Here is a 57671-nt window from a genome sequence, read left to right on the forward strand (position 1 = left end):
CGTGGCTGCCGACCGGCAAGTCGTTCTGGTACTTGTGGAAGGCAATGATCGAGCCGGCCGAGCTGGTATTGGCGTACTCGTCCAGTACCACCGGCGCTTCCTCGGCGCTGGGGTCACGACCCAGCAGCTTGCGGGCGATCAGCATGTTCATGTTGAGGTTGGCCTGGTGCAGCCAGAAGCGCTTGACGCTGTCGACCTGCAGACCCACTTCGCCCAGGTGCTCGCCAATCAGCTCGGCCACCATCGGGCAGACATCGCGGAACACCTTGCGACCGTTCTGCATGAACAATTTGTCACGCGCGCCCACGCCGGATTCATCGCAGCGGTTGAGGAAGCCGAAGTTGTTACGGATGTTGTTGGAGAACTTGGTCAGCAGCTTGGTGCCGAGAATCTCGTAGGGGTGTTCGCAGACGGCGTCTTCGGCGCGCTCGATCACCACGGCGGTGCACGCATCACCAAAGATGAAGTGGCTGTCGCGATCGCGGAAGCTCATGTGGCCGGTGCAGACTTCCGGGTTGACCATCAGTACCGCGCGGGCCTGGCCCAGGGCAACGGTGTTGGCGGCATTCTGAATGCCGAAGGTAGCCGAGGAACAGGCGACGTTCATGTCAAAGCCGAAGCCGTCGATCCCCAGCGCATCCTGCACTTCGACCGCCAGCGCCGGATAGCCGCGCGGCAGGTTGGAGCAGGCGACGATCACACCGTCGATATCGGCGGCCGTGCGGCCCGCCGCTTCCAGCGCCTGGTGCGCGGCCTTGACCGCCATCTCGCACAGCAGGGACTGCTCGTCATCGCTGCGCTCGGGGATATCCGGGACCATGCGGTTCACATCAAGGATGCCGCTCTTGTTGATCACAAAGCGGCTCTTGATGCCGGAGGCCTTTTCAATAAATTCGGTGCTGGAGGCAGCCAGCGGTTCAACGGTGCCCGCTTCGATGGCAGCGGCGTTCTCGGCGTTGTATTGCTCGACGTAGGCGTTGTAACTGGCTACCAGCTCTTCATTGCTGATGCTCTGGGAGGGGGTAAACAAACCTGTTCCGCTGATCACGACTTTGTGCACGGTCGGTCCTCTTCTGATGTTATGAACACCGCTCCCTTACGATCGCTTCGGGGGAACGGCCAGTTGTCTGTTGCGGCGACTAGCGTGGCTGGCCGGGTATCTGCACCCGTGTCCATGCCGGCATGGAAGCCGGAGGCTGGTGCAAGGTCCGCCGCTCAGCAGTCGGCTGTCTCACCTTGACGACACCAATAGGCTGCAAGGCACGCTGCAAACCCGCATTTTTCAAAGCGCTAGCATAGACGAATAGCGCGTCAAGATCACGCCATTCGCCGCTCATGACGGCAAGTTCGCTGCCGCTTACTGGCTGCTCCCGTCCTGAATTTCACGCCAGAGTTTGCCCAGGCGCTTACTCGACACCGGCATGCGCGTGCCCAACTGCTGGGCAAACAGCGACACGCGGTACTCCTCCAGCATCCAGCGCCACTCATCCAGCCGGGGATCCCAGCGTCCTTCGCGCTGCCAGCGCTCGCTCAGCGCTTGATATTGTTGCCACAGCCCCTGTAGCTCGTCGGTCCAGGCACGGTCCCGCGGGACCTGGCCCGGCAACTTGCCCAGACGCTGCTCGATGGCGCTGAGATAGCGCGGATACTGGCTTAGCCACTCACCGGGAACGGCGCGGGCAAAGCCCGGATACACCAGATGGTTGAGCTGCTCGCGCACGTCGTTCATCGCCAGCGCATGGGCCAGCTCCACCTTGCCCTTGAAGCGCTTGCGCAACCCGTGCCATTGCTTGAGCACGGCGAGCAACTGCTTGGCCAGCTGCTCACAGGCCGGCACCCAATCGGCGCGACCCGCCTCCAGGCGCGCGGCCAGCGTTTGCGGGTCGCGCGGCAAGGGCGCGTCAGCCGGCAAAAACACACGATCAACGGCGCCCAGCAGTACATCATCGGTCAGCTGTTTCTGCGTGCCGAGATCCCGGTAATAGATGGCTGCGTCCTTCAGCGTGGTCAGCTTCTGGCGCAGATAACGGGCCTGCTCATTGAGCTGCGAGCTTTGCAGCAGCAAGCGCTGCAGACCCAGGCGGTGCTCGCGCAGGGCCAGCTGCGGCACGTCAAAGAGCTGCTCAACCACCTCTTCACCCTGCTCGACCCAAGCGGGATAAAAATTGACCGCAATACCGGCCTGCTTGCGCACCAGCGTCTCGGGCAACGCATAGCTGCCGGGCGCCTCGGCGGGGGCGCTTTGCTCCGGTTGTTCGACAGGCGCTGCCTGCAGCGGCAGTCCATCGATCTCGGCGCACAGCGCACTGTAATCACGGCCCGCGCAGATCGGCTTGCCGGCGGCGTCGACCACCTCGATGCGCATGCGCAGGTGGTCTTCCAGCTCGGCGTCAGTCCAGGCATCAGCGTCCAACCGCACCCCGGTCATGCGGGTCAGCTCGCGGCCCAACGCCTGGGTCAGGCTGCCCTCGGCAAAGGGCATGCGCTCCAGCGCCGCGCGGACAAAGTCCGGTACCGGCACAAAGTTCTTGCGGATCGCCTTGGGCAGCGCGCGCACCAGTGCCACGCACTTATCAAATAACAAGCCGGGTACCAGCCACTCCAGCCGCTGCGAGTCAATACGACGCAGCAAGGAGGCCGGGATGCGCACGGTCACGCCGTCCGCTTCATGGTTGGGCTCAAAGTGATAGCTCAGCGGCAGCGCCACCGACTCCCAACGCAGCACGTCCGGGTACAACTGCGCGCTAACGTCGTTGGCTTCACGCTGCAGCAGATCGTCACGCGTCATGTGCAGCAGCCTGGGCTCTTTCTCACTACTGCGCTTGAGCCAGCGCTCGAAACTGGCCAGTTGGTAGATGTTCTCGGGAATACGCTGATCAAAGAAGCGATACAGGGTTTCGTCATCCACCACGATGTCACGCTTGCGCGCCTTGGCTTCCAGCTCATCCAGTTGAGCCAGCAGTTGCTGATTGGCCTTGTTGAACGCCGCGCGGCCATGCCACTCGCCACCCACCAAGGCCTGGCGGATAAACAGCTCGCGCGAGGTCACCGGATCAATCGGGCCAAAGTGCACCTTGCGACGCGGCACGATGATCAGGCCATACAGCGACACCTGCTCGAAGGCCACCACCTGACCACGCTTTTTCTCCCAATGCGGCTCACTGTGGCTGGTCTTGACCAGATGCCCGGCCAGCGGCTCAACCCAGGCCGGGTCAATCTTCGCGGCCAGGCGGCCATAGAGGCGGCGGGTTTCAGTCAGCTCGGCGACCATCACCCAGGCCGGCTTTTTCTTCGCCAGGCCGGAAGAAGGGTGCAGCAAAAAGCGACGCTGCCGCGCGCCGAGATAATCACCCTCTTCGGTCTTGTTGCCGAGGTGGCTCAAAAGCCCCGCCAGCAGCGCCTTGTGTACCGGCTCATGGGAGGCTGCCTGGCGGTTTTCTTCCAGCCCCAGATCACGGCAGGTCAGGCGAATCTGGCGGTGGGTTTCGCGCCACTCACGCAGACGCAGGTAATTCAGAAAGTTGCGCCGACACCAGCTGCGCAGCTGGCTTTGCGTCAGCGCCTGGCGCTGCGCCTCAAAACCGTTCCACAGATTGAGAAAGGCGACAAAGTCGGTGCCCTCCTCGTTCCACTGGGCATGCGCCTGGTCAGCCGCCTGTTGCTTTTCCAACGGCCGCTCACGCGGGTCCTGCACGGCCAGCGCCGAGGCAATCACGGTAATCTCGGCCAGCGACTGCTGCGCGGCCCCTTCCAGCAGCATACGGCCGATGCGCGGATCGACCGGCAAACGTGCCAGCTGGCGGCCGATGTCTGTCATCGCACCGCTGCGCTCTACCGCGCCCAGCTCCTGCAGCAGGGTAAAACCGTCGCTGATGGCGCGGCCGTCCGGCGGCTCGATAAAGGGAAAGTCCTCAATGCGACCCAGGCGCAGATGCAGCATCTGCAGGATCACCGAGGCCAGATTGGTGCGACGAATCTCCGGATCGGTAAACTCGGGCCGGCCGTTAAAGTCGTCCTCGCTGTACAGCCGCACGCAGATACCCGGTGCCACGCGCCCGCAGCGCCCCTTGCGCTGATTGGCGCTGGCCTGTGATACCGCTTCAACCGGCAGACGCTGCACCTTGGAGCGCGGGCTGTAACGGCTGATGCGCGCCTCACCCGGGTCGATCACATAGACAATGCCGGGCACCGTCAGCGAGGTTTCTGCCACGTTGGTGGCCAGCACCACGCGGCGACCGGCGTGGGAAGCAAAAATCTTCTGCTGCTCGGCGGCGGACAGACGCGCGTACAGCGGCAGAATCTCGGTGTGCTTGAGGTTGGCCTTGCGCAGGTACTCAGCGGTATCGCGAATCTCGCGCTCGCCCGGCAGAAACACCAGCACATCGCCCGGCGTCTTGCTCTGACTGCGCTCGAACTGCTGAATCTCGCTCAGCGCGGCGACAATGCCCTGGTCAATGCTCAGGTCATCCTCGACGGTGTTGCCCTCCTCGTCGCGCTCGGCACTGAGGGGTCGATACCAGACATCGACCGGATAGGTGCGACCGGACACCTCGATTACCGGGGCGTTATCAAAGTGCGCCGAGAAACGTTCCAGATCGATGGTTGCCGAGGTGATGATGACCTTGAGGTCAGGGCGTTTGGCCAGGATGGTCTTCAGGTAGCCGAGCAGAAAGTCGATGTTGAGGCTGCGCTCGTGGGCCTCGTCGATGATCAGCGTGTCATAGCGATTGAGGTAGCGATCATGCTGGGTTTCCGCCAGCAGAATGCCGTCGGTCATCAGCTTGATCAGCGAGCGCTCGGAGGTCTGATCAGTGAAACGCACCTGATAGCCCACCAGTTCCCCCAACGGCGTCTGCAACTCCTCGGCAATCCGCGAGGCCACACTGCGCGCAGCCAGCCGGCGCGGCTGGGTATGGCCGATCAGCCCGTGGGTGCCGCGCCCCAGCTCAAGACAGATCTTGGGCAGCTGGGTGGTTTTACCGGAGCCGGTTTCACCGGCAATCACCACCACCTGATGCTCGGCAATCGCCGCCTTGATCTGCTCGCGCTTGTCGGCAATCGGCAGCGCATCGGGGTAGATAATCCTGGGAATCAACCGCGCCCGTTCAGCCACTCGCTCGCGGGAGGCGTTGAAACGCTCCAGCCAGCTGGCCGCCGCCCTGCCCTGATCATCGGCCGGCAGCTTTCTGAACTGCTGCTGTAAACGATGGCGGTCACTGGCCATGACCTGGGTGAAATCGGGCGCGCTGGCGTGCTTGGCTGACATACAGAATCCTGTGGCATGAAAAAACCCCGCCCGGCAATGCCGGGCGGGGTTCTATTGTCGCAAAAACGCGGGGACTGGTGCAGCTTACTGCTTGCCGAGTTTTTTCAGCTCTTCGTCACGCAGCTCGCGGCGCAGGATCTTGCCGACGTTGGTGGTAGGCAGGCTGTCGCGGAACTCGACGTACTTGGGCACCTTGTACGCCGTCAGGTTGCTGCGCATCTGACCCTTGACGTCCTCTTCGGTCAGGCTGGAACCGGCGGCCTTGACCAGGAACACCTTGATCGCCTCGCCAGACTTCTCGTCCGGCACACCAATCGCGGCGCACTGCTGCACGCCCGGCATGGCGGCCATGACGTCTTCCAGCTCGTTGGGGTAAACGTTGAAGCCGGAGACCAGGATCATGTCCTTCTTGCGATCCACGATACGCAGGAAGCCGTCTTCCTGGATGATCGCGATATCACCGGTTTTCAGCCAGCCTTCGGCGTCGAGAATTTCATCGGTCGCGTCCTGACGCTGCCAGTACCCCTTCATTACCTGCGGGCCCTTGACGCACAGCTCGCCACGCTCGCCCAGCGGCAGCTCATTGCCGTCTTCGTCGATCACCTTGCACAGGGTCGATGGGACCGGAATACCGATAGTGCCCAGCTGGATGTTGCTGATCGGGTTAACGGTGGCCACCGGGCTGGTTTCGGTCATGCCGAAGCCTTCACAGATGTCGCAGCCCGTGACCTGCTTCCAGCGCTCGGCGGTCGCCAGTTGCAGCGCCATGCCGCCAGACAGCGTCACCTTGAACTTGCTGAAGTCCAGCGCGCGGAAGCCCTCGTCATTGCACAGCGCAACAAACAGGGTATTCAGACCGACGAAGCCGGTGAACTTGAATTTGGACAGCTCTTTGACAAAGGCCGGAATATCGCGCGGGTTGGTAACCAGGATGTTGTGGTTGCCGCTGACCATCATGGCCATGCAATGGAAGGTGAAGGCGTAGATGTGATACAGCGGCAGCGGGCAGATGACCACCTCTTCGCCGTCGGTCATGTTGGACGCCATCAGCTCTTTGGACTGCAGCATGTTGGCGACCAGGTTGCGGTGAGTCAGCATGGCACCCTTGGCGACGCCGGTAGTGCCGCCGGTGTACTGCAGCACGGCAATGTCTTCGCCCTTGGGTGCGGCTTCATGGAGCTTCTGGCCGCGGCCCTTGGCCATGGCATCGTTGAAACGCACCATGCCGGGAATATTGTAGGCCGGTACCATTTTCTTCAGGTACTTGACCGCAGCATTGATCAGAAAACGCTTGAGCGGCGGCAACATGTCGCCCACTTCGGTCACGATGACGTGCTTGACGCCCGTCTTAGGCACTACTTCTTCAGCCAGGTGAGCCATGTTGGCAAGACACACCAGCGCCTTGGCGCCCGAGTCATTGAACTGGTGTTCCATCTCGCGCTTGGTGTACAGCGGGTTGGTGTTGACGACGACAAAACCCGCGCGCATGGCACCAAATACGGCAATCGGATACTGCAGCACGTTGGGCATCTGAATGGCGATGCGGTCGCCCGGTTGCAGGCCGCTGTGCTGTTGCAGGTAGGCGGCAAACTGACCGGACAGGGTGTACAGCTCACCGTAGGTCAGGGTCTTGCCGAGGTTGGTAAAGGCAGGCTTGTTGGCGAAGCGTTGACAGGAGTCTTTCAGAACCGCGAGGACATTGGGGTATGAATCGGGATTGATCTCTGAAGAAACGCCTTCCGGATATTTATCCTTCCAAAAATTTTCAAGCATCTAGCCTGCTCCTGAGTCTGCTGCAGTGGGTTCGCTGCTGTCTTATCGTTAGGTGCCTTTGGCACTCTTTATGTTGGCCCTGAAACGCCCTTTGCAGGCGCATCACGGGAAGCAAAGTGCTCGAAGACTAGCAGCTTTTACACAGGCAAACCAGCACCCCGAATCAGGCTCCGGAGCGCATCAGAACTGGCATTGCGGGTGACTGCAAGGTCACCCGCAAACCTTTGCGGTCACTCGTCGCGCAGTTCGCGACGCAGGATTTTGCCCACCGCAGACATCGGCAGCGACTCGCGAATCTCGTATTGCTTGGGCACCTTGTAGCCGGTGAAGTTGGCGCGGCAATACTCTTTCAGCTCGTCGATGGTCAGGCTCTTGTCGTTGGCAACCACGAAGAGTTTGACCGCCTCGCCGGACTTCTCGTCAGGGATACCGATAGCGGCAGCGTTCGCCACTTTCGGGTGCGCAGCAACTACGTCCTCGATCTCGTTCGGGTAGACGTTGAAGCCGGACACGATGATCAGATCCTTGATGCGATCAACAATGGACACAAAGCCGTCTTCGTCGATGATGGCGACGTCACCGGTGCGGAACCAGCCCTCGGCATCCAGCACTTCCTCGGTGGCTTCCGGGCGATTCCAGTAGCCCTTCATGACCTGCGGACCCTTGACGCACAGCTCGCCGCGCTCGCCAATGCCCTGCTCCACGCCATTCTCGTCAATCACCTTGAGCGCGGTGCCCGGGGCCGGCAGGCCGACCGAACCGATACGCGCCAGGCCATCACCGGGGCTGGAGGTTACCACCGGCGAACACTCGGTCAGGCCATAGCCCTCACCGATACGGCAGCCGGTGCGTTTTTCCCAGCGCTCGGCAGTTGCCTTGACCAGCGCAGTGCCGCCGGAGCCGGTGCTCTTGAGACGGGAGAAGTCCAGCTTGTCAAAGTCCGGGTGATCCATCAGCGCCACAAACAGGGTGTTGAGGCCGACCACCGAGGAGAACTGCCACTTCTTCAGCTCTTCGATAAAACCGGGGATATCACGGGGGTTGCTGATCAACACGTTGTGGTGACCGGCAATCATCATGCACATGCAGTTAACGGTGAAGGCAAAGATGTGGTACAGCGGCAGCGGCGCGATAATGACCTCGCCCGGCTCGCCGGCGATCTTCTTACCGTCACGGTCGATCTGCTGCATGTTGGCGTAGACCTGCAGCATGTTGGCGACCAGGTTGCCGTGGGTCAGCATCGCGCCTTTGGCAACACCGGTGGTGCCGCCGGTGTATTGCAGGACGGCCACGTCTTCCAGCGTGCGGGGCACGGCGGTGGGACGCTGGCCCTTGCTGCGCTTGAGCGCCGCCTTGAAGGAGATGGCCTGCGGCAGCGAGTAACTGGGCACCATCTTTTTGACGTGCTTGACCGCAGCGTTGATCAGCGTGCCCTTGATGGCCGGCAGCATGTCGCCCAGACGGGCTTCAAAGAGAAACTCGATCTCGGTATCGGGGAGCACTTCCTCGACCAGATGGCCGAACATGTTCATGTAGATCAGCGCGCGGGCGCCGGAGTCCTTGAACTGATGGCGCATCTCGCGGGCGGTGTACAGCGGGTTGGTGTTGACCACCACCAGCCCGGCGCGGATGGCGCCAAATACCGCGATGGGGAATTGCAGCACGTTGGGCATCTGGATGGCGATGCGGTCGCCCGGCTGGAGCGCCGTGTGCTGCTGCAGGTAGGCGGCAAAGGCAGCGGAGTAACGGTCCAGGTCAGCATAGGTGAGGGTAACGCCCATGTTGCTGAAGGCTGGCAATTGGGCGTGTTTGACACAGGCCTGATTGAACACATCGATGATCGAGCTGTACTGGCTCAGATCAATCTCGTTCGGAATCCCCTGTGGCCGTTTATCCGCCCAGAAAGACGCTTCCATCTTTTTCTCCTTTTCCCCGTTGTGCTTTTTCTTGTACCGGCCGCGGCCGACGGCTCTCGCGGGAGCCTAGCGTTGGACAAACCTATCAGGGCTTGAGGCAAACACAAAATCCAAGAGTGTTTCATTTGGTTTGTGAATATCGCCGCCTGCGAAGTATGCTGACCAACGTTGCAAGGTCAGTCATAACAACAACATAAACAGGACAAACGTCAGCATGCAGCCCACCGACCTCCCCCTGACATTGAGCACCGCCGACGGCGCCAGCCTGGCCATACATCACTGGCCCGCCGCCGGCACCGCTACCGCGCAACTGATCATCTGTCACGGCATGGCCGAGCACGGAGCCCGTTATGCCGCGCTGGCAGAACCGCTCAATGCCAACGGCATCAGCGTGCAGGCCATGGACCTGCGCGGCCACGGTGCCAGCACGCCCGAACTGCCGCGCGGCGTGCTGGCTGCAGGCGTCGACTGGAGCCACCTGGTGGACGACGTTGCGCTGCTGCTCAAGCGCACCCGCGCCGCCCACCCGAATCAGCCCATCGTGCTGCTGGGACACAGCATGGGTTCGTATCTGGCCCAGAGCGTGCTGATCGAGCACAGCGCGCTGGTCGACGTCGCGATACTCAGCGGCAGCCACGCCCAGCCCGCCGCAGCCAGCGCTGCCGCCGGCCTGGTCGCGCGCATCGAAGGCCTGTTGCGCGGCCCTCAGGCGCCGGCAAAAACGCTGGACCGCCTGTCCTTTGCCCAGTACAACCGCACCTTTGCTCCCAACCGCACGGCGTTTGACTGGCTGAGCCGTGATCAGCAGCAGGTCGACCGCTACGTTGCCGATCCATTATGCGGTTTTGTCTTGAGCTGCCATTACTGGCGCTGCCTGGCCGATGCGCTGCTGGCAATTGGCAGCCCCAGCAAACTGGCCCCTATCCGATCCGACCTGCCGCTGTTGATCATCGGTGGTGACGCAGACCCGATCAGTGCGGGCGGCGGACTGGAAAAACTGCAGCGCCGCTTGCGCGCAGCCGGACTCAGGCAGGTAGAATTGCGGCTTTATCCGGGCGCCCGCCATGAGCTGTTCAACGAGACCAACCGAGCTGAGGTCGTTGATGATCTGCTCGCCTGGCTCGCGCCCCATCTGACCGCCCTATCGCAACGGAGCCGCACCCATGCAAACCCTTGAAAATCGCACCTATGAAGAACTGGCCGTCGGCGAGCGCGCGAGCCTCAGCCACCAGGTTGAAGAGCGCGACCTGTTGCTGTTTGCCGCGGTGTCCGGCGACGTGAACCCGGTCCACCTGGATGAAGCATTCGCTGCCGCCACCCCGTTCAAGGGCCGCATCGCGCATGGCATGTTCTCCGGCGCCCTGATCTCCGCCGCCATCGCCTGCGAGCTGCCGGGGCCAGGCACCATCTACATCGGTCAGGAGCTGAGCTTCCTGCGTCCGGTGCGCCTCGGTGACACCGTGACCATCGAGCTGGAAATCCTGGAAAAGCTGCCCAAGAACCGGGTCAAGATCGCCACCCGCGTGATCAATCAGGATGGCAAACAGGTCGTCGACGGCACAGCCACCGTCATGGCCCCTACCGAGAAAGTGAGCATTGCCCGCCCAGCGGCGCCGGCCGTACAACTGGGCTAACCCCCTGCCCAACCGACAGCGCCCGGCGGCAGATGCCGTTCGGGCGCGCGTCTTGCCGGGCTGCCCGACACACCGCTGCGCAACCCGCGCCAGTGAATGAAACGCCAACAACAGGCGTTATCCTCATGGCAGTTACCCGCCCGCTGACGTTCACTGTCCGTCAGCTACCCCCAGCAGAACAACAAGAGACATACCATGCATTCGAGCACCGCCCGCCCGAACATGCTCATCACGGTGCTGTGCGCCATGCTCAGCGCACTGGTCGTGATCGGCTTTGGACGCCTGGCCTACGGCGTGATCCTGCCATCCATGCGCACCGACCTGGGCCTCAGCTACCAGCAGGCCGGCATGCTCAGCACCGTCACGGCGCTCAGCTACGTCTGCTTCGTTCTTGCCGGCGGACTGGCCGCCGCCCGCTGGGGCACCAAAGCGTCCATCATCTTCGGCATGCTCAGCGTGCTTACCGGATTCAGCGGCCTGATCTGGGCCTCGCACTTCTGGCTGCTGGTGCTGTGGATGGGCCTGCTGGGGTTTGGCTCGGCCTTTGTGTTCGCCCCTATGGTGTCGCTGCTTGCGGCCTGGTTTCCGGAACGACGCGGCCTGGCGATCGGCGGCATGAGCAGCGGCGTCGGCATCAGCACCCTGCTTACCGGCATGCTGGTGCCCTATCTGCTGACGCAGTTTGGCGACCAGGGCTGGCGTATCAGCTGGGGGCTGTTTGCGCTGATCGCGCTGCTGGTCACGGTGCTGATCGCCCTGTTTATCCGCAACCCGCCGCAGGCCACGCCCAGCATGAGCAGCAAACTCTCCGCAGAAGAAAAGCAGCGCATCTACCGCAACCCGCGCGTGCTGATCGTCGCCTGCGCCTACGGCGCGGTTGGCCTGGGCTACATCGTGCAGACGGTGTTCATGGTCAGCTACATGGTGGAAAGCGGCCACAGCCCTGCGGTAGCCGGACGCTATGTGGCGCTCATGGGGTTGCTGTCGATTGGCGCCTCGCCGGTGTGGGGCTGGCTCTCGGACTACACCGGGCGCGGCAAGGCTCTGGCCTTGTCACTGCTGATGGTCATCGGCGCCATGGCGTTGCCACTGATCGACCAGTCCCTGCCCTACTTTTTTGTGCACTACCTGCTGATGGGCATCTCGGTGAACGGCGTCTTCTCCATGGTGCAGACCAGCGCTACAGAGCAGGTTGCGCCGCGCTACATCCCGGTCGCCTTCAGCTTTGCCACGCTGTTTTTTGCCGTCGGCCAGTTTCTTGGCCCAGCCATCGCCGGTTGGCTGATCGAGCGAACCGGCGGCTTTGTCGCCGCGTTCAGCTACACCATTGGCGTGCTGAGTGTCGGCTTGGTCCTGGCGGTGATGATCAGCCGTTTTCCGGATCATCTGGCGGTAGAAGACGCAGCGCGCTGAGCCGGCCGCACCGACTGTGGCAGCAATAACAGGCTGCCGCAGTCAGCTGGGTACCGGCCTGCAAGGGCCAGCAGCCCCGCTGATGCGCGCTAGGCGGGTTTGCGCGCTTTGATGGAATACAGCAGCGGAACCTGATTTCCCTTCAGCAACATCTGATAGCCACAGCCCGGAACATACTCCAAGCCATCAAAGCACTCATAAGGGCTGTAGGGATGTTCTGCAAACGACTCCAACACCAGCCCCGCGCCAAGCAATGCACTTACCACCTCGCCCAGCGAGTGAGACCAGGTGGCGGTAGGCGAGGTAGTTCCGTCACAGTTCTCGGTGTAAGTGCCCTCCTCTTCTACCGCAGGTTCAGCTGTCGAAAAGTACGGGTAACCGGACAACAGGTCGTTGATGGCATGAAACTCCACCAGATGAAACTCACCACCCGGCTTCAACGAGCGGGCAATCAAGCGCGCCCAGTCGGCCAGATCCGGCAACCAGGTCAGCACACCATAGGAGGTGAAAACAACATCAAACTCGCTGGTATTTTCTCGACCGAAGCTGACGATATCACTCTCCACAAAGGCTGCTTCGAGCCCCAATGACTGCGCCAGTGCGTGCGCCTGGTCTATCGCCGCAGCGGACAAATCGACGCCGGTGACCTTCGCCCCCAAGCGAGCCCAGGACAGGGTGTCCAAACCAAAATGACACTGCAGGTGCAGCAGTGTTTTGCCCTGCACCTCCCCCACTTGCTCTAGCTCAACCGGGTTCAACGAGCACTTACCCTTTTTGAACGCAGCTACATCATAGAACTCGGAGGCAACATGCACCGCCGTTCGCTTATCCCACGCCGCCTTGTTGATACTCAAATAATCCAAGCTTTACTCCTATCGCATCAGCGATGCCGACGGTTTTCGAGCGTCAGCTCACACATGCCGTTCCATCGAAAAGTTAATCAAATTCACACCCTGGCGCTGCACGCTGTTCTGCTTGAGCAGCGAGAATCCACGTCGCTCAAAAAACGGCCGGGCAATCAGCGAGGCCTCAACATACAGGCGCTTTATGCCTGTCTCCCGGGCTTGCTGCAGCACATGCGCGTATAGCGCAGATGCCACTCCCTTCCCCTGACAATCTGGGTGGGTATAGGTGCAGTCAATATGTCCGTCGGCGTCCAGCTCGATAAAACCGGCAACACGGTCATCGATGATGGCCACAAAAGGCTGTTTTAGCGCCAGGCGCTCGGCCCACGCCTGATAATCAATGGGCGCAGGCGCCCAGGCCTGTTTCTGCTCTGGCGTATACACCGCCGAATCAATCGCGTGTACCGACTGATAGTAAAGATCAGCAATATCCCGGGCCCAGGCAGGTGAATAACAGCGAATGTCCATAGCAGCCCTCTTCCTCAGTGTGTGCAGACGCTGACAAGCGAGAAAACTCTGAGCGGACTCGCAATACCCAGCAGATCAGACGCAGCGATGATACGCAGTCAACACAGCCGGCGCAGCCGCGCCGTGCAGCTGCTGCTAACGCGCCAACAAAAACGACATAACCGCCTGGTTAAATGCAGCAGGTTGGTCCATCAACGGCAGGTGCCCGGCATTGGCTATACGGCACAGTGTGGCATTGGGCATCAGCGCGGCAGCCTTGGCTGCACAGGCCACCGGAAACAGGCGATCGTCCTCTCCCCAGATCAGCAGAGTGCGGTGTTGAATGCTGCCCAAGGCAGCGCTAGAGAACGCCGACACCGCAGCCCCGCGGCCTTGCGAGAAAGCCTTCTTTCCACCCGCACGCCTCAATACCTCCAGAGAATAACGCGCGTGATCCGGATCGCGACGCGCCGGGTCAAAGAGGATATAGCGAGCATAAACGTGATTGGCCAGCGATGAGGGGAAGGTGTTGAGCCACAGCATGCTCAATAAGGACATCAAGGGTGGCTTTGCCCCCAGACCACCCGAATCGACAAGCACGAGTTTATCCACCATCTCCGGACAGTCCAGCGCAAATTGCAGTGCAACCGCGCCGCCTTGGGATAACCCGATAACGTGTGCCTTAGCAAGGCCGACAGCGTGCAGAAACTGCTTCAGCCAGTGGGAGAAAACCGCTTTGTCATAACGGGCATCCGGCTTGTCAGACTCGCCATACCCCACGATATCCGGTGCAACAACGTGAAAATGCTCGGCCAAGGCAGCCACTGCGGGATACCAGGTAACCGCGCCGGCACCCCCACCGTGCAGACAGACGACAGGCGTTCCGGCACCCGCCGCCAGATAGGCGGTGTTCACCGAGCCGCTCGTGACGGTGGCCTGGGTGACAGGCACCCCCATCTTGTCGATCAGCGCTTGCCGGGCAGACGACTTGCCCATGTCAGCGGATGTCCCTGGCAACCGATTGCAACAGCTCACTCAGAGCGTCTAGCTGCGGCGCGTCCAGCCGCTCAAATAGCGCCCCCGCCGCCTGGGCAAACGACACCTGGGCATCTTCAAACACCTGTCTCCCTGCAGCCGACAGCGCCACCAGGCTGACGCGGGCATCGCGGGGATTTTCTTCCTTCTCGACCAGCCCCATTTTCTCCATGGGATTAATCAGCCGGGTGATACCCGACGGAGTCAGGCCAACCTTTGCGGCCAACTCGCTGCGTTGCAGGGTCTTGGCGGGCGAGGTGTGCAACTGGTTGAGCACCAGGTATTCGGTGACCCCGATACCATGCACAGACAGCGCACTGCCCAGACGTTTCTGGATACTACCGCTCAGGCCGATGATGCTGATCACCAAGCCCACATCTCTTTCCTCTGTCATGCTGCCCACCTTGCTCGACGTATTGAGGCAGCAAGACTACGCTCACTTTGTTGACCAATCAACCATCAGACAACAACTAAGCAATCAAAATACTAAGCCCATCGCCAAAAGCACATGCATCAATACAGTGGCGACCGAAACGAGAGAGAACGGCTGAGCGAGTGCCGGAATCCAACGGGGCGAGCGCAGCATCAACCCGCCGGCACGCGAGATCATCGAGTCATCAGTTACGCGACACGAGATAGACACCGGCAGCGACCATAATCGAGCCCGCGCCCCTGTTCAGCCGCCTCACCGACGACTCAGATTTGAAAAACCGCCGCGCCCGGGCTGAAAACAGGGCAATACTCATAAGCCCGATCATCAGCCCCACCAGGGTCAGTAGCGCCGCCACGGCGATATCGCCCCCAGCCAGGGCATCCAGATCCATAAAGGTCGGTAGAAACGCGATGTAGAACAGAATCACCTTGGGGTTGGAGGCCGAGATAAGAAAGCCCTGCAAAAAGCTCAGCGCCCCACCTTTCGCGCTTGGCGCGGCTTCCGCCGTACTGAGGTCCAGCGGCGCCGTCCACATCTTCCAGCCCAGATAGGCCAGATAAACCGCGCCGGCAATACGAATCAGCGTAAACACCTCACCCCAGTGGGTCGCCAGCGCAGCAAGCCCAATACAGGCGGCGATGAGATAAAGCATGTCGCTGACCGTCATGCCCAGGGCCAGCCAAAAGCACGAGCGTGCACCACAAACCAGCGCACGCGCCAGAATCGCGAACACCCCGGGGCCAGGCGTCACGCCGAAAATCAACACCGCCAGAAAGAATGAAATACCACTTTCCCAAGTCAAAACAGCACCTCAAAAGGATTGTGAAGCAACAACCGGCAACTACCCCTGCTCAACCACACGGCCTTGCCACAGCCGATACAGCCCAGTGATGTCAGACGAGCACAACAGCGGCATAGCATCCTCAAGCTGCTCCAGCGGCCAGTCCCACCAACACATCTCAAGTAGCATGGAAATCTCCTCGTCAGAGAAGCGTTTTCTGATCGCCCTGGCGGGGTTGCCACCGACAATGGTGTACGGCGCTACATCCTTGGTAACCAGCGCCCGGCTGCCAATCACCGCCCCATGGCCGACCGTCACGCCCGGCATGATCATCGCCTCAGAGCCGATCCACACATCACTGCCGATGACGGTGTCACCTGCCTTTTCAAACGCATCCACTGCCGTTGCAAAAGCCGGCTCTTCGTTCATGTAAAAGAACGGAAAAGAAGAAACCCAGTCGTACCGATGCCCCTGGTTACCCGCCATGACAAAGGCGGCGCCTGAGCCGATGGAACAAAAGCTGCCAATGATGAGTTTGTCTACATCATCACGATCAGGCAGGAGGTAACGGGCACAATCATCAAACGAATGCCCGTGGTAATAACCAGAGTAATAGCTGAAACGCCCTACCTTGATGTTCGGGTTGGTCACCTGCTCGGCAAGCACCTTCCCCTTGAACGGGCTCTCGAAGAAGTTATCCATCGCGTGTCATATCCGATAGCAACGCCAGCCGACAGGCCTGGGCGCAATAAAAAGAAAAGCCGGTTTGGCCCAGCCAGGAAGACGCATCCTACGCCATGGCACAGCGCCCATCCACGAAGAGTGAGGTGTTTTGAGCCTTTCACATGACGCAGGCGTGCCACCCGGCAGAGACACTTGGTGCGCTAATACGGCAATCACCTGACAGTTGACCATTGTCAGAGGAGACATACGGCCTCGAACCCGGTTAGGAAACGGGTACCCCCTACCTGTTCGTAACCTGGAGACGGACGCACAGCGACGCAGGTTTTCTAGGGCCAGCGCGGCAGACGTGAATTACCTTTTATGTTCTGTACCACGCCGCATAGATAGCATTAGTATTTTTCATATCCAGGTACAACCACACCATTCGGTCAACAAACCATGCCTTGAAGACCATTATCCAGAGATTCCCAAGCAGCAAAACCCAAAAATCCAATGCATAGACACCATATAGAAACAATGGAAGGCCTATTACAGACAATATCTGTAGAGTTCGACAGGCGTTTATATGGTGCTTAGGAATGCACTCATTTTTACGGTTGAGATAGATACGCTCGCCAAACGTCCCCATGGAGGCCCAATTATCTGTTTTACTTGGCGGCTTGAACAAGCGGGGGTTTAGCCACACCCAAATAAAAGACAGCAGCACCGGCACAATAAAATAAAGACCAATCCAGTCTCTAGACCAAAAGCACACAGACATGATCGGCAGCACGGTAAACCGGGTATAAACACTCCATGGGTTAGAATGCCTATTCCAAACCTCGTCGGTCATGGACATGCTTTTCGCAGCGTACTTAAGAAGATCCATGCTTTTACTCCTAAAGAGATAACGCACACTAAGCAGCGCTTTGATAATACCGTCCGCCAATGGACGGGGCAGGTTAAGCCCTATCTGTAAGCGCCGCGGTTAAAAGCGAGAGTCATTTTCGCAAGGAATGCCGTCACGATCACCATCCATTTTGGTATTCGGGCAGTTTCTTGTAAAAAACTCCGCTTCGGCCCGCGACGTCATTTGGCTGCAATGCTGGCGCCCATCACAGCTAAAACGGGACTGAGCGCTTTGAGCTGGAGCCTGTCTATAAGACTCACCTGACACAGGCATACTGGAAGAGTTATCTACCTTTTCCGAATAAAATTTCCACGCACCGAAGCCTACAAGAACGATCAATATAAATTTTTTCAAGCACAGCACCTTGATTTAATCGCGTTATAACGCCGAGCCGTTGGCAGGCTGAAGCGAAGCGTGAGCCGTCAGGGCCGGGAAAGCGACGGCGACAGCAAGTTGTTATGTGAACTCGTCACCCCCCTACACACCTTGTCTAGCCCTCTCTATTGCGGACTTGACCGCCGACAAGGCTTGAGGACTATTTTTCCAGCAAGTGGTTCTGAGCATGGATGCCACTCTCTCAGCAATTTCTTTCGGCTCATAATTCGCCAACACAGAAAACGAATCTATCCCTACTTCCTCAAAACGTTTAACTACCGTAGGCCCAACGCCTTTCACCGCCAGCAGTGCGGCTCTCTCTGATTCGCTGAATGCCATATTGGAACTCCCTAAGCCCTACAACGCTTTTTTGCGGCACCCCGGAAGGGGCCGATGGACGGCCCTCGGGCCGGGAATCTACTTAAGCGACGCGTTATACGCGAGCTTCCTCCGGAATCAAAGCCAACAAGTCAGTAACCCCAACGTCAACACCTGCCTGTGATAACAAAGCGGAAACCTGCCCTCGATGGTGAGTTTGATGATTAAAAAAATGAAGGACGAGACTCGAATATCGCTTGCTGGCCGAGACCCCTTTGGTGTTGCGGTAGCTGAGAACGAAATCCAGATCACCTTCGCTTAGTTCGGCTATCCAGCTAATAATTTGCCGGTCAAGCCAGGCTCGATGTTCAGATAAGCTACCAATGTCGTCAAACAGGAGCTGGCGTAGGCTTGTCGGATTTGGAAGGTTGGCGACCTCTTGTAGCGAACTCATGCATGATGGATGAGTGGCAAACCGCTTCAGCCAGATGGTGTCAGCAACGAGAATATGATTCAGAGTTCCAAGAATGGAGCCAAAAAACGCCGCACGATCCTTAGCCAGGTCTGTTGCAGAGAGCAAACTTGCAGACTCGTAAATCTTCGAATTCATCCATTGATTGTAAATGGATAGCAATTCAAGGTGATTCTTTAGGCTCATCTGAGTTACCTATCATGTACATCATTCTAATAACCGGTAGCCGAAGCGCAACATATACTGTCCGGAGCGCGCCTTTCGCGCGCCAAGTTAACTAGCGTGCCATGTGGTTTGGAGCTAGGCCTTTTTACAGGCAACAAGCTTGGTCTCCCCGCCCAAGAAAGTCTGATACTGACAGGCAACCCTTTGCCCTGGCGTAAATTCCCAGACCTCGTCCGCTGGCACCTTTTCAGAATCAGCGATCGTGTAGGCCCCGGCGCTATCCTTTAAAGCGCTCACCGGGCGCCATACAGAGGTGCCTTCATCCAATAGCTTTACGTAAATCGTTTCCATGCTGCCTTAAGACCTGCAACGCTTTAACCAGCCGGCGCATCCACAGCGGGCAGCAGCTGCTGGCTGGAGCGAATGCGCTCAAGAATATGACAAAGCTCAAGCTGATCACACCCTCTCTCTGGTATCACGCCATCCACCCCCAGCTCACAAAACTCAAACCCTTCTTCTATATCTTCGTAGTAAATAATGCCTGCACCGGCCTCAGCCACAACAAACACATATTCCACTTCGCCAAACCTGCGAATACCGCAGCGCCTGTGTGGCACTTCAATTTCATGGAATAAAGCTACCAAGCCATCATCACAACCCAAAAGCTGCGCCTCAATCAGGGATAAAAGCTCTTCTTCAGAAATCGGCGTCCATTCCATAATTAGCTCCAACATTTCAAGCAAAGGTCGGTTTTTTTCAGTCTCGGCGCGAGGCGCCTTTCCTGCTTTGGCAGGTTAACAGTTCGGCGCGAGACTAATACTCCGAACCAAAATCAAAATTAGCAACATAAAAGTGGAGACTGACAAGAGAGCCCCTCGCGCGCGCCCAGTGAGCGTGAATGAATAGACAAGAGGAAACAGGGTTACCAAAACCGAACAGCCCAAAATAATGTTCAACGAGCTTACAAACGCCTGACCGAGGAAAGGACTAGCAGCAGAAGCCCAGATTTCAACATTGCATGTTTGGATCGCGAAAGCTAATGAGCCGAAAAGGACCGAGACAATCACTCCAACAAGCATTAGGTTGCAATAAGCAATTTTTATAATCGCAGCTTGATTCATAGTGCGCAGTTAAGCCCCCTCCATTGACCGGAACAGCTGCGCTGCGTCGGGCGCCGAAGGTCGGCATGCTGCGATTCCCAGGCAACTCACCACGAAATAACTACCAATCCCAGCCCCACGGCAGGCGCCGTGAGAAAAGAAACCAAATAGCGCGACCGGAGCGGCATGCTCTTTGGCAAGAACATACCCAGAGCAAGGCCTATGGCTAGAAATACTAAGTAAGGCAGAAATGACATTATGAAAATTGCCTCAAACATCGAGAGTTCATCCGGCGGAAAAAGGATATGAGTGATACTTCCAACAATATAGACAAGCAGAAAAGGTGATACAGCCCCGACCACTGGAACAATAACCCTACGAAACTCGACCTTTTCAAGTGCCATATAGGCGAGCACAAAAGGCAGGGCGAACTCAAATAAAATCACAATAATGGTCAGGTAATAGTCCATACTTTCCTTAGACTTAACGCCGCCAACAGTAACTGCCCGACGTTGTGCGCCGCCGGAGGGCCGCAAGACCGAAGCAAACCGCTTGGCCTAGCTGTGCGTTGCCTCTGGCACCGAGCACCGAGCACCGAGCACCGAGCGACTTACAGGCACTGTGCCTTTAACTCCTTAAACAGCTCTTTACCTTGCTCGTTGAGGCTTTCACCGCGCTCACCGCAAAGCTGGACGTATGGTGAGTTCAACCATGTGGCTTCAATTGCTCGCAGCCGGATAGCCTCCAACCTTGGATCAGCGATTTCACAGGCCTCAAAGTAGTCCCACCCTTTGTAATCAACATCGTCGTTGATCCACGAATCAAGGAGTTCCATAACCTCTTCTGGCTCCCAATCTACGGGGCCATTATTCCATTTATTGAAGCCATAAACGCAAACTACAACGAGGACACCGATGCCAGCCAAAAAAATTATGCTCATATCAATTTACGCATAACGGCGCCAACACAGGCCGAGCGAAGCGAGGCCCGGTGCAATGCGTTTTTTTTTGCAGTACACGATGTTGCCTTACCTTATTAGTGGCTTACGCAACTTGAACCTCATTGAAATTTGGGTTTTCCTCTAGCAGCGTTTTAAAAAACACAAAACAGCTGTCCGAAACACTCATTTTATTCTTGCCGAAGAGCCTCTCCTTAAAAGTTCGACGTTTATCAACCTGGAACACCCACTCGATTTCCTCATTTGGATTACCGCCCTCTTCGAAGTAAGCGCAAGCGCCGATTAGATAGTTATTACCTTCAAATTCCAACTCACTATACCAGCCCCAGTCTTCAGCATCAGGTTCAGAGATTTCAACCTTCCCCGCCAACTCGGATTTTAGCCACGCAAGTAGAGAGATTCCGTAAATCGGGTTTATGGGGCTCTCTCGCTCTTTAGAAACATCGAACATTGATGTCTTAAATTGTATAGTTTGCTTCATAATTATCCCCACCCGCTAACCCTTGAGGCCGACTAAAATGAGACCACAACTCCGGAGGGGCGAGCAACATGAGTTAGCTATGCTAAACCCCATCCAGCACTCCCCAGGCATACCATTTGGTTACGACTCCACTCTCGCTATATATAACTTTAATACCGCCACAAGATTGAACAAAAGGCCACCCCCAATAAGGCCTGCATTGAATAAAGCTTTTAACAATCTGACCCTGGTAAGTACTTTTCATGAATTCAAGATTAAGACACCCTTCAACAGCGCCCATGCCTTTACCAACCTCAACACATGACCGGCCCAATGCTGCATATTCTTTTTCTATTCTTTCCGGAGCCACACACCCCATCAACAAGATAATGGAAATAGCCACCAATGTATTCTTCATACGCTGAGCTCCAATGAAACATAACGCCGCCAGCATGCGCGTGTCGCGTGCATGGCCTTGTTATCTATTTCCTCGAATAAACTTTGCGATGTCACAGTCCTCAGGCGCTCGCTCGACACGCTTTTCCAGATCGATGCTCTCAGAAATAAGCTCAGGCCGCGGCGGTAGATCCCTTGGTAATTGGATATTCTTGACGATACCCAAGTTGTGCAATGCGTTCAGAACCCACCAGCCTGGATCTGGTTCATCCTTATATAGACCAAGCATGGCCGAGCCGGGATACGCATGGTGATTGTTGTGCCATGCCTCTCCCATGGAAAGAAACCCAGCAAGACGTATATTATGACCCTGCACCGCTGCGCCATCTACTCGCCACGTACGCCCCCCACGATTATGTGCAAAATAGCCTATGAGCCAGTGCCCACCCACAGAGACAACCAGGCGCACAGAAATCCCCCAGACGACCCAGCTTAGGCCACCAAACAAATAAAGCGGCAACGCAAGTGCTAGCTGTTGGCACATCCATGTTTTTTCAATGAATCGATAAAATGGATCGGACCAGACAGAATCCTCGATAAAGAAGTCAGGCCCATTTTTCAGCTCCAGATCGCAGTTAAGCTGCCACCAGCCATCTTTCACTATGCTGGAGCCATGTAACAGATAATCGTGACAGTGAGTCTGGCGCTGCGCCCAGTCCCTCAGGTCATGTTGTTTCATCATTCCGATCGGCCCCGCCATACCCACCAACGTGCCAAGATATACAAACAGGTACTCCATCCATTTTGGGCATTCGTATGACCTGTGGATCAGAAGCCTATGCATGCCTAACGAGTGGCCAAAGCATAAGGTAATGCCGGTTAGCAAAATGAATACACCAACTGAGGAGAGGCTAACGACAAAGGGAGCCAGAAAAATTGCGGCCAATAAGTGAAAATTAAACCAAAGCGACTTAATCGGGTTCCATACTACCCGCCCAACGAATGCGTCGGTATCAGGCTTGGCTTTAACTCTTTCGGTGCTATGCATGACTCTCCAGAGATAGATAACGCCTGAATTAAGCCGAGCCACGAAGCGGCTTCAGCTTGAATGAATTGTTAGGCTGCGTACCGCTCACTGCAACCAGCCAGAATCGTACGTCCGACCAGTGCTTGATATGAGCACGGCTCGAGTGTGCAAAGAATAGCCATCCTTGTCCCACGGCGCCGGCGTGGCGTAGAGAGTCATGGAGGACACGTCACTGGTGGAGAAGCCATGCTTTGCAAGAAGCGTCTTAGCGGTGGCCTGAAGGGAAGCTAGTGCTAAACGCAGCGGCTGAAGCTTTGCGGCCTTAGGCGGATAGGGTGCCGGGGCAAGAAGATCAATCTCCGTAGTCTCTACTCCCGCGGCGCGAAGCGCCTGAGCGAGGTGAGGCGAGACGCAGCTAAGCCCGCTGCCTGCATGATGCGCAAGATTGTGAGCTACACCTGCGAGTTTCGACATCCTGCCCATAGCGGCCTAACGCCTGCAGCAACGGCCGTAATGTAGCAGCGAAGCTGCGGAATGAAGGTCCAGCCCCGTAGGGGCGTTGACACCACAGTCACTTGTTAGGGCATTGGCAATCATATGCAATCTCCGTTTGAACAAGCGGTTAAGAATGCCATAAGCCAGAGAATAAGCGCGAGGAAAGGGATGTAAAGGACCACAGAGATGAATTTAATGGTGGGGCTTTGAAACTCGAACCGGCTGAAGCCAAATGAACCTAGCGCGATACCAGCACCCAAGAGAATTATCGCTGGCGGCCATTCTCCGGCGATAGATCCAAACCAATAAGCGCTCTGTGCGCCAAAAATAACCAAAGCCGCTGGGAGTGGTAGAAGACCAAGCCAACATAGAATTTTTTGATTATTGCTCATGACCATTCTGGTGCCCTAACGCCCGCAGCATGCGCGGTTTTGTAATGGAGGCGCAGCCGCAATGGAAAAGCCGTCGCTGTGCCTGCTATTGTTATGCATTGCTAGATCACCCAAGACAGAAGCCAGCCCAGAACCAGAGCCAGTGGCGGCATCCCAACGGCTAGCTGTGCCTGTGGTGTTCCAAATGCTCGGCCAGCGAGCGACAGAATAATCGTGGCCAGCCATACAAGTGCGACACCATAGAAGGCAATGCCTGCGAAGTTATTAAAGCGATTCCAGGCTTCCAGGTCCCCGACGCCAGACTTATCCATTAGTTGATCCGCTTGCCATGCGAGTCCTAAAAACCCCGCGACCAAGAGCAGTTGAACCAATAACGAGATGTTTAAAACTCTATTCATGCACGACCTGCATAACGCCAGGAATAAACGGCGCCCTGACAAGGGAGTCCGGGGGAGGCCCATCGAGCCGGAACGAATTTGATTGCCTTGTTAAACGGCACGCGCCGGATACCGTTTAAGGGCTGCCTGCAGCGTATTAATGATTCCTGGCACATGCGTTTGATCAATCTCGAGCTCGAATACGAGCGTGTTTCCTGTTCCGGCATAGTCCGTTGCCTCACCGCGCAGCCTGATGTGGCCTTTGAGGTCACACTCCAACACCAGCTCAAGCTGCGCTTCATATGAGGTGAATAATGCGGAGCCAGATAGATCTCGGTGCATCTTCTCAAGCTGAGCCTCAAAGGAGGAGAAGGCCCAGGAATTGAAGGACGCCGAATAGCTCCCCCTGAATCCGCCAACAACAACCTCAACTGCAGCCGAGAACCAGCCATCGCCGTTCTCTTCCCGGATCGAAACCCGCACGTACTCGGCTTCTTCGCCACCAATGTGAAAGGCAAGCACTCCGCTCTCCATGCCGTTTAACGCCCCAAGCAGAGGCTTATTTTGCGTTTTGGAGCGAAGCGACAGCGAAATAAGCCCTGCTGGCTTGGCTTGTTATGTCCGTCGTTAATCAAGCAGCTCTTCCCGAGCAAGGTTTATATGCTTCCGGGCGGCGCCATATGGAAACGAGATATTGTGCTTCTTCCAGCGCGACTCCGACAGTTTAAGTGCCTCCTCAATCGCGCTGAGAAAGAACTCGGACGCTGCTTGCTTATCCGCGCTCTGTGCTATTTTCTCAGGAACCGCGACCTGAATCATGAACCCTTGCTCTTTAGAGGAAAACCGTCCAGTACGGAGGCCAGTATAGGACGGGCTGATCAACGAACCCGGAAAGTGGAATACGACGTTGAGGAACGGCCGACTTTCATTACCCTTGAAGTATCCCCACGCGCTCTTTAGTGCACTTTCGCATGGTAGGGACTCCGGCCCGCCCATCACCGCGCCTATGGATATGGTCACGGACTCTCCTCCTCAGACATAACAGCTGATTTGACAGAAGGCTTCATCATTGCATATCAGCGCTGTCCGCATATCAACGCCCTCCCACCCAACTAAATTCATAAAAAACAAGGCCTTGGCAACATACCCCGTATTCGCTTGACCACTTCACCACTTCTTTTTCGCGCCAAGCATCACCTCCGCGCCCATAAAACGCTTAGCACGCACACGACCGCGCCTAGCGTGCGAACGCCGGGGTCGGGATGCGAGGGGGAGTCAGGGTCGGGTGTTACTGCGAGGGTGGTGGCCATCCGTTGGTCCTGTTGCTGGCGTCGTGCCTGCTTTGAAATTAGCGCTATTGTGCTGCGTGGTAAAGGGGGGTTGGGCGTTACTCCGTGTGGCAGCCGGCCAGATGATGCACTTGCAGAGGATAGCAAAAGAGCGGAGCAGCTCAAGCCAGCCAATGCAGCACGCATAAGCTAACAAAGCCGAGCATGAGAAGCAGACATGCCGTGTTGATTCGCGACTCCAGCGTCCGGTCTGATACCTCATGGGCTGGATAGCGAATTGGCCAATACCCGGCGACGACGGCTTGCCGGAGAACCTCTGGCGTCACAGGTATATGCTTGACCTGCTGACGCGGTGAGGGAGAAATCAGCGCGCCAATGCTCCAGCCTTCTTCGCCGTGGTGAAAGTACCATCGGTAGGCATCCATATTGACGGCAAAGCGCTCGGCAAACGCCTGCTCCAACTCAAAGAAGTCATCCCCGTCAATGCCGAGGTCGTTACATAGATCGGATTCAGGTTTGATCTTCCAGCGATTGATACCCTGAGTTTGCTCAAGGAACGCGTAGATTGCTTCAACCTGCATACCCACACCTCATCAGCCAGAAATCGCTCCAATGCTGCTGCCGCCCCATTGCCACAGCGTTCAGCGTGCGGCGCCGTCGCGAGGCATCAGGCTCACCTCAACCATGCCCCTTAACATGGCACCACCGACAGCGCAGACCCCAGCGCATTGGCCACCCCGTTAATGACACTGCAGGTAACCCGGGCCTTGTTGACCGCGATATCCATCAGTACACCGAAGATCAGCGAGAGGTAAGCCAGATAACCAAACCCCATGTAGTCGTTGTACAAGATGGCATAAAACCAGTCCTGCCCAAAGACGTACATCGCCGAGGCCGCGATGGTAGACACAAACAGCAGCACCGCCGGTACAAACAGGTGCACCAGCGCTTGAGGCTTTGCAAAGGACATCAGCAGTAGCGCGAAAAACAGGAACAGGTTTGAGCCAAGAAACACCCGCAGGTCAAACTTCAGGGCGGCTACTATGTCAACGTACTTGGTCTTGATGATGTCGCCCAGGGTGTGCTCAGCCACTTGAATACGCTCAAGCCGCTCCAGGTAGCCAGAGGTGATTGACTCGGCCAAGGCTCTGCTTTTTGCGCAGTCGTAATCGCACATGGACGCGACGACACCAGCAATCACCTGCGGCAGGTTACGGTCCAGACTGCGCTGTATCGCCTCTGACTCCAAACCAAGCCCCAGGGCAATGACGAGCGCCTGCGCCGCCATATCCGATTCCACCACTGCCTGTTGCCTGGCTCGGATTTCCATTTCTATCTGGTGCTTCACAAAGCCCTTGGTAGACTCTTCCACTGCCCCGGGCGACAGGAACGTCACCGAAATCAGCAGCCCAAAGATCAGCAGCCCGAGCACCCCAACCAGTCTTAGCGTTATCTTCATAGATTTCGTTACGTCAAATTGCCTGTGACGCCCCCGCCAACACCACAGCGAATATCACCCAGTCGTTAATCACATGGGCGCCGGTGGATACCCAGATATTCTTGGTACGGAGGTAGGCCAGTGACAACACCAATCGGGCGGTGCCGATGACGAGCAGGCATTGGAGCAGATTCCAGTGGTAAGACGGTAAATGCAAGAGCCCAAACAGGATCGAGGAGAGTAGCCAGGCGAGCAACACACTGTGCGTACGGGAAAGGCCGAACCGGCTGTGAGCGAAGTGAAGTACGGCCAAAAAGGGCACTATAGTCAGTAGCTCTTCGCCGAACAGCTGCGGCAGGGTCCGCAGGAAAAAGAGCGCCTTATCCTGAGTGTCTTGGTCAGCCAATATATCAAACGCGGCGTTGGCATTAGCACCGAACACCTGCATCACCAGCAGCCCCACCACCCCGCTCACGATCAGGTTAAGAACGGCAAACCCCAGCATCAGCCCCAGATCCCGAAGGTGCAGGCGGCGAAACAGACTGGTCCAGTAAGGTCCAGCAACCAGCCGCAGCGCGAGCAGAGGAATACCCGGAAACAACAGTGCCCGAGCCGTCAAACCCCAGCCACTGGTGAGCACCGGCAGCGGAGCAGTCAGACAACCAAACCCTACCGCTACCGCGATCAGCAGGCACAGCCACTGGCCGCCAGACAGGGCGACAGGCTCACCGCAGAAAAATGGAAACGCTTCCCCTCGTCTCTCCAACCAGGGAATGTGGTCATTGGCCGACGCTGTGATGTTATCTCTCACCGGTGTCTCCCTTCACTTGTATCACCACCAGGTGGCGATGCGCTCTCCCTGAAGGTGATGCCCTTGTTCGCACGACAAAGACCGACACCTTATACGCATGCTATCCAGCAAACACTGCCACAACGGCCCTGAACATTTAGAAGGTAAGCAGCACAGCTGCCATAACCCTTGCTAGAAAACAGAGATGAGAGCCGAGATCACCGCCCTTCAGGTCTAACTCCTTAAGGTTCGGCCCAGGCGCTACCACCTCAAAGGTGCTGTTATCGCCGTAGGGCTCCTCGACGTAAAATCATTGACCGTTAAGCAGAAACTCACAAAACACGTCGGCATCGCCAAACCTCGGCCTGCCCCAAAACCTCCACCCTTCACAGGATTCGAGCATCCTGAAAAACCCACTCTGGAGACCTGTGCATTGCCCACTGCGAAGCACCTGAACTCGCCCTGGTCATTTATGTATTTTGGGCGCGCCAGGTAAAAAAGACACCTTCAGAACTAAAAGGCATCATTGCCCCCAAGATTATTTCTAAGCTCTTCTACATACCCCGGTTTGATCGGCGCGGCAGATGCGGCCTCAATGTATTGGGGATCAGACAATAAGTCCGCTCTCAGCCAAGTACCAGGGCGATTCCCTGCGGCATTATTAGTCACCTCAACCTTGTAATAGTAGTCAGCAACCTTTTGCGCGAATGGAAAGTCGTTATGGAGATGCACTGCAAGGAAATAGACATCATCAACAACCATATAGATATAAAAATTCGGCTTATTAACTGGCATCCTTTGCGGGTCAAATGGCACGGAGATCTCGTCTCCAAGAACGGACACCAGCTCTCTTAGCAAGTCACTTGATGGCGTTTTTTTGTGCACATATGGCGGACCTCTCTGTGCGTATTTTTGCTGCTCTTGAGTTGCTATATGAACATAGTGCGGATAATCCACTTCTCCCTGAAAAGGGTATTTACCCGTAATTGAATGATACTGCTCGATATACCCCGAAAGCACTTCCAGATCATTTAACCTGGCTATATCGAAATCATGCTGGAGGTCCTCGCTCGTCCCACTATCGAAAAAACCAAAAAGCTGCGCCATAGCCGTTACAGGAAAAGCCATAGCGATTATCAAAACCAACTTAAACATCCGTTTCATCTGTGCACCATCTAACGCTGAGCTCAACCGCCGCCCCAGGCGGTCGGTTGCAGCGACTTGTTAAAGACAACCTTCTTTGCAAACATATAGCTGGCAAGGGCCATAACCGGGAAGGCTACGGCGTGCCACTTACCGAAGGTAACAACTAGCTCGGGTAGCTCTTGAATAAATCCACCAAAGAGCCCAGCAATGACCAAAAACCCAAACGGCACAGGCAGAGCCACTATAGTTGCTGGAGCCCAAGATGGTGTGAGTAATAATGTTGCAATTACAACGAACGACCCCACTCGCCAGGGTTCTGGGAGTTTCAGCATAACAAGCGTAGCTCCTGCCATCAGCATGAACATTCCGATGTAGAGCACAAACCCAAAGACGAACAACGGACTTCCCCTTTAACGCTGCCATAATTTGCTGCCTGAAGCGCAGCGTAAGGCGGTCAAATTGATGGCTTTTTTAACAGTTGGGTGCAAGCTCAGCGCTCCTAACTAATATTAAAACCAATATAACTACACATGACCATATTAGTAACGCTAATTTTAGCCTTCCTTTAACCATAAACGATTGTGCGAAGGGTAGAAGCACAAAGATAAGTAGCGTAACCCAGACGGCTTTTACCGCCCCCATTACTCCGTGGCCAAGCACGGGCTCAACAAGTTGAAACCATTCATCTATGTTACAGGTTTGAACTGACACACCTAAGGAACCAAATACGCTCAGTGTCGTCAAGCTCACAACAAAGAGAATGAAAAGAGATACTTTTGTGGCAATCGTCTGATTCATATAGGACTGTTAACAGCTGACTAGACCGAAGGCTTTGCTATTGCATATCAGTGACTTCCGCATATCAACGCCCATCCGGCCAACTAAATTCATAAAAAACAAACCTTGGCAACACATCACGCATTCGCTTGAGCGCTTCTTTTTCACGCCAAACATCACGTCCTCGCTCATCCCATACAGCCTTTTGCGCACGCGATCGCACCGAGCGCAAGAGCGCCGGGATCGGGATACGAGGGGGAGTCAGGGTTGGGTGTTGCTGCGAGGGTGGTGGCCATCCGTTGGTCCTGTTGCTGGCGTCATGCCTGCTTTGAACTTAGCGCTATTGTCGTGCGCGGTAAAGAGACGCTGGAAGGTTATTCGGCCTTCCAGCTCACGGGGTAAAGCATCTCTTCGCGGTAGCCGCTGAGGACGCGGCGCAGGCCGCTGAGGTCGGTGTCGAGTTGGCTGTCGCCGGTGTCCACCAGGAATGGGCGGCCGGCGAGGCTGCGGAGTTTGGTTTTGGTGGCGACGACCAGCAGGTTGTCCAGCCCGACGGCGCGGATGACGCGGGGTGACAGTTGCTGGTTGCCGCGTCCGAGTATGTGGCCCTGGCCGCCGATGGCGGTGACCAGGATGCGCCAGTCGCCGCCCTGCTCTACCTGCTCCCACAGTTGCTGCTCGGTGGCGTCGCGCAGGATGAGCTCGCCATCCTTGAGGACATCCACGCCTAGCAGGGTGCCTTCCAGCCCCATGGCTTCCAGCAGGCCGAGGGTGGTGGAGCCGGGGCCGAGGATCCAGCCGGTGTTGTCGTCTTGTTCTTCCTGCAGGCCGGCGGCGATGTCGTCGAGTACCAGGGTTTCTACTTCACGGCCGCCCTGTTTGACCTGCTGCACAAAGCGGCCCTCTTCCGGCACGGCCAGTTCGCCGTAATGGCGTGTGCGCACCTGGCCGTTGCGAAAGGCCTGCTCGTCGATGTCGCGCACGTCGGCTTCACGCAGGCGCACCAGTTCGCCTTGTACCAGCAGCGCTACCAGCTCACCGGCAGCGCGCGGGTTGACGGCGTAAACACCGGAGTGAATTTTTACCCCGGCCGGAATGCCCAGCACCAGTTGAGTGCTGTCGAGCTGGTTGCAGATGTTGCGGGCGGTGCCGTCGCCGCCGGCAAACAGCAGCAGATCGACGCCTTGCTGGTGCATCTGCTTTGCGATGGTTTCGGTGTCTTCGGCGCTGGTGTGTGGCGGGTTGGTCAGTTGGCCGACCACCTCGGCGTTAAACCCCATGTCGGCCAGCAGATCCGCGCCCATTGCACCGGGGGCGCTGAACAGTTGCAGCCGGTCGCGCAGCGGCAGCAGGTGCTCCAGTGTCTGCCGCACGCGGTTGTGCGCCTGTGGCTCGACGCCCATGGCCAGGGCGTCACCGGCGACACCGTCCGAGCCTTTCAGCGCAGCGCGACCACCCAGGCCGGCCAGGGGGTTGATGATCAGGCCAAGCCTGAAGCGGGTGTTGGGTGTGCTGTTTGTCATGTCACAAATCCGTCATGCCAGTGCCATATCCTGCCTGCAACTGGCGATCAACTTGGGAGACAACCATGAATGTGCATGCTCTGAAACCGTGCCGTGACAGTGCCGACATCCTGATTCATCCGTCCCATTGCGTGGGCGGCCATCTGATCGACGAAGACGGCCGCGAGATTGCCATCACCGAGCAGATGATCCAGCAAGCCTGTCAGGAGCTGGAGCAACAGTGGGTGCCGGCGCGCCCGCGCTTCAGCGCTTGAATCCGGCGGCGGCAAGCAACGCCGCCGTTTCCTCCTGACCGCTGTGCCGCACCTCGACTTCGGGGCATTCGCGGCGTAGCGGGTATCCCTTGCGCAGTGCATCAAACGCCTGAGCGGTGCTTTGCCCGGCCAGCGGCAGCATGGCTGCTCGAAAGCGGGCGTCGTCATCGCGCACATCGTAAACCTGCCGTAGCGACCGTTCGAGCAGCCACTGCGCTGGCGTGTCAGCGGCAAACTGCAGCTGTGCCCTGCCGGCGTCCGGTGCCAGGCTTTGCAACGTCAGTGGCGCGGGTACGCCGAGACTGGCACACAAGGCGCGGTAGATCTGTTCGGTGCCACGCAGCTTGCCGTCCAGGCTGTAGCCGGCAATGTGCGGGGTGCCCAGGGCGCAGCGCTGCAGTAGCTCGCCGTCGACTTGCGGCTCTTGCTCCCAGACATCCAGCGCTACCTGCAGATCAGCCCGCTCGGCCAATACGGCTTTGAGCGCGTGATTGTCGATCACCGGGCCGCGACTGCTGTTGATCAGCCAGGCGCCGGGGCGCAGCGTAACCAGGCGGCCGGCATCCAGCAGGTGCCAGGTGGCATCAGGGCCGCTGTGAGTGAGCGGTACATGACAACTCAGCACATCACACTCGGTCAGCAGTTGATCCAGCGGAGCGAAACCTGACTCCCCGCGGTTGGCGCGCGGCGGGTCGCAGAGCAGACACTCAACCCCAAGCGCAGCGAGCGTTTGCGCCAAACGCCCACCCACCTCACCCACGCCGACGATGCCGACGCGGCGCGTGCGCCAGTCCAGCCCGGTGCGTTCACTCAGGGTCAGCAGGCAGCTGAGCACGTACTCGACCACGCCGCGGGCATTGCAGCCTGGTGCGCTGGCAACGGTAATGCCCGCCGCGGCGAGCCCCGGCAGATCAAGATGGTCAGTGCCGATGGTACAGGTGCCGACAAAGCGCACCGGGGTGTCCGCCAGTAGCTGCGGGTCTACCCGGGTGACCGAGCGCACCAGCAGCGCATCAGCGTCTAGCAGGTGCTCGCGGCTAATCTGCCGGCCCGGCAAGCGGGTAATACGGCCAAGCGGAGCAAAAAAGGCGTCCAGCAGGGGGATGTTTTCGTCAGCAACAATATGCATGGAAGATCACTTGAGCAGGCTTGATGCGTCCATTGTCGAGGGGGCGATGCGCGCTGTCCAGCCGGGCAGCCATGACGGTGCGTTCTTCTGCCACATGCAGTTTGTCGCATTGATGCAACATCCCTCTTGCGTCGAGACAGCGGCGCTGCTTAACTGCAAGTCAGAGTCTGGATGTGACTTTTCAGTCCGATAACCATTCCAAGCGTTTTTTCGAGGGACTCCCTCGTTTTGCAGGACCTGCCTGAGTACCGGAACGCACCGCGCACCGCCCACTGCGCCGCATCCGGGACTGTCCTCACCACCCTGTCGCCACGACCACAACAATGTCTATTATTCCGGCGCTGCCGCTGTGCGCCCCGGCGACCTTGCGCGTTTGCTCCAAGGCCCTTTGCCTGCACTGCCCTGTATCGCTCGTCCGCCGGGTCGAGCCACGCCAACACTGGAGACAGGGAATATGAAAGCAGAACACGACGTTGTGGAAACCCTGGGCGGCTTGCGCGTCCACACCCACTATTACAGCAGCCCGGCGCCTCAAGGCACGGTGATTCTGGTCAATGGCTCGCTGGCCACCACTGCCGCCTTTGCCCAGACGGTGCGCTACCTGCAGCCGCACTTCAATGTGGTGCTGTTCGACGAGCCCTACGCGGGTCAGTCCAAGCAGTACAACAGCAATCGGCGGCCGATTACCAAGGAGCAGGAAGCCAGCATTCTGCTGGAGCTGATCGAGCGCTACCGGGCCGATCACCTGATGTCCTTTTCCTGGGGCGGTGCCTCTGCCCTGCTGGCCTTGGCGCAGCGCCCGGCACGTATCCGCAAGGCGGTGGTGCTGGCCTTCTCGCCACTGATCAACTCGGCGATGCGTGATTACCTGGAGCGCGGCATCGACCTGCTGGTCAATTGCGAACGCAAGGCATTGGGCGAGCTGCTCAACAGCACCATCGGCGAGCACCTGCCCTCGCTGGTCAAGCGCTTCAATTTTCGGCACATCGTCAGCCTGGACGAACACGAGTATCACCAGATGGCGTTTCACGTCAGTCAGGTACTGACCCAGGACACCCGCTGCTATCTGCGCGGCAGCGCCGACATCGATACGCCGATCCTCTTCGTCAACGGCGATCTGGACCGCTACACCAGCCCGGAGGATGCCCAGCACTTCAATCGCTATATCCGCCACTGCCGCTTTGCCACGGTACGCGGTGCGGGGCATTTTCTGGATATGGAAAGCCGCGAGGCCTGGGCGCAGACACGCGATGCGGTGCTGGGCTACCTGGCGCCCAGTCTGGACACTGTCGGCGAGCCGACTGAGCGCATCAGCAGCATTGGCGGCGCACGGGTGGTGCCGCTGCCGGTATGAAGGTCAGACCTCGGCCAGCAAGGCGGACCAGGCGACGCCGGGACGGTAATGGGCGAGCAGCGCGGCGCTGTAGCGCTGCGGACGCTCGCCCAGGCCAGCACTGAGATAGACGCGGGCCTGCTCGCGCACGCGGGCGCGGAAAGGCGCCGGGTCGGTGGCCTCGCCACTGAGGTTATCGGTGCTCACATCAAAGCGGTGCCCCGCCGCCAGACAGAAGATCAGCTCCAGCGCCTGGGGCTTGACCTCAACCTGCTCGAAGGTGCGCTGCTGCTCGGCACTGCGGCCATCCGGCGCGTACCAGTAGCCAAAATCCGGCAGCAGTCGCCGCTCGGCACCAGCCACGCACCAGTGCGCCACTTCATGCAGCGCGCTGCGAAAATAATCCCGGGTAAAGAGAATGCGATGATGCGGCTCGCTGGCGTCGGCGGGGAGATATTCGGGTTCGGGATAGCCGCCACGCAGGCAGGTGTTGTAATCCGCCAGAAAGCAGTTGTCGAACAGCGTGATCAGATCCTGACAGTGGTGTTGCATGGCGTTGGGCACGACTGAAAAGTTGGCTGGACATTAGCAGCTAAATTGCTAGCATGGCTGGTTTTTTGGCAGCCAGTCAGCACATGAACCAGACACCTCCCCAACCCGCAAGGGCGCGCATTGTAACAGAGCTGCGAGCATTGATTGTGCTGGTGCTGCCGATCATTGCTGCGCAGATGGCGCACACGCTGCTGGGCTTTGTCGATACGGCGATGGCCGGTCGCGTCAGTGCCGAGGCGCTGGCGGCCGTGGCACTGGGCAACTCCTTCTGGATTCCGACGCTGCTGTTTCTCACCGGGGTGATGATGATCGTCACCTCCAAGGTGGCCGCAGCGAGCGGCGCCGGGCGTCTCGGCCAGACCGGCGCGCTGGTGCGCCAGGGTGCCTGGCTGGGGCTGATTCTCGGGCTGCTGTGTCTGCTGTTCCTCAACCTGATGCGCCCGGTGCTGATCTGGATGAAGGTCGACCCGCAGCTGGTGCCGGTCACCCTGGACTATCTGCTGGCGATTTCCCTGGGCTTTCCGGCGGTAGGCCTGATGCTGGCCCTGCGCGGGCTGACCGATGGGCTGTCGCGCACCAAGCCGGCCATGCTGATCGGCTTTATCGGGCTGGTCATCAACGTGCCGGCCAACTATGTGCTGGTCTACGGCAAATTCGGCTTCCCGGCGATGGGTGCGGTGGGTTGCGGGGTGGCAACGGCGCTGGTGATGTGGGCGATGCTGGGCTGCATGCTGTTTCACCTGAAACGCGCGCGCTTTTATCAACCCTGTGGGCTGTTCGAGCGTTTTGACTGGCCGCACGCACGCACCCAGGGCGAGCTGATTGGCCTGGGCTTTCCCATCGGTATTGCGCTGTTTGCCGAGACCAGCATGTTTGCCGTGATTGCCCTGCTGATCGGCAGCCTGGGTGCGGTAGTGGTGGCCTCGCATCAGGTGACCATCAACTTCTCCTCATTGGTGTTTATGGTGCCCTTCAGTCTGGGGCTGGCTATTACCGTGCGCGTGGGCCACAACCTGGGCCGCAGCGGTGCACGCGCTGCCATGCTCGCCACCAAGGTCGGCTTGGTCTTGGCGCTGGTGTTCGCCGCACTGGCCGCCACCGCCATGTACACGCTGGCGCAGCAGATTCCGCAGATCTATACCGATGACCGTGACGTCATCAGCCTGGCCGCCAGTCTGCTGGCCCTGGCCGCGCTGTATCAGTTTTCCGATGCTGTTCAGGTCGCCTGCGCTGGTGCGCTGCGCGGCTTTCAGGATACCCGTCTGCCGATGCTGCTGACGATGATTGCCTACTGGCTGATCGGCCTGCCCGCTGGCTGCATCCTCGGGCTGACTGACTGGCTGGGTCCGGCGCGCGGGCCTGCCGGCTTCTGGCTCGGGTTGATCGTCGGCCTGAGCAGCGCCGCGCTGTTTCTGGGCCTGCGCCTGCGTGCTGTCGGGCGCAAACCCGGCCTGCAACACGGGCTGGGGCAGCGCCAGGCAGACGCGGGACAATAAGGGCGGAGCGTGGTCCGCCGCACCAAATAGCCACCGCCGCATGACGATTGCGAGGCGGCTTCCCTATACTGTGCCCATGCGCCTGGCCACCTTAACCCTCACCCTGCTTGGCTATCTGCTGCTGACCGGCTGCCAACCACAACCGGCGGCCGAGCAGCAGATGGAAAATTACTTGGATCGCCTCGCGCGCGTGCTCAGGCAGGACTGGCAGCCCTTTTCCGCTGACAGCCTCAGTCGCTACCGGCTGCCCGAGCGCCGCGACAGCCTTTACAGCATTGCCCCTGAGCGTATCGGCTTGCTGGATCTGCTGGTTGACGTCAACCCGTGCAGGCCATTGCAGCAGCGCGTAGCCGAGCGCAACAGCGTGCTCGGCAAGGTCATGCCCTGGAGCAGCCGGCTGGCTTACGAAGGCGAGCTGCTGCGTGCGATGGAGCAATGCCTTGGCACCCTGAGCGAGCCCGACCAGCAACCACTGCGCAACGAACTGAGCGCCATTGCCGAGCGCAAGCGCAGCCAGCTGCCGCAGGTCTACTGGAACACCATCAATACCAGTACCGAGCTGGCCAGCTACCTACGCTTTGCCGACACGCCGTTACCCGTGCAGGAGCAGCCGCTGGATGACACCGCCGCGCTCGCAGCGCTGCAACAATTGACCAGCATCGGTGCCGCCCTGCCAGCGCAGCTACCACCAGCCCTGGAGCAGATCGAACAACCTCTGCAAACCCTGCAGCGCAGCCCCAACGGCAGTCAGCTGATCACGGCGCTCGCCCAGACCCGCCACGGCCTGCAGCAAGCCACCGCCATGCTGCAGGCACAGCCGGGCCGCTACCTGTGCCCAATGGGCACGCCTTCGGCGCGGTCCAAGGTGCTGCTCAATGTATTTGTGCTGTTCTATGCGGGCGAGATACAGCCGTATCTGGCGCAACTACAACGCCTGGGCCAGCCCTGGTCAGAATCCGTCATCGCGCTGCGCGCGGTGCCCGGCATTCCGCCCGCCACCGCCGCTGCGCTCGACCAACTGGCCGGCACGCCGCAGAGTCTATGGGAGCAATACCAGGCGGCGCTCAAGACCCACACGGATGCCTGGCAGCAACAACTCGGCGCCTGCCAGTCACAACCGGGGCAAGCAGGCTGGGAGCAAAGAGACCAGCACAGCGCCGACTGATTCGGCCTGCGCCCTGGCAATCAGCCCGCCTTGCGAATCAGGTAATGAAAGATCCCGTCGCTCTCATGCTGCTCCAGCAGCTCATGGCCGAGAAAGCTGCAGAAGCGCGGGATATCGCGCTGGGTGGAGGGGTCGGTCGCCAGCACCTGCACCAACTCACCCGCGGCGACATCGCGCACCGCGTTGTGCAGCATCATCACCGGCTCCGGGCAGGTCAGCCCGCGGGTATCCAGGGTTGTAGCGGCAGAATCGGACATGACAAGGCTCGGCTAAATCAACAAGTTGGCGATTATCCCGCAATCATCCCGGGCTTGCCAGACGGCCGGTAGCGACCGACACTGAAGTCAGAGTAACAACGCCCCCGCGAGGGTAAGGAAGCAAGATGATCAAAGTGTTGATTGAACGTGTGATTGCAGAAGGTCTGGAACAACCCTACGAAGAAGTCGCCCGCCGTGTCCTGGCTGCCGCAGTGCAGTCACCCGGCTTTATCTCCGGCGAATCCTTTCGCGATATGGAAGAACCCAACCGCCGTATCATCATGGTCACGTGGCAAAACATGCATTCCTGGCAGCGCTGGGAAAGCTCGGAATCACGCCGCGACAGCATCAGCGCCTTTGCACCGATTCTGCTGGAAGAAGAGAAGATCAGCCTGCTCGAGCCGCTGTAACCCCGCAACTGCGCGACCCTCTGCGCGCTACGGCCGAGCGCTCGCTCGGCCGCTGCACCTGCCCCTGCTAGCGCAACGCGCGAATATGGCAGGTCACTTCTTCCCGGTCGGTGTAGAGCTGCTTGCAGCCAATGTCTGCGCGCACACCGGCTTCATCCAATGCGTCCTGAATGTGCCCCAGGCACTGCATCACTTCCTGGTAGCGCTGCTTCATCGGCAGCTTGAAGTTGATGATCAGTTCGCGGCAGTAGCGCTGTCCAATCCACTTGGCTGCCAGGGCACTACTGCGGGCCGGCTTGTCGACAATGTCGCAGACCATCCAGTCCACCGTGCGCTTGGGCCGATACATGTAGCCGTCACCCTGCACGTGCTCCACCTGACCGCTGTCCATCAGTCGTCGATCCATCGGGCCGTTGTCCACTGCGGTCACGTTCATCAGGCGATTGACCAGCTGCCAGGTCCAACCACCGGGGGCGGCGCCCAGGTCAACGGCGGTCATGCCGGCTTTCAGACGGCTGTCCCAGTCATCACGCGGAATAAAGTGGTGCCAGGCCTCTTCCAGTTTCAGGGTCGAGCGGCTGGGCGCTTCACGCGGCACTTTCAGGCGCGGAATGCCCATCGGCCAGGGCGCGCCGTTGTCGGCCCAGGACCAGCCGACAAACACTTTCTGACCGCTCTGAAAGCACAGGTGCAGGCGCGGCAGTTCGGGCTTGTTGGGGCGCACAAAGCGGGTCTTGGTGAGCGAGCGTTCCAGCGGGCCTTTCAGCTTTTTGGTTAATGCAGCCAGCGCCTTGCCATCGTTGGTATCAGCGGTTTCCAGCCACATCAGCGAGGCAATGTGTCCCTGGGCGCAGGCGGTGATGATCGGGCTGACGCGGTCTTCCGGGTCCAGCTCCAGCCAGCTGCCAACCGCCCACTGGCGGGTAAAGATCAACTGCTGAAAGTCGATGGCCCGCATCAGTTGCTCGGCCTCGCCGGGCTCCGGGCAGACAAAGCGCACCAATGCGCTGCCATCCTGGGTCACCGGATAACCGGCTATGCCCTGCTCGGCCGCCAGCTCCTGCATCTCGGCGGCCGCCTCCCCTTCAAAGCCTGGACGGCAATGTAGCAACAATTCCTGCATGTCTCGCTCCCGCTGGATGATCGGGCGCTACTGTACAGGCAGCGGCAAGTTGGTTGAAGTGCCGCCGGGCTGATCAGGCCGTATACGGCGCGCTGCGGCCTACTTGGCTACGAATTTGGCTGCGCAACTGCGCAAGTGCGGCAAGCGCGCTGCGGGCCAGGGCACTGGCAGCAAACTCAAGGCGACTGTCCGCCAGCCACAGACGCGACCGCAAGCGTCCATGCAAGTCTGCCAACATGGGCGTCAGCGCGGCGCTATCCAGTGCGGGGCGGCCCAGCGAGTCGACTACGCCCAGCGACAGCACCTTGTACGCCGGCAGACGATCAAGCAATGGCACCAGCTGACGCTCGCCGTCGAGCAGGTCAACATGCAGCCCATCCACCGGCAAACTGCAGGCCAGCCCCAGATTTTCGTGCAGCAGCCCACCGGGACAGGCCAACAACAACTGCAACGGGACCCGTTGCAGGCGATTGTAGGCACCCTCAAAGGCCGCGCCCCAGGGCTGCGGCAGGTGCTGCAGCAACAGTGGCTCATCCAGTTGTACCCAGTCCACGCCGGCGTCGGCCAGGGCCAGCAGCAGCGCATCGTATCGATCCAGCGTGGCGCTCAGGCGCTCCAGCGCGTCGGGGACCTGCCACAACAGCGACAGGGGGCCGGGCAACACCACTTTCACCTGATAACCAAGCCCATGCGCCTGAGCAACCTGCCCCAGCAGGTCCTGAAGATCAGCCGGCAGGTCAGCCAACGCCAGGGTCACGCGCGGCAAACCCGCAGCGGCCTCGGCGTGCCAGCGGGCATAGGGAGAGCGGTTGGCGGAACGGGTCAGTGTGTGCAGCCCGGGCATGGGCAAATCCTCGCTTAGGTGTCTGGACGCTATGCTCGCGCCACCTACATGCTGAATCAAACTCATATGCTTCATGCTATAGTTCGATTTTTCTCATATAGACGATACCCCGCCATGCTGGAACTCCGCCATCTGCGTACCCTTAGCACCCTGCGTGATGCCGAAACCCTGGTCGAGGCGGCTGAGCGCCTGCATCTGACCCAGTCCGCCCTGTCCCATCAGCTCAAGGATCTGGAAGAAAAGCTCGGCATGACACTATTCGTGCGCAAGACCAAACCCGTACGTTTTACCAGTGCCGGGCTGCGCCTGCTGCGCCTGGCCGACAGCCTGCTGCCGCAGGTACGGCAGGCCGAACGGGATATTCAGCGACTGGCGGGTGGCCAGGCCGGACGGCTGCACATGGCGATCGAATGCCACAGCTGCTTTCAATGGCTGATGCCGACCATCGACCAGTTCCGCAACGCCTGGCCTGAGGTGGAGGTGGATTTTGCCTCGGGCTTTTTCTTTGCCCCGTTGCCGGCACTGGCCCGCGGCGATCTGGACCTGGTGGTCACCTCAGACCCGCTGGACATCGAAGGCATTACCTACGTGCCGCTGTTCACCTATGAGGCCTTGCTGGCGGTGAGCAACCAGCACCCGCTGAGCACGGTGAACCACATACGACCGGGCGACCTGGAAAGCGAGGTGCTGATTACCTATCCGGTCGAGCGTGACCGGCTCGACATCTTCAAGCAGTTTCTCGACCCGGCTGGTATCGAGCCGGCCAGCGTGCGCACCGCCGAGATGACCGTGATGATGATGCAGCTGGTCGCCTCCGGCCGCGGTGTCTGCTGCCTGCCCAACTGGGCCATGGCCGAGTACCTGCACAAGGGCTATGTCACCGCCCGCCGGCTGGGCCCCGAAGGGCTATTCGGCACGCTATACGCGGCGGTACGTGACGACATGATGGAAATGCCGTACCTGCAGGACTTTCTGCTGACCGCCAAGGACACCTCCTTCGCCACACTGGAAGGCGTCAGCGCGCGCAGTGGCGACTAAAAAACGGTACATTTGCGCCCCCCATGCGGGTGAGACGGCAGAAACATCTCCACCCGCATCGCCAGAGCAAAAACACTGAGGATCAATGCGTTATATCTCACTTCTCGATATCTCGGGAGGTGTAGCCATGTGCAACTAACCCGTACAGGCGACTTTACGACCTCCTTGAGACAACTACCTTGACTGTCTTGCAGATGAGCGCGCTGCGCCACTGCATGAATTCCGGACAACAACAGAAAAAGGATACAGTCATGAAAGCACCCTTGTTCAAGCTGGCTGCGCTCGCCCTCGGCATGTCCCTCTCCAGCGCTGCGCTGGCCACCAACCCGGGCGGCGGTGGCGGCGGCAGCAACCCCGATACCGGCACTGGCTTCCCTGGCGTCAGCAGCTTCAGCGCTGACGGCTCGTTCTCGACTACCAACGGCAGTGCAGGTCTGAGCTGCACCGTATACCGTCCGTCCACGCTGGGTGCCAACGGCCTGAAGCACCCGATTATCGTCTGGGGCAACGGCACCACCGCCTCGCCCAGCACCTACAGCGGGATTCTTGATCACTGGGCCAGCCATGGCTTTGTGGTGATCGCCGCCAATACCTCCAACGCCGGCACCGGCCAGGAGATGCTCGACTGCGTTGACTACCTGACCACCCAGAACAACCGCAGCACCGGCACCTACGCCAACAAGCTGGATCTGAACCGCATCGGTGCAGCCGGTCATTCACAGGGCGGCGGCGGGACCATCATGGCCGGCCAGGACTATCGCATCAAAGTCACCGCCCCTTTCCAGCCGTACACCATTGGCCTGGGGCACAACAGCAGCTCACAATCCAATCAGAACGGCCCCATGTTCCTGATGACCGGCAGCGCCGACTCCATCGCCAGCCCAACGCTGAACGCGCTGCCGGTCTACACCCGCGCCAACGTGCCAGTGTTCTGGGGTGAACTGTCCGGTGCCAGCCACTTTGAGCCTGTGGGTAATGCGGGTGACTTCCGTGGCCCCTCCACCGCCTGGTTCCGTTATCACCTGATGGATGACGCCAGCGCAGAAAGCACCTTCTACGGCAGCAACTGCGACCTGTGTACCGACAACGACTGGGACGTACGTCGCAAAGGCATCAACTAACCGCAAGCCCCTGAGCCATTCCGGCAGTCACCCTGTCGGGATGGCGACAGGTTGCAGCACACCTGCTGGTGTATCCTCTGGCCAGCCAAGACAACAACAGAGGATTGCCCCATGTCAGACTCCCCCCGCAAAGTCGCCGTGGTCACCGGCGCCGGCACCGGTATCGGTCGCGCCACGACCATCGCCCTGCTCAAGGCTGGCTACCATGTCGCGCTGGCCGGACGTAACGCCGACAAACTGCACAAAACCCTCGACGGCCTGGGCGCCCTGGCAGACAACACCCTGATCATCGCGACCAACGTGCGCGACCCGGCATCAGTCGAGGCGCTGTTCGCCGAGGTAAAAAGCCACTGGGGTCGCCTGGACCTGCTGTTCAACAACGCTGGAACCGGCGCACCGCCGCTGCCACTGGAAGAGCTGAGCTATGAGCAGTGGCAAGCCGCCCTGGAAACCAATCTCAGCGGCGCCTTTCTGTGTACCCAGCAGGCCTTTCGCATCATGCGCGAACAAGCTCCGATGGGCGGCCGCATCATCAACAATGGCTCGATTTCCGCCACCTCTCCGCGCCCCAATTCGGCGCCCTACACCGCCTCCAAGCACGGCATGACCGGCTTGACCAAAGCCACCTCGCTGGACGGGCGCAAGTACAACATCGCCTGTGGCCAGATTGACATCGGTAATGCCGCTACCGAGATGGCCGCGCCCATGGCACGCGGTATCCCACAGGCCAACGGCGAGATCGCGGTCGAGCCGACCATGGATGTCGAGCACGTTGCTCAGGCGGTGGTACACATGGCCGAACTGCCGCTTGAGAGCAACGTGCAGTTCATGACCATCATGGCGACCAAGATGCCCTTTATCGGCCGCGGCTGATCCTCGGGCTCCGGTGCCCATGCCGGAGCCTGCTCCCGGCGGGCGTATTGCCTTGAGACGGCGGGCCGATTTCTGTCACCGGCGCGATAGGCTGGCATGCGACCAAAGTCTGATACGCTCCTCACATATTCATCTTCTGTTACCAATGATGCAGGTACGGGACACTTTCCATCTTGGTATCACCATTGTTACCATGGCAATCGGTGCAACAACGCACCCGCTATATCGCCACGGAAAAGACAATGACAAGCCAGCAGACTCCGCTCTCCCTCGCCCTCTCCAAACGCAAGTCCGAAGAACGTGCCACGCCGATCACTGCCTTTCGCATGGCTCGCAGCTGGTGGCTTGAGGGGCGCCGTCTGAACCTGTCGCAGTTGGCTGAAGAGTTGGGCATTGGGCGCGCCACCCTGATGCGCTGGGTCGGCAACAAGGATCTGCTGATGGGCGAGATTCTCTGGTCGCTCTACAAGCGCATCTACGACGAAGCGATTGCCCGCGCAGAACAGACGCCCGGCCTCAAGGGCATCGACTTTCTGACCCAGATCTATGAAGACATCAACATCGCACTGATCAACGCACGGCCTATGTACGACTTTCTGCAAGCCGAACCGCAGTGGGGCCTGCAGCTTCTGACGGCGCGCAGCTCCGGTTTGCAGGAACGCCTGATCGGCACCTGGGAAAAGATGTTTGAAGAGGCCATCGCTGCGGGTCACATCAAGCCCGAAATGGACCCGCAAAGCCTGGCGCTGTACATCGTGCGCATCGGCGAAAGCGCCATTTACTGTGACCTGATCTGCGGCCGCAAGCCCGAGCCGGGCCCGGCAACAACCGCCTTCCGCCTGTTGGTCAACGGCCACCAGAACTGACTCTCCCTCGGACGCGGCTTGCCGCGTCCCTCGGCCCAGGGTTTGGCCTTATCAGGGCGCCGGTGCATTTACCGGCTCAGATATGCAAACGCACCGGCCAGTCGATGATAAAGGCCGCGCCGCCCAGATCACGCGAGCCCTCTACCCGCGCATAACCCCGGTGCCAGTAGGCGATACGCCGTACGATAGACAAGCCCAGGCCATAACCACCGCTGGAGCGCGTGCGGCTGTCATCCAGGCGCAGAAAGGGCGTGAATATCCGCTCGCGATAGTCCTCGGGAATACCCGGTCCATCATCCTCGACAATCAGCCGGCAGCGGCCGTTAACCACCCGGGTGCTGATGCGCACCTGGCTGCTGGCGTGACGCGCCGCGTTGCTGACCAGGTTGGTCAGGGCACGGTGCAGATAACGTGGTTCGGCGTCGATGGCGTGGGCGCGACCGTTGGAGCGGTCGACATGGCTGATCTGCACGCGAGAGGTCAGCGGCTCCAGCTCCAGCATGACCTGCTCGACCGTGGCCAGCACATCAACCGGCTGCAGCGTCAGGGCCGGCGCACCCTGCTCCAGGCGTGCGTAGGTGAGAATCTCGTCGACCAGCTTGTCCAGCTCGGTCAGGTCGCCGTCCATGCTGTCCATATAGCGGCGCTTGGCATCGTCGCTATCGGCCGTCTCGACCATCTCCAGGCCAAAGCGCAGCCGCGCCACCGGTGTGCGCAGCTCATGCGAGACCGCGCGAATCATCTCCTGCTGAATCTGCATCACGCGCTGCAGGTGCTCGGCCATATCATTAAAGGCACGGGCCAGGCTGCCCACCGAGTCGGTACTGATGACTTCTGCGCGGGCATCCAGATTGCCGCGGGCAATGTGGGTGGCCGCCGACTCCAGATTCATCAGCCGCTGCTCCAGCTGACGCACCAGCAGGTAGATAAGCAAGCCGCTGAGCGACAGCGCCAGCAGGCCGGTCATCAGCAGCATCTCGGGCGGATACTCCTCCATCTGATAGACCGGCCCCAGGCTCAGCACCCAGTTGGTGTCAGGGATTTTCATGTACATCATCATCGAGTTGCCATCCGGCCCCAAGCTCAGCACGGTATCGAACTCGTCCAGCCGCCGACGCTGATCGACATCCAGATCCGTCTCGTGCAAACGGGTCAGATTAAGCGGGAAACCGAACCCCTTGGCACGGCGCAGCCGTTGCAGCCAGGTCGGCATGTCCGTCTCGGGGTGACGTACCAGTTCGTCGGCGATCAAAAACAGCGTCGCGCGGCCCAACTGCTCGGAGATGCGTTCAATGTCGGCGGTCAGCACCTGCTGGCGACTCAGGTCCACCAGGCTGTAGACCCGCGCCTGGGATGGCCCGGAGCTGCGCACCAGCACGCGGCCCTGGATCAGGCGCGCCCAACTGGTGGAGTCCAGCGTCAGCGCATCCAGCGAGTGCAACTCCAGCGGCACACCGATCAGGCGCATCCACACCGCCATGGCCTTCTGCCGCTCGGCGTCATCCATGGGTTCCAGGTTATCGGCCATCAGCCGAAAGGTGCCGGTGGCCACCCGTTCGCGAAAGTCTTCAGCGCGCACATCGTTGATCAGGCGGATGCTGATCAGCGCCAGGCAGGACACGGCAATCAGCACCAGCAGCATGCCGCCGTAAATGCGCAGAAAAATCGAGTTCACGCCTGGTCCGGGCCGGGGGCAACAAACAGATAGCCCTTGCTGCGCACGGTCTTGATCAGACGCGGCATGTCCGGGTCATCGCCAATCTTGGGGCGAATGCGCGAGATGCGCACGTCGATGGAGCGGTCCTGACCGTCGTACTCGATACCGCGCAGAGCGATAAAGATCTCTTCGCGGCTGAGGATACGCCCGGCATGGCTGGCCAGCAGCCAGAGCAGGTCGAACTCGGCGCCGGTCAGCTCGATCAGCTCGCCGCGCAGCCAGGCTTCGCGACGGTCGTTGTCGACCACCAACTCGCCAAACTCCAGGCGACTGGGCGCTGCGCTGCTGTCGCTCTCGCCGCTGCGGCGCAACAGCGCCCGAATCCGTGCCAGCAGTACCTGCGGACGCACGGGTTTGTTGACGTAGTCGTCGGCGCCCAGCTCCAGGCCGGAAATATGGTCATCGTCTTCGCTGCGCGCGGTCAGCATCAGGATCGGCCGGGAGAATCCGGCGTCACGCACCCGGCGACAGATCGACAGGCCGTCTTCGCCAGGCAACATCAAATCCAGTACCACCAGGTCCGGCTGGCTGTCCAGAATGCGCTGTACGGCCAGAGCGCCGTCAGCCTCAATGGACACCGACAGTCCCTGCACCTGCAGAAACTCGGCGATCAGGCCGGCCAGTTTGTGGTCGTCCTCTACAATCAGGATGTTACTGCTATCTGTCTCCACCCCTGCTCTCCGGCTATTCAACGACTGCAAACAGCCGGCGATTGTAGCACCCGCTCAACGCCGGACTACAACGCCGGGAAGAAACACTGATTTCCGCTGTTGACATACTGCCCCGATCCGCACAGCCAACGGCCGCAAATCACAGCAAATCCGACGCCCTCAAGGGTTGACAAAATCCATTGCGCAGACCCCATCACAGATTCAAAAAAAGCCGCCAAACGGTCAAACATGCCCCTAGCCCGCAGCATTGCTGCCTTGCCGCCAGACCGGCCATTCAGGCCTAGAAAAAAACCACTAAATAGTCACTTGCCTCCGAATAAAACACACACTATCTTGTGTCGAACTCAAGGCCGATCACCACATATTGATCAAATTATCGACACCGCTACGCACAAAAATTGATCAGTTCGGCACCGTAACAGAGCATTAACGCCCCTCACCAGGCGCAATACGTACAGCATCTCGTGTCCACGACCAGAAAGGAGTTTGTCATGCAGGTCAACCCGACGCCCCCCTCTACCTCCTCCAGCAATCTGCATGGCGAGGAACAACAGGACTCCGACCTGCAGCTCAGCGCTCCCGGTCAGTTGCGCGTTATCAAGCGCAACGGCACCCTGGTGCCCTACACCGACGACAAGATCCGCATCGCCATGACCAAGGCCTTCCTGGCCGTGGAAGGCAGCCAGGCCGCCTCGTCCTCGCGTATTCGTCAGACCGTCGATGACCTGACCGATACCATCAGCGCCATCTTCAAGCGTCGCCTGCCCTCCGGCGGCACCCTGCACATCGAAGAAATCCAGGATCAGGTCGAACTGGCCCTGATGCGTTCCGGTGAGCAGAAAATTGCCCGCAGCTACGTGCTGTACCGCGAAGAGCACGCCCGCCAGCGCCAGGAGCGTCAAGCCACAGCCCCGGCCGATGCCCACCCGAGCATCCGCGTGACCCTGCCCGACGGCAGCCGTCAGCCGCTGGACATGGGTCGCCTGCGCACCGTCATCAGCGAGGCCTGCGACGGCCTGGCCGAAGTCGATGCCAACCACATCGAGCAGGAAACCCTGAAGAACCTGTACGACGGCGTCACCCAGCTGGACGTCAACACCGCCATGGTGATGACCGCCCGCACCCTGGTTGAGCGCGAGCCCAACTACAGCCAGGTGACCGCTCGCCTGCTGCTGGACAACCTGCGCGCCGAGGCCCTGAGCCACCTGCAGGTTGCCGCCAGCGCCACCCACAGCGACATGGCCACCCTGTACGCCAAGGCCCTGCCGGTCTACATCCAGACCGGTATCGAGTACGAACTGCTCGACCCCAAGCTGAACGAATTCGATCTGGAGCAACTGGGCGCCGCACTGGACCACAACCGTGACCAGCAGTTTGGCTACCTGGGCCTGCAGACCCTGTACGACCGTTACTTCCTGCACCGCGACGGCACCCGTATCGAGCTGCCGCAGTTCTTCTTCATGCGCGTGGCCATGGGTCTGGCGATCGAAGAAGCCGACCGTAACGCCCGTGCCATCGAGTTCTACAACCTGCTGTCCAGCTTTGACTACATGGCGTCTACCCCGACCCTGTTCAACGCCGGCACCCTGCGTCCGCAGCTGTCTTCCTGCTACCTGACCACCGTGCCGGATGACCTGTCCGGTATCTACAAGGCCATCCACGACAACGCCATGCTGTCCAAGTTTGCCGGCGGTCTGGGCAACGACTGGACACCGGTTCGTGCCATGGGCGCCTACATCAAGGGCACCAACGGCAAGAGCCAGGGCGTCGTCCCCTTCCTGAAAGTGGTCAACGACACCGCGGTTGCGGTCAACCAGGGCGGCAAGCGCAAGGGCGCGGTCTGCGGCTACCTGGAAACCTGGCACCTGGATATCGAAGAATTCCTCGAGCTGCGCAAGAACACCGGTGACGACCGCCGTCGTACCCACGACATGAACACCGCCAACTGGATTCCGGACCTGTTCATGAAGCGCGTCTTCGATGACGGCAACTGGACCCTGTTCTCGCCCTCTGACGTGCCCGATCTGCACGACCTGACCGGCAAGGCCTTCGAAGAGCGTTACGAGTACTACGAAGCGCTGATCGAGTACGGCAAGCTGAAGCTGCACAAGACCCTCAAGGCGCGTGACCTGTGGCGCAAGATGCTCAGCATGCTGTTCGAAACCGGCCACCCGTGGCTGACCTTCAAGGACGCCTGCAACCTGCGCAGCCCGCAGCAGCACGCCGGTGTGGTACACAGCTCCAACCTGTGCACCGAGATCACCCTGAACACCTCGGCTGACGAAATCGCCGTGTGTAACCTGGGTTCGGTCAACCTGCCGCAGCACATCGTCGACGGCAAGCTGGACACCGCCAAGCTGGAGCGCACCGTGCGCACCGCTGTACGCATGCTCGATAACGTGATCGACATCAACTACTACAGCGTGCCCCAGGCGAAGAACTCCAACTTCAAGCACCGTCCGGTCGGTCTCGGCCTGATGGGCTTCCAGGATGCGCTGTACCTGCAGCACATCCCTTACGGTTCCGAAGAAGCCGTGGCCTTTGCCGACCAGTCGATGGAAGCGATCAGCTACTACGCCATCCAGGCCTCCTGTGACCTGGCTGACGAGCGCGGCAGCTACTCCACCTTCGACGGCTCGCTGTGGTCGCAAGGCATCCTGCCCTACGACTCCCTGGACATCCTGGCCGAGCAACGTGGCGCCAAGTACATGGAAGTCGATCGCAGCACCACGCTGGACTGGGAGCCGGTACGCCAGCGCGTCAAGGGCGGCATCCGCAACTCCAACATCATGGCCATCGCACCGACCGCGACCATCGCCAACATCACCGGCGTATCGCAGTCCATCGAGCCGACGTACCAGAACCTGTACGTCAAATCGAACCTGTCGGGCGAGTTCACCGTGATCAACCCCTTCCTGGTCCGCGACCTGAAAGCCCGCGGCCTGTGGGACTCGGTCATGGTCAACGACCTGAAGTACTACGATGGCTCCGTACAACAGATCGACCGTATCCCGGACGACCTCAAGGCGCTGTATGCCACCGCCTTTGAAGTGGATACCAAGTGGATCGTTGAAGCCGCCAGCCGCCGCCAGAAGTGGATCGACCAGGCTCAGTCGCTGAACCTGTACATCGCCGGCGCCAGCGGCAAGAAGCTGGACGTGACCTACCGCATGGCATGGTTCCGTGGTCTAAAAACCACCTACTACCTCCGTGCCCTGGCCGCCACCAGCACCGAGAAGTCCACCGTCAACACCGGCAAGCTGAACGCCGTCTCCAGCGGCGCCGACAGCGCCCCGGCCGCAGCACCCGCCGGCCCGGCGCCAGTGCCGCAGGCGTGCTCGATTGACGATCCGGACTGCGAGGCGTGCCAATAAGGCAGGCCCAGCGGCAAGCCTCAAGCTGCAAGCTACAAGCAGCTCGAGTGAGCGCCACCGTCATTGGCCAGAAACAGCTCCGAGCATAAGAGCAGTTCTGCTCGGAGCGCTTAAAACACAGCGTGATTTCCATCCCTCGCGTCATTCCCGCGAAGGCGGGAATCCAGAAAAACCCGATAGCCGCGCCGAGCCAGTATCAACCACCGCTCGCCGCCGCCACACCAAACAACTTGCCGCTTGCTGCTTGAAGCTTGCGGCTGGCGACCAAAGGAGCCAACACCATGCTCAGCTGGGACGAATTCGATAGCGAAGACACCACCCCTGCCCCTGCCGGCAAGCCCGCGCAGGCCAAGCCCGCCGCGCCGGTAGGCGACAGCCCGGCGATGGAAAACCAGGCCGAGAGCTCGGTAGAAGATGCGCGCCAGATCAGCGCCGACGACTCCGACGCCATCGCCCGCGCCAAAGCCGCGCTGGACGAGCTGGACATTCAGGAAGGCCTGGATGACCTGGAAGGCTCCGCCGCCCGCGTACAGGTTGGCGACAAGCAGATGATCAACGCCCGCGCCGACCTTAACCAGCTGGTGCCCTTCAAATACGAATGGGCCTGGCAGAAGTACCTCGACGGCTGCGCCAACCACTGGATGCCGCAAGAGGTCAACATGACCGCCGACATCGCCCTGTGGAAGAGCGCCGACGGCCTGACCGAAGACGAGCGCCGCATCGTCAAGCGCAACCTGGGCTTCTTCTCCACCGCCGACAGCCTGGTTGCCAACAACCTGGTGCTGGCCGTATACCGCCTGATCACCAACCCCGAGTGCCGCCAGTACATCCTGCGCCAGGCCTTCGAGGAAGCGATCCACACCCACGCCTACCAGTACTGCATCGAATCGCTGGGCATGGATGAAGGCGAGATCTTCAACATGTACCACGAGATCCCGAGCGTCGCGAAGAAAGCCTCCTGGGGCCTCAAGTACACCCGCTCGATCTCCGACCCGCAGTTCAACACCGGCACGCCTGAAACCGACCGCCAGTTCCTGCGCAACCTGATTGCCTACTACTGCGTACTGGAAGGCATCTTCTTCTACTGCGGCTTCACCCAGATCCTGTCCATGGGTCGCCGCAACAAGATGACCGGTACTGCCGAGCAGTTCCAGTACATCCTGCGTGACGAGTCCATGCACCTGAACTTCGGCATCGACGTGATCAACCAGATCAAGATCGAAAACCCGCACCTGTGGGACGCCGCCATGAAGGATGAAGCCACTCAGATGATCCTGCAGGGCACCCAGCTGGAAATCGAATACGCCCGCGACACCATGCCCCGCGGCGTACTCGGCATGAACGCGGCGATGATGGAGGACTACCTCAAGTTCATCGCCAACCGCCGCCTGACCCAGATCGGTCTGAAAGAGGAATACCCGGGCGCCACCAACCCCTTCCCCTGGATGAGCGAGATCATGGACCTGAAGAAAGAGAAAAACTTCTTCGAGACCCGCGTGATCGAGTATCAGACTGGTGGTGCGCTGACCTGGGATTGATCCAGCAGCCCCCAACAAAGAAGCCCGGCAAATGCCGGGCTTCTTTGTTATTACCATCAGCCGGTCAGAAGCGTATCCGGAAAGCCGCGCCACCCAGCGACGACTCACCCACCTGCAGCTCGCCGCCATAACTCTCGAGAATGTCGTTCACCACCGCGGTGCCTATGCCCTGCCCCGGGTGTTGGGCGTCCAGCCGCTCTCCCCGGCGCAGGATGCGTTCGCGCTGATCCTCGGGCACACCCGGGCCATCATCCTCGACACTGATCTCGCAAACACCCTGAGCAATGCGCGCGCCAATGCTTATCTGACCAAGGCACAGGCGGTAGGCATTCTCCAGCAGGTTACCAAGCAGCTCCAGCAAGGCCACCCGCTCCATGGGAATCTCCAGCCACAAATCAAAGTCCCGCTGTACCCTGACCTGCTTATCCCCGTAGACCTTGTCCAACGCCTCGCACAGGTTGTCGACAACATGCGCCAACAACACACGGTGGCGTATCAAACCGCTCTTGCGCAGGCTGGCACGCTGCAGCTGATAACCGATTTGCTGGCTCATCCGCTCGATCTGCGCCTGCAACACCCGCGTCTGCTCGCGGTTCTCCGGCCGGGCCGCGATCACTTCACTGGTGCCCTGCAGCACCGACAAAGGGGTTTTCAGGCTGTGCGCCAGATCATCCAGCGAATGACGATAACGCTCACGCTGCTGACGCTCGCTGTCCAGCAGCCGGTTCAGCGAACCGGTCAGGCGCAGCAACTCGCTGGGGTGCTGGTCACTCAGACGTTCGCGGCTGCCGCTTTCCACCTCATCAAGCTCCCGGCGCAGACCTCGCAGACTGCGAAACCCCCAGGTCAAACCAAACCACAACAAACCAAGCAGCAGCAACAACGCCAGAGCAAGCCATAGATACAGCTGTTTCATGAAGCCGTTATAGAGCGCACGGGTGTCGCTGTCGGGTTGCAGGGTGACGATACTGAACGCCGCGCTTTCACCGCGCAGCAAATCGACCTCGACGTCGTACAGATAGAACGCGTTGCCTTCACGATCATAAACGCGCAGCAGCCTGTTGCCACTGCCGTCGTAGCGCGGCAAATAGCCGACAGAGATCCCCTTGGCCGTGCGCGACTGCCAGATCAGCTTGCCGTCACGGTCGTAGATAAAACCCAGCAGCTGGGCATCAGGAATATTGAACTCTTCATCGGGTAGCTTGCTGGGCATGCTCAGCCTGCCGTTCTCCGTTCGCGCCGCTGCAATCAGCGCACCGGCATCCGCCGCCAGACGCTTTTCTACCGACTGCTCCAGCGCAATCAGAAAGGCACTGCGTAAAACGGGCAGCAAGGCCAGCATGAAGATCACCGCCAGCACGGCGCTGCCGAACATCAGACGCAGGCGCAGCGAGAAGGCCCCGCGCCTGGTCAGCCAGCGCCAGCCCCCGCTCATCGGCAGCGCTCGGTAAACAGATAACCTTGGCCGCGCACCGTCTCTATCGGCTTGAACCCGTCTGCACCATCGAGCTTGCGACGCAGCCTGCCAACCAGCACCTCAATCACGTTGGGGTCGCGTTCGTCATCATCGGGATAGAGCTGCTCGATCAGACGTTCCTTGGGGACCACCTGCTGATGATGGCGCATGAGGTATTCCAGAATCCGGTATTCAAAGGCGGTGAGTCCCATGCTGGCCCCCTGCAACAGGGCTTGCTTGCGATTCATGTCCAGCAGCAGCGGACCTGCTTCAATGGTCGACTGAATGAACCCGGCGGAACGGCGCAACAAGGCATTCAAGCGGGCCTCAAGCTCTTCAAACTGAAACGGTTTGACTACGTAATCGTCTGCGCCCGACGCCAGACCCTCCACCTTGTCCTGCCAGTTGCCGCGCGCAGTAAGAATCAGAATGGGAAAGGTCTTGCCACGACTGCGCAGCTGCCGGATCAGATCCAGCCCGCTGATGTCCGGCAAACCGAGATCCACGATAGCCAGATCATGGTGGTATTGCTCGACACGGTAGAGCGCTTCTTCCGCATCACCAACCGCATCTACCACGTGCCCCTGTTCGCCGAGTCGGGTATAGAGATGATGACGTAGCAGCGCTTCATCCTCCACGACCAGCAACTTCATGATTGTGTTTCCTGTTTCTCAAAATAAAACCGGGCCACCCAAGGGCAGCCCGACACATACCGGCGTCTGTCAGAAACCGTAGTTGGCGCTCAAATACCACTGACCGCTGCTGTGCAGGTCTGCCTTACCCAGCGACCCTTGACCATGGGGAGCAACATCGACGGTGGCATTGGTACGCAGATAACGGTAGCCGCCCTCAACGGAGACGCGCTGACTGATGTCTTGCAACAGGCCGGCCTGCAGGCCTGCAGCATAACTGATATTGCTGTCACGCGAGGTACCGGAGCTGTTCTGCTCCAGCTTGACCAGCCCCAACGAGCCGCCACCGAAAACCTGGGTGCCACTCTGGTTTAGCGGATACAGAACATCATAACTGGCAAGCAGATTCTGCTGACGCAGCTTGAAACCATTGTTGCTACCAGAGAGGTACTCGTAGGTAGCGTAGTAGCGGGCGCTATCATTCTGGCGACCGGCACGCACACCCCAGGTGTTCTCATTGTTTACGACACTGTCGAATGACGGATTGTTCAGGTTGGCGTTCAGGGAAGAGGATTTCTGCATGTTGTTGCTCGTCTGACCCCAGGTCAGGCTGGCGAAGTTCTCATCGGCGTGCGCGACAGTCGCTGCGCCCAGCAACAGAGGAGTAGTCAGCATCAGCTTGGTAATGGTCGATCTCATGGAATGCCTCTCGAATGGCAGTGGATGTCTCAACGTTCGAGAGTCATGTTGCACCGGCCCAGCTGAACACTGGCTGAACCTTTGCTGAACGGCAGCTGAACAGACCCTAACCACCTCAGCGCTGCTTACCCGGCATGCCGTGCGCCCCTGGTGTCAGATGGCTGCGATACTCCCCCGGCGTCATCCCGGTCCAGCTGCGAAAGGCACGGATAAAGGAGCTTTGTTCCGAGTAGCCCAGCAGCAGCGCGACATCGGTTTGCGCCAGCGCCGGGTCGGCGAGGTATTGCCTGGCGAGGGTGTGGCGGGTGTGCGCCAGCAGGCCGCGATAGCTGTAACCGGCGGCGCGCAATTCGCGGTAGAAGGTGCGCAGCGAATACCCCAGCGCCGAGGCGACGGCCACGGCGCTGACGTCGCCGTTTTTCATCGACTCGAGTATTTGTTCCTGCACGCGCTGAAAGGCCGAGCCAGCGCGGCTTTCTTCACCCTCTGGTAGTTGCTGCAGTAGCCCCTGCGCCTGCTGCTCCAGCAGACGCAATAGATAAGGGTCTTTGCTGGAGATAGGCAGCGCCAGCAGGTGCTCGGGAATGGCCAGTTCAATGGCGGCGCAGTCGAAATCCACGGGGCAGCCGAGTAACGCCGGATACACACTGGCATCTGCCGGCTTGGCAAACGGCAGACCGGCGCGCACCGGGGTGACCGCGCGGCCAATCAGCGCTTGGCACAAATTGATAAAGGCGGCGAGGCTGAACTCGGTCGCCAGCGGTGTTTTTGCCACGGCCTGATTCCAGCGCATATGCAGTACGCCGTCTTTCAGCTCGGCGCGCGAGACCAGGCTCTGCTGCAGCAACCGCTGGTAGCGGTAGTAACGCGCTAACGCCTGCCCGAGGGTGCCGCAATACGACACCATGTAACCCACCACGCCAAAGTGGCCGGGCTGCGTCGCCAGGCCCAGTCGGATACCCAGAGCGCTGGCCGGCGCTTGCGCCCACGCCGCATCCAGCAACTCGCAGAAACGCTCTGCCGAAACGCTGGGCACGGCCAGGCAGAGGCCCATCTCATCCAATAACGCCGTCGATGGCGACGGGCATTCGCGCACATAATCCTGCAGCGGCTGAATGAACCCCGAGGGCAGGTAATCGGTTTTGCTCATGGCGGCACTATCGGCACCCTGGCACAAAATGTCAATTGGTCGCGTACTGACAATACGCCACGCCAAGTCCGGACATAACATAGGGCTTTTACAAGCTCTCCGTGGAGTAGATAAGAGAATGGCCTACGTAGTCACCCAAAACTGTATCGGCAACAAACACACCAGCTGCGTTGATGTGTGCCCCGTGGAAGCCTTCCGCGAAGCGCCGGAGATGCTGTTTATTGATCCAGACGTGTGCATTGACTGCAACGCCTGCGTATCGGCCTGCCCCGAGGGCGCCATTTTCCCGCGCAGCATGGTGCCGGATGACCAGCAGAACTTCATTACGCTGAATGCCGAGGGCGCCAAAACCCACCCGGTGATCCGCGAGAGCATCCAGAGTGGCCAGCAGGCCAGCAGCCCGGTCGCCAACCTGCCCAGCCGCTTCGCCATTATCGGCTCTGGCCCCAGCGGTTTTTATGCGGCCGAAGCGCTGATGAAGCAACTGCCCGGCGCCCAGGTAGACATGTTCGAGCGCTTGCCCACGCCCTTCGGCCTGGTGCGTTACGGCGTGGCACCGGATCACCCGCGCATCAAATCCGTGACCAGCAGTTTTGAGCGCATTGCCGAGAGCGAGCGCTTCCGTTTCTTCGGTAATGTGCAGATCGGCCGCGACCTGAGCAGCGCCGAGTTGCGTCAGCATTACCATGGCGTGATCTACGCCACGGGCGGCTCGCAAAGCCGTCCGCTCACACTACCCGGAGCCGACAGCGCCAACATCTTCGGCTCCTCCAATTTTGTCGGCTGGTACAACGGCCACCCCGACCAGGCAGACTTGAGCCCTGAGTTATCCGGCAACACCGCCGTGGTCATCGGTATCGGCAACGTGGCACTGGATATCGCTCGCCTGCTGGTGCTGCCCACAGAGCAACTGGCCAAAACCGATATTGCCGACCACGCCCTCAAGGCGCTGGCCGCCAGCGGCATTGACGAAGTCTGCCTGCTTGCCCGCCGTGGCCCGGCCCAGGCGGCGTTCACGCCCAAGGAGCTGGAGCAGTTGATGGCCATACCCGGCTTGCAGCTGCAGGTGGATGCGGCAGACCTGGAACTGGACGAAGCCACCGCGCGCCAACTGGAGCAACCGGACAACGCCGAAGCGCGCAAAAACCTCAGCCTGCTGCGGGAAATCGCGGCGCGCCCGCAGGGTGACGGCAAGCGCATTCGCTTTATGTTCTATACCAGCCCGGCCGAATTCGAAGCCGCCGATGGCCGCGTGAGCGCGGTGCAGGTACAACGCAACGAATTGGTACGCGATGAACAAGGCGCGCTGGTGGCGCGTCCGGCCGAACAGACCTCGCGCATTGCCGCCGGCCTGGTGGTGCATGCCATCGGTTATCAAGGCTCGGCCATCGACGAGCTGCCCTTTGACCTGGGCCGTGGCGTCATGCAGCACGAGCAGGGTCGCATCCCCGGCGAGGCCGAGCACCGCGATTACGTCGCCGGCTGGATCAAGCGTGGCGCCAGCGGCGTAATTGGCAGCAACCGCCAGTGCGCTACCGAAAGCGTACAGCGGCTGATCGACGATCTGGGCAGCAGCCTGCCAAGTCGCAGTGGCGATATCAGCGAGCTGCTAACCGCGCGCAACGTACAGAGCGTGAGCATGGCCGACTGGTTGTTGCTCGATCAGCACGAGCAGGCGCGGGGCCGTATCGAAGGACGCGTCAGAAGCAAGGTAGTGAGCATTGCCGAGATGCTCGCGGTGATCCGCGATGCCCGCGCCCGCGAGGAAGAACAAACCCGCCTGCCGGTGAAAACCCACCACCGCGCCTGCACCCTGTGCGAAGCCATGTGTGGCGTGGTGATCGAAACCCGGGGCGAGCAGATTCTGTCGATCAAGGGCGACAAGGATGACCCGCACAGCGAGGGCCATATCTGCCCCAAAGGCTACGCCCTGCAAGACCTGCACAACGACCCGGACCGCCTGCGCACCCCGCTGGAGAAGGTCAACGGAGAATGGCTGCCGATTGACTGGGACAGCGCACTCGACAAGGTGGCGGCCAAGCTGGTGGACATCCAGCGCCGTCACGGCAACGATTCGATTGCCGGTTACTGGGGCAACCCCTCATCCCACAACCTGGGCCTGATGATGGCCTCGGGCACGCTGCGCAAGGCGATTGGCACGCGCAACATTTCCTCCGCCGCCTCGCTCGACCAGATGCCGCACCAGCTGGTGTCGTACCTGATGTTCGGTCACAGCCAGCTGTTCACCATCCCGGACATCGACCGCACCCAATACATGCTGATGCTGGGCGCCAACCCGGCGGCTTCCAACGGCAGCCTGATGACCGCCGGCGATATTCTCAAACGCCTGGAGCGCATCAGCGAGCGTGGCGGCAAGGTAGTCCTGGTCGATCCGCGCCGCACCGAATCCGCCCGCTATGTCGATGAGCATCTGTTCATTCGTCCCGGCACCGATGCCTTCTTTTTGCTCGGTTTGATCCGTCATGTGCTCGACCAGGGGCTGGTCAAACCCGGCCGACTGCGTGACCTGGCCGACGAGTGGGACGCCCTGGCGCCGCTGTTTGACGGCATCTCACTTGAGCAGGTCAGCGCCCGCTGCGGTATCGCCGTGCCTGACATCAAGCGTATTGCTGAAGACTTCGCCAACGCCGAATGCGCGGTGTGCTATGGCCGCATGGGCGTCTCCACCCAGAGCTACGGCGCACTCAACCATTGGCTGATGCTGGTGCTCAACATTCTCACCGGCAACCTGGATAGCCCCGGCGGCATGATGTTCACCACGCCGGCGTTCAACAAGGCGCAGAGCCGCCCGATGGGCAGCTTCAACACCTATCAGAGCCGGGTGCGCGGCCTGCCGGAATTCGATAGCTACTTCCCGGCAGTCACCCTTGCCGAAGAGATGCTCACCCCCGGCGAAGGCCAGGTGCGCGGCTTTGTCTGCGTCGCCGGCAACCCGGTGCTGTCCACGCCCAACGGGCGGCAAATGGACGAGGCGCTGGAGCAGCTGGAGTTCATGGTCTCGATCGACTTTTACCTGAACGAAACCTCACGCCATGCGGACATCATTCTGCCGCCGACAGGGCCGCTGGAGCACGAGCAATACGACATCGTGTTCAACATGCTGGCCGTGCGCAACCTGGCGCGCTTCAGCGACCCGGTGTTTGAGGCACCGGAAGGCACCCGCTGCGACTGGGATATCGTGCAGGGCCTGACCGCGCGCATCATGGCGCTGAAGAACCCGGACGCGCCGCCACCGCGAGCCATGCCACGTCCGGAACAGATTCTCGACCACGGCCTGC

55 protein-coding genes and 1 pseudogene (2 of these 56 running past the window's edge) are annotated in these 57671 nt (G+C 59.6%); 16 read left to right on the forward strand and 40 right to left on the reverse strand.

Annotated features, from left to right (window positions below):
- From ASB58_RS08660 to ASB58_RS08675, 4 genes are all read right to left on the reverse strand, one after another.
- Nucleotides 1–1060, reverse strand: partial view of a beta-ketoacyl-ACP synthase III gene (locus tag ASB58_RS08660; protein ID WP_118130123.1) — the 5' portion only. It extends 62 nt beyond the left edge of the window; only the first 1060 of its 1122 coding nucleotides appear in the window; it begins with the start codon at nt 1058–1060; its stop codon lies beyond the left edge, outside the window.
- 297 nt (nt 1061–1357) lie between these two features.
- A complete protein-coding gene (gene hrpA, locus ASB58_RS08665; RefSeq protein WP_118130124.1) occupies nt 1358–5266 on the reverse strand; it encodes an ATP-dependent RNA helicase HrpA in 3909 nt (1302 codons plus the stop codon).
- A gap of 84 nt (nt 5267–5350) precedes the next feature.
- On the reverse strand, nt 5351–7039 hold the full coding sequence (gene fadD1 / locus ASB58_RS08670) for a long-chain-fatty-acid--CoA ligase FadD1 (RefSeq protein WP_096006404.1): 1689 nt from the start codon (nt 7037–7039) through the stop codon (nt 5351–5353).
- Between the two features lie 230 nt (nt 7040–7269).
- A complete protein-coding gene (locus ASB58_RS08675; RefSeq protein ID WP_118130125.1) occupies nt 7270–8955 on the reverse strand; it encodes a long-chain-fatty-acid--CoA ligase in 1686 nt (561 codons plus the stop codon).
- 214 nt (nt 8956–9169) lie between these two features.
- Between ASB58_RS08675 and ASB58_RS08680 the strand changes: the two genes are divergently transcribed.
- The 3 genes from ASB58_RS08680 (at nt 9170) to ASB58_RS08690 (ending at nt 12002) form a co-directional block, all read left to right on the forward strand.
- Entirely contained in the window at nt 9170–10132 is a 963-nt protein-coding gene (locus tag ASB58_RS08680; protein WP_118130126.1) for an alpha/beta fold hydrolase, read from the forward strand.
- Nucleotides 10119–10589: a MaoC/PaaZ C-terminal domain-containing protein gene (locus ASB58_RS08685; RefSeq protein WP_096006401.1), complete on the forward strand. Its 471-nt coding sequence runs from the start codon at nt 10119–10121 to the stop codon at nt 10587–10589. The genes ASB58_RS08680 and ASB58_RS08685 overlap by 14 nt, the downstream gene beginning before the upstream one ends.
- A gap of 195 nt (nt 10590–10784) precedes the next feature.
- Nucleotides 10785–12002, forward strand: coding sequence for an MFS transporter (locus tag ASB58_RS08690; protein ID WP_118130127.1), 1218 nt, complete (start codon nt 10785–10787; stop codon nt 12000–12002).
- 89 nt (nt 12003–12091) lie between these two features.
- Here the strand turns inward: ASB58_RS08690 and ASB58_RS08695 are convergent, their stop codons facing one another.
- The 25 genes from ASB58_RS08695 to ASB58_RS08820 form a co-directional block, all read right to left on the reverse strand.
- A complete protein-coding gene (locus ASB58_RS08695; RefSeq protein ID WP_202974613.1) occupies nt 12092–12856 on the reverse strand; it encodes a class I SAM-dependent methyltransferase in 765 nt (254 codons plus the stop codon).
- A 57-nt stretch (nt 12857–12913) separates the two neighbouring features.
- Nucleotides 12914–13375 carry a GNAT family N-acetyltransferase gene (locus ASB58_RS08700; RefSeq protein WP_118130129.1) on the reverse strand — a complete coding sequence of 154 codons (462 nt, stop codon included), beginning with the start codon at nt 13373–13375 and terminating at the stop codon, nt 12914–12916.
- A 135-nt stretch (nt 13376–13510) separates the two neighbouring features.
- Nucleotides 13511–14350, reverse strand: coding sequence for an alpha/beta fold hydrolase (locus ASB58_RS08705; protein ID WP_118130130.1), 840 nt, complete (start codon nt 14348–14350; stop codon nt 13511–13513).
- A gap of 1 nt (nt 14351) precedes the next feature.
- A complete protein-coding gene (locus ASB58_RS08710) occupies nt 14352–14783 on the reverse strand; it encodes a MarR family winged helix-turn-helix transcriptional regulator (protein WP_118130131.1) in 432 nt (143 codons plus the stop codon).
- Nucleotides 14784–15006: 223 nt separating this feature from the next.
- Complete coding sequence (locus ASB58_RS08715; RefSeq protein ID WP_118130132.1) at nt 15007–15624, reverse strand: LysE family translocator; 618 nt, start codon at nt 15622–15624, stop codon at nt 15007–15009.
- A 39-nt stretch (nt 15625–15663) separates the two neighbouring features.
- On the reverse strand, nt 15664–16305 hold the full coding sequence (catB, locus tag ASB58_RS08720; RefSeq protein WP_118130133.1) for a type B chloramphenicol O-acetyltransferase: 642 nt from the start codon (nt 16303–16305) through the stop codon (nt 15664–15666).
- A gap of 340 nt (nt 16306–16645) precedes the next feature.
- The gene (locus ASB58_RS08725) at nt 16646–17155 is read right to left on the reverse strand and encodes a DUF6653 family protein (protein WP_118130134.1); all 510 of its coding nucleotides are present in this window, start codon (nt 17153–17155) and stop codon (nt 16646–16648) included.
- A gap of 99 nt (nt 17156–17254) precedes the next feature.
- Complete coding sequence (locus ASB58_RS20335) at nt 17255–17449, reverse strand: excalibur calcium-binding domain-containing protein (RefSeq protein WP_202974621.1); 195 nt, start codon at nt 17447–17449, stop codon at nt 17255–17257.
- Between the two features lie 204 nt (nt 17450–17653).
- The gene (locus ASB58_RS08735) at nt 17654–17890 is read right to left on the reverse strand and encodes a helix-hairpin-helix domain-containing protein (RefSeq protein ID WP_118130135.1); all 237 of its coding nucleotides are present in this window, start codon (nt 17888–17890) and stop codon (nt 17654–17656) included.
- A 94-nt stretch (nt 17891–17984) separates the two neighbouring features.
- Nucleotides 17985–18527 carry a DinB family protein gene (locus tag ASB58_RS08740; RefSeq protein ID WP_118130136.1) on the reverse strand — a complete coding sequence of 181 codons (543 nt, stop codon included), beginning with the start codon at nt 18525–18527 and terminating at the stop codon, nt 17985–17987.
- A gap of 353 nt (nt 18528–18880) precedes the next feature.
- Nucleotides 18881–19225 (reverse strand): hypothetical protein, encoded by a 345-nt coding sequence (locus ASB58_RS08750; protein WP_118130138.1) that lies wholly within the window; start codon nt 19223–19225, stop codon nt 18881–18883.
- Between the two features lie 488 nt (nt 19226–19713).
- Nucleotides 19714–20076, reverse strand: coding sequence for a hypothetical protein (locus ASB58_RS08755; protein WP_118130139.1), 363 nt, complete (start codon nt 20074–20076; stop codon nt 19714–19716).
- Between the two features lie 140 nt (nt 20077–20216).
- The gene (locus ASB58_RS08760) at nt 20217–20546 is read right to left on the reverse strand and encodes a hypothetical protein (protein ID WP_147336804.1); all 330 of its coding nucleotides are present in this window, start codon (nt 20544–20546) and stop codon (nt 20217–20219) included.
- A 103-nt stretch (nt 20547–20649) separates the two neighbouring features.
- A complete protein-coding gene (locus tag ASB58_RS08765) occupies nt 20650–21045 on the reverse strand; it encodes a hypothetical protein (RefSeq protein ID WP_118130141.1) in 396 nt (131 codons plus the stop codon).
- Between the two features lie 82 nt (nt 21046–21127).
- On the reverse strand, nt 21128–21442 hold the full coding sequence (locus ASB58_RS19850) for a hypothetical protein (RefSeq protein WP_147336805.1): 315 nt from the start codon (nt 21440–21442) through the stop codon (nt 21128–21130).
- A gap of 60 nt (nt 21443–21502) precedes the next feature.
- A complete protein-coding gene (locus ASB58_RS08770) occupies nt 21503–22468 on the reverse strand; it encodes an acyl-CoA desaturase (protein ID WP_118130142.1) in 966 nt (321 codons plus the stop codon).
- A gap of 967 nt (nt 22469–23435) precedes the next feature.
- A complete protein-coding gene (locus ASB58_RS08780) occupies nt 23436–23732 on the reverse strand; it encodes a hypothetical protein (RefSeq protein WP_118130144.1) in 297 nt (98 codons plus the stop codon).
- 90 nt (nt 23733–23822) lie between these two features.
- A complete protein-coding gene (locus ASB58_RS08785) occupies nt 23823–24233 on the reverse strand; it encodes a WapI family immunity protein (RefSeq protein ID WP_118130145.1) in 411 nt (136 codons plus the stop codon).
- Nucleotides 24234–24338: 105 nt separating this feature from the next.
- Nucleotides 24339–24731, reverse strand: coding sequence for a hypothetical protein (locus tag ASB58_RS19855; RefSeq protein WP_147336806.1), 393 nt, complete (start codon nt 24729–24731; stop codon nt 24339–24341).
- A 430-nt stretch (nt 24732–25161) separates the two neighbouring features.
- Nucleotides 25162–25581 carry a DUF1493 family protein gene (locus tag ASB58_RS08795; RefSeq protein WP_118130147.1) on the reverse strand — a complete coding sequence of 140 codons (420 nt, stop codon included), beginning with the start codon at nt 25579–25581 and terminating at the stop codon, nt 25162–25164.
- Between the two features lie 110 nt (nt 25582–25691).
- Nucleotides 25692–26459, reverse strand: coding sequence for a hypothetical protein (locus ASB58_RS08800; RefSeq protein ID WP_118130148.1), 768 nt, complete (start codon nt 26457–26459; stop codon nt 25692–25694).
- 13 nt (nt 26460–26472) lie between these two features.
- Nucleotides 26473–27249, reverse strand: coding sequence for a CPBP family intramembrane glutamic endopeptidase (locus tag ASB58_RS08805; RefSeq protein WP_118130149.1), 777 nt, complete (start codon nt 27247–27249; stop codon nt 26473–26475).
- Between the two features lie 492 nt (nt 27250–27741).
- Nucleotides 27742–28392, reverse strand: a complete 651-nt coding sequence (locus ASB58_RS08810; protein WP_118130150.1) for a hypothetical protein — start codon at nt 28390–28392, stop codon at nt 27742–27744.
- Between the two features lie 23 nt (nt 28393–28415).
- On the reverse strand, nt 28416–28706 hold the full coding sequence (locus ASB58_RS08815; RefSeq protein ID WP_147336807.1) for a hypothetical protein: 291 nt from the start codon (nt 28704–28706) through the stop codon (nt 28416–28418).
- A gap of 819 nt (nt 28707–29525) precedes the next feature.
- Nucleotides 29526–30674, reverse strand: a complete 1149-nt coding sequence (locus ASB58_RS08820) for an ATP-NAD kinase family protein (protein ID WP_118130152.1) — start codon at nt 30672–30674, stop codon at nt 29526–29528.
- A 65-nt stretch (nt 30675–30739) separates the two neighbouring features.
- On the opposite strand from ASB58_RS08820, the gene ASB58_RS08825 reads away from it, so the two are divergent.
- On the forward strand, nt 30740–30928 hold the full coding sequence (locus tag ASB58_RS08825; protein ID WP_096004058.1) for a PA1571 family protein: 189 nt from the start codon (nt 30740–30742) through the stop codon (nt 30926–30928).
- Here ASB58_RS08825 and pdxB read toward each other — a convergent pair.
- Nucleotides 30918–32057 carry a 4-phosphoerythronate dehydrogenase PdxB gene (pdxB, locus tag ASB58_RS08830; protein WP_118130153.1) on the reverse strand — a complete coding sequence of 380 codons (1140 nt, stop codon included), beginning with the start codon at nt 32055–32057 and terminating at the stop codon, nt 30918–30920. The two genes, ASB58_RS08825 and pdxB, sit on opposite strands and share 11 nt — an antisense overlap.
- A gap of 454 nt (nt 32058–32511) precedes the next feature.
- Between pdxB and ASB58_RS08840 the strand changes: the two genes are divergently transcribed.
- Entirely contained in the window at nt 32512–33411 is a 900-nt protein-coding gene (locus ASB58_RS08840) for an alpha/beta fold hydrolase (protein WP_118130154.1), read from the forward strand.
- A gap of 3 nt (nt 33412–33414) precedes the next feature.
- Here the strand turns inward: ASB58_RS08840 and ASB58_RS08845 are convergent, their stop codons facing one another.
- The gene (locus ASB58_RS08845; protein WP_096004062.1) at nt 33415–33942 is read right to left on the reverse strand and encodes an elongation factor P hydroxylase; all 528 of its coding nucleotides are present in this window, start codon (nt 33940–33942) and stop codon (nt 33415–33417) included.
- Between the two features lie 83 nt (nt 33943–34025).
- On the opposite strand from ASB58_RS08845, the gene ASB58_RS08850 reads away from it, so the two are divergent.
- Both ASB58_RS08850 and ASB58_RS08855 read left to right on the forward strand, forming a co-directional pair.
- Nucleotides 34026–35438 (forward strand): MATE family efflux transporter, encoded by a 1413-nt coding sequence (locus ASB58_RS08850; protein ID WP_118130541.1) that lies wholly within the window; start codon nt 34026–34028, stop codon nt 35436–35438.
- Nucleotides 35439–35514: 76 nt separating this feature from the next.
- On the forward strand, nt 35515–36603 hold the full coding sequence (locus ASB58_RS08855) for a DUF3080 family protein (RefSeq protein WP_235827264.1): 1089 nt from the start codon (nt 35515–35517) through the stop codon (nt 36601–36603).
- Nucleotides 36604–36623: 20 nt separating this feature from the next.
- Here the strand turns inward: ASB58_RS08855 and tusA are convergent, their stop codons facing one another.
- Complete coding sequence (gene tusA / locus ASB58_RS08860) at nt 36624–36860, reverse strand: sulfurtransferase TusA (protein ID WP_118130156.1); 237 nt, start codon at nt 36858–36860, stop codon at nt 36624–36626.
- A gap of 125 nt (nt 36861–36985) precedes the next feature.
- On the opposite strand from tusA, the gene ASB58_RS08865 reads away from it, so the two are divergent.
- Nucleotides 36986–37270, forward strand: a complete 285-nt coding sequence (locus tag ASB58_RS08865; RefSeq protein ID WP_096004065.1) for an antibiotic biosynthesis monooxygenase family protein — start codon at nt 36986–36988, stop codon at nt 37268–37270.
- Between the two features lie 67 nt (nt 37271–37337).
- On the opposite strand, the gene rlmM is transcribed toward ASB58_RS08865, so the two are convergent.
- Entirely contained in the window at nt 37338–38393 is a 1056-nt protein-coding gene (gene rlmM, locus ASB58_RS08870; protein WP_096004066.1) for a 23S rRNA (cytidine(2498)-2'-O)-methyltransferase RlmM, read from the reverse strand.
- A 73-nt stretch (nt 38394–38466) separates the two neighbouring features.
- Entirely contained in the window at nt 38467–39237 is a 771-nt protein-coding gene (locus ASB58_RS08875) for a 5-methyltetrahydropteroyltriglutamate--homocysteine methyltransferase (protein ID WP_181977900.1), read from the reverse strand.
- Between the two features lie 114 nt (nt 39238–39351).
- On the opposite strand from ASB58_RS08875, the gene ASB58_RS08880 reads away from it, so the two are divergent.
- From ASB58_RS08880 to ASB58_RS08895, 4 genes are all read left to right on the forward strand, one after another.
- Nucleotides 39352–40275, forward strand: a complete 924-nt coding sequence (locus ASB58_RS08880) for a LysR family transcriptional regulator (RefSeq protein WP_096004068.1) — start codon at nt 39352–39354, stop codon at nt 40273–40275.
- A 251-nt stretch (nt 40276–40526) separates the two neighbouring features.
- On the forward strand, nt 40527–41396 hold the full coding sequence (locus ASB58_RS08885; protein ID WP_407920675.1) for an alpha/beta hydrolase family protein: 870 nt from the start codon (nt 40527–40529) through the stop codon (nt 41394–41396).
- A 111-nt stretch (nt 41397–41507) separates the two neighbouring features.
- The gene (locus tag ASB58_RS08890; protein ID WP_096004069.1) at nt 41508–42269 is read left to right on the forward strand and encodes an SDR family oxidoreductase; all 762 of its coding nucleotides are present in this window, start codon (nt 41508–41510) and stop codon (nt 42267–42269) included.
- Between the two features lie 242 nt (nt 42270–42511).
- The gene (locus ASB58_RS08895) at nt 42512–43135 is read left to right on the forward strand and encodes a QsdR family transcriptional regulator (protein ID WP_096004070.1); all 624 of its coding nucleotides are present in this window, start codon (nt 42512–42514) and stop codon (nt 43133–43135) included.
- Between the two features lie 76 nt (nt 43136–43211).
- On the opposite strand, the gene ASB58_RS08900 is transcribed toward ASB58_RS08895, so the two are convergent.
- The gene (locus ASB58_RS08900) at nt 43212–44810 is read right to left on the reverse strand and encodes an ATP-binding protein (protein ID WP_118130158.1); all 1599 of its coding nucleotides are present in this window, start codon (nt 44808–44810) and stop codon (nt 43212–43214) included.
- Nucleotides 44807–45523 carry a response regulator gene (locus ASB58_RS08905; protein WP_118130159.1) on the reverse strand — a complete coding sequence of 239 codons (717 nt, stop codon included), beginning with the start codon at nt 45521–45523 and terminating at the stop codon, nt 44807–44809. Before ASB58_RS08905 ends, ASB58_RS08900 begins: the two co-directional genes overlap by 4 nt.
- Nucleotides 45524–46014: 491 nt before the next feature.
- On the opposite strand from ASB58_RS08905, the gene ASB58_RS08910 reads away from it, so the two are divergent.
- Both ASB58_RS08910 and ASB58_RS08915 read left to right on the forward strand, forming a co-directional pair.
- Nucleotides 46015–48897, forward strand: coding sequence for a ribonucleoside-diphosphate reductase subunit alpha (locus tag ASB58_RS08910; RefSeq protein WP_096004073.1), 2883 nt, complete (start codon nt 46015–46017; stop codon nt 48895–48897).
- Between the two features lie 281 nt (nt 48898–49178).
- Nucleotides 49179–50435: a ribonucleotide-diphosphate reductase subunit beta gene (locus ASB58_RS08915; RefSeq protein WP_096004074.1), complete on the forward strand. Its 1257-nt coding sequence runs from the start codon at nt 49179–49181 to the stop codon at nt 50433–50435.
- 64 nt (nt 50436–50499) lie between these two features.
- Here the strand turns inward: ASB58_RS08915 and ASB58_RS08920 are convergent, their stop codons facing one another.
- The 4 genes from ASB58_RS08920 to ASB58_RS08935 form a co-directional block, all read right to left on the reverse strand.
- Complete coding sequence (locus tag ASB58_RS08920; RefSeq protein ID WP_118130160.1) at nt 50500–51870, reverse strand: ATP-binding protein; 1371 nt, start codon at nt 51868–51870, stop codon at nt 50500–50502.
- On the reverse strand, nt 51867–52544 hold the full coding sequence (locus ASB58_RS08925) for a response regulator (protein ID WP_118130161.1): 678 nt from the start codon (nt 52542–52544) through the stop codon (nt 51867–51869). Before ASB58_RS08925 ends, ASB58_RS08920 begins: the two co-directional genes overlap by 4 nt.
- Before the next feature lie 69 nt (nt 52545–52613).
- Complete coding sequence (locus ASB58_RS08930; RefSeq protein ID WP_118130162.1) at nt 52614–53222, reverse strand: outer membrane beta-barrel protein; 609 nt, start codon at nt 53220–53222, stop codon at nt 52614–52616.
- Nucleotides 53223–53337: 115 nt separating this feature from the next.
- The gene (locus ASB58_RS08935) at nt 53338–54372 is read right to left on the reverse strand and encodes an AraC family transcriptional regulator (RefSeq protein WP_181977901.1); all 1035 of its coding nucleotides are present in this window, start codon (nt 54370–54372) and stop codon (nt 53338–53340) included.
- A gap of 211 nt (nt 54373–54583) precedes the next feature.
- Here ASB58_RS08935 and ASB58_RS20215 point away from each other — a divergent pair.
- Nucleotides 54584–55252, forward strand: a pseudogene (locus ASB58_RS20215) (FAD-dependent oxidoreductase); the annotation flags it as partial.
- Between the two features lie 900 nt (nt 55253–56152).
- Nucleotides 56153–57671 carry the 5' portion of a molybdopterin oxidoreductase family protein gene (locus ASB58_RS20220; protein ID WP_268877912.1) on the forward strand. It continues 626 nt past the right edge of the window, so 1519 of the gene's 2145 nt are visible here — the first part of the coding sequence; the start codon lies at nt 56153–56155; the stop codon falls past the right edge of the window.

The organism is Pseudomonas abyssi (assembly GCF_003444685.1).
GTDB classification, from domain to species: domain Bacteria; phylum Pseudomonadota; class Gammaproteobacteria; order Pseudomonadales; family Pseudomonadaceae; genus Halopseudomonas; species Halopseudomonas abyssi.

Bases quoted from the DNA above. Each gene is read 5' to 3' on its own strand.
- ASB58_RS08840 (WP_118130154.1), top strand. From the start codon at position 32,512: ATGAAAGCAGAACACGACGTTGTGGAAACCCTGGGCGGCTTGCGCGTC.
- ASB58_RS08690 (WP_118130127.1), top strand. From the start codon at position 10,785: ATGCATTCGAGCACCGCCCGCCCGAACATGCTCATCACGGTGCTGTGC.
- ASB58_RS08845 (WP_096004062.1), bottom strand. From the start codon at position 33,942: ATGCAACACCACTGTCAGGATCTGATCACGCTGTTCGACAACTGCTTT.
- ASB58_RS08710 (WP_118130131.1), bottom strand. From the start codon at position 14,783: ATGACAGAGGAAAGAGATGTGGGCTTGGTGATCAGCATCATCGGCCTG.
- ASB58_RS08875 (WP_181977900.1), bottom strand. From the start codon at position 39,237: ATGCCCGGGCTGCACACACTGACCCGTTCCGCCAACCGCTCTCCCTAT.
- ASB58_RS08770 (WP_118130142.1), bottom strand. From the start codon at position 22,468: ATGCATAGCACCGAAAGAGTTAAAGCCAAGCCTGATACCGACGCATTC.
- ASB58_RS08755 (WP_118130139.1), bottom strand. From the start codon at position 20,076: ATGGACTATTACCTGACCATTATTGTGATTTTATTTGAGTTCGCCCTG.
- ASB58_RS08740 (WP_118130136.1), bottom strand. From the start codon at position 18,527: ATGAGCCTAAAGAATCACCTTGAATTGCTATCCATTTACAATCAATGG.
- ASB58_RS08685 (WP_096006401.1), top strand. From the start codon at position 10,119: ATGCAAACCCTTGAAAATCGCACCTATGAAGAACTGGCCGTCGGCGAG.
- ASB58_RS08915 (WP_096004074.1), top strand. From the start codon at position 49,179: ATGCTCAGCTGGGACGAATTCGATAGCGAAGACACCACCCCTGCCCCT.
- ASB58_RS08885 (WP_407920675.1), top strand. From the start codon at position 40,527: ATGAAAGCACCCTTGTTCAAGCTGGCTGCGCTCGCCCTCGGCATGTCC.
- ASB58_RS08700 (WP_118130129.1), bottom strand. From the start codon at position 13,375: ATGGACATTCGCTGTTATTCACCTGCCTGGGCCCGGGATATTGCTGAT.
- pdxB (WP_118130153.1), bottom strand. From the start codon at position 32,057: ATGCATATTGTTGCTGACGAAAACATCCCCCTGCTGGACGCCTTTTTT.
- ASB58_RS08815 (WP_147336807.1), bottom strand. From the start codon at position 28,706: ATGCTGAAACTCCCAGAACCCTGGCGAGTGGGGTCGTTCGTTGTAATT.
- ASB58_RS08880 (WP_096004068.1), top strand. From the start codon at position 39,352: ATGCTGGAACTCCGCCATCTGCGTACCCTTAGCACCCTGCGTGATGCC.
- catB (WP_118130133.1), bottom strand. From the start codon at position 16,305: ATGGATAACTTCTTCGAGAGCCCGTTCAAGGGGAAGGTGCTTGCCGAG.
- ASB58_RS08675 (WP_118130125.1), bottom strand. From the start codon at position 8,955: ATGGAAGCGTCTTTCTGGGCGGATAAACGGCCACAGGGGATTCCGAAC.
- ASB58_RS08930 (WP_118130162.1), bottom strand. From the start codon at position 53,222: ATGAGATCGACCATTACCAAGCTGATGCTGACTACTCCTCTGTTGCTG.
- ASB58_RS20335 (WP_202974621.1), bottom strand. From the start codon at position 17,449: ATGCCTGTGTCAGGTGAGTCTTATAGACAGGCTCCAGCTCAAAGCGCT.
- ASB58_RS08705 (WP_118130130.1), bottom strand. From the start codon at position 14,350: ATGGGCAAGTCGTCTGCCCGGCAAGCGCTGATCGACAAGATGGGGGTG.
- tusA (WP_118130156.1), bottom strand. From the start codon at position 36,860: ATGTCCGATTCTGCCGCTACAACCCTGGATACCCGCGGGCTGACCTGC.
- ASB58_RS08850 (WP_118130541.1), top strand. From the start codon at position 34,026: ATGAACCAGACACCTCCCCAACCCGCAAGGGCGCGCATTGTAACAGAG.
- ASB58_RS08810 (WP_118130150.1), bottom strand. From the start codon at position 28,392: ATGAAACGGATGTTTAAGTTGGTTTTGATAATCGCTATGGCTTTTCCT.
- ASB58_RS08725 (WP_118130134.1), bottom strand. From the start codon at position 17,155: ATGGATCTTCTTAAGTACGCTGCGAAAAGCATGTCCATGACCGACGAG.
- ASB58_RS08855 (WP_235827264.1), top strand. From the start codon at position 35,515: ATGCGCCTGGCCACCTTAACCCTCACCCTGCTTGGCTATCTGCTGCTG.
- ASB58_RS08750 (WP_118130138.1), bottom strand. From the start codon at position 19,225: ATGGAATGGACGCCGATTTCTGAAGAAGAGCTTTTATCCCTGATTGAG.
- ASB58_RS08910 (WP_096004073.1), top strand. From the start codon at position 46,015: ATGCAGGTCAACCCGACGCCCCCCTCTACCTCCTCCAGCAATCTGCAT.
- ASB58_RS19850 (WP_147336805.1), bottom strand. From the start codon at position 21,442: ATGAAGAATACATTGGTGGCTATTTCCATTATCTTGTTGATGGGGTGT.
- hrpA (WP_118130124.1), bottom strand. From the start codon at position 5,266: ATGTCAGCCAAGCACGCCAGCGCGCCCGATTTCACCCAGGTCATGGCC.
- ASB58_RS08795 (WP_118130147.1), bottom strand. From the start codon at position 25,581: ATGCAGGTTGAAGCAATCTACGCGTTCCTTGAGCAAACTCAGGGTATC.
- ASB58_RS08920 (WP_118130160.1), bottom strand. From the start codon at position 51,870: ATGAGCGGGGGCTGGCGCTGGCTGACCAGGCGCGGGGCCTTCTCGCTG.
- ASB58_RS08825 (WP_096004058.1), top strand. From the start codon at position 30,740: ATGAATGTGCATGCTCTGAAACCGTGCCGTGACAGTGCCGACATCCTG.
- ASB58_RS08760 (WP_147336804.1), bottom strand. From the start codon at position 20,546: ATGAGCATAATTTTTTTGGCTGGCATCGGTGTCCTCGTTGTAGTTTGC.
- rlmM (WP_096004066.1), bottom strand. From the start codon at position 38,393: ATGCAGGAATTGTTGCTACATTGCCGTCCAGGCTTTGAAGGGGAGGCG.
- ASB58_RS08865 (WP_096004065.1), top strand. From the start codon at position 36,986: ATGATCAAAGTGTTGATTGAACGTGTGATTGCAGAAGGTCTGGAACAA.
- ASB58_RS08820 (WP_118130152.1), bottom strand. From the start codon at position 30,674: ATGACAAACAGCACACCCAACACCCGCTTCAGGCTTGGCCTGATCATC.
- fadD1 (WP_096006404.1), bottom strand. From the start codon at position 7,039: ATGCTTGAAAATTTTTGGAAGGATAAATATCCGGAAGGCGTTTCTTCA.
- ASB58_RS08765 (WP_118130141.1), bottom strand. From the start codon at position 21,045: ATGAAGCAAACTATACAATTTAAGACATCAATGTTCGATGTTTCTAAA.
- ASB58_RS08895 (WP_096004070.1), top strand. From the start codon at position 42,512: ATGACAAGCCAGCAGACTCCGCTCTCCCTCGCCCTCTCCAAACGCAAG.
- ASB58_RS08680 (WP_118130126.1), top strand. From the start codon at position 9,170: ATGCAGCCCACCGACCTCCCCCTGACATTGAGCACCGCCGACGGCGCC.
- ASB58_RS08890 (WP_096004069.1), top strand. From the start codon at position 41,508: ATGTCAGACTCCCCCCGCAAAGTCGCCGTGGTCACCGGCGCCGGCACC.
- ASB58_RS08935 (WP_181977901.1), bottom strand. From the start codon at position 54,372: ATGAGCAAAACCGATTACCTGCCCTCGGGGTTCATTCAGCCGCTGCAG.
- ASB58_RS08780 (WP_118130144.1), bottom strand. From the start codon at position 23,732: ATGAATAGAGTTTTAAACATCTCGTTATTGGTTCAACTGCTCTTGGTC.
- ASB58_RS08925 (WP_118130161.1), bottom strand. From the start codon at position 52,544: ATGAAGTTGCTGGTCGTGGAGGATGAAGCGCTGCTACGTCATCATCTC.
- ASB58_RS08800 (WP_118130148.1), bottom strand. From the start codon at position 26,459: ATGAAGATAACGCTAAGACTGGTTGGGGTGCTCGGGCTGCTGATCTTT.
- ASB58_RS08735 (WP_118130135.1), bottom strand. From the start codon at position 17,890: ATGGCATTCAGCGAATCAGAGAGAGCCGCACTGCTGGCGGTGAAAGGC.